Origin of the sequence: Acinetobacter sp. Q85-2 (genome assembly GCF_013420555.1) — a bacterium.
Classification (GTDB): Bacteria; Pseudomonadota; Gammaproteobacteria; order Pseudomonadales; family Moraxellaceae; genus Acinetobacter; species Acinetobacter indicus.
Map to the genome: position 1 here is coordinate 57,672 of NZ_VOXW01000003.1, position 40,855 is coordinate 98,526.

The window sequence follows — 40,855 nt, forward strand, 5'->3', positions numbered from 1 at the left end:
TTTGCTCGAGGAGAGTAGTGGTACATGTCAAATCAATTGCCGGTCATCAATTTAATGGGACCTACTGCAAGCGGTAAAACTGCTTTGGCATGTGAACTCTATGAACTGGGGCATTTTGAGCTGATTTCAGTCGATTCCGCTTTGGTGTATCAGGATATGGACATTGGCACCGCCAAACCAAGCAAAGCCGAGCAGGCGCGTTATCCGCATCATCTGATTGATATTATTACCCCTTTAGAGGTGTATTCTGCTGCGCAGTTTGTAGAAGATGCCTGTGCTTTAATTGATGATATGCATGCGCGTGGCAAAACCCCGATTCTGGTGGGCGGAACTATGCTGTATTTCAAGGCCTTGCTGGAAGGGTTGTCCAGTAATTTGCCAAGTGCAGATTATGCGGTGCGCGCTGAAATTGAAGATAAGGCTGCACGTGAAGGCTGGGAAGCGGTGTATGCCGAATTGTGCACGGTAGATGCTTTAGCCGGACAGAAATTTAAAGTCAGCGATAAGCAACGGATTATCCGGGCCTTGGAAGTGTTCAAGTTAACCGGTCAACCTATTACCAAACTACAAGCAGAACAGCCCAAAAATGTACCATATCGTTACACTTTTCATAATCACGCCTTGCTACCAGATCGGGTAGAATTACATCAACGTATAGAAAAACGATTAGAAATAATGTGGTCAATGGGTTTTTTGAATGAAGTGGAAGGACTTATTGAAAAATACGATTTAGATGAGAATTTACCCTCTATGCGCTCTGTTGGATACCGACAAGCTTTAGAATTTCTAAAGAAAAGTGATAAAAGTCTCAATAAAAAGCAGGAAATGGAGGATAAGGCCCTATTTGCAACACGACAACTTGCAAAACGTCAATATACTTGGCTCAGATCGTTGCAGGAATCGCATAAAATTCAAACATATTTTACGATAAAGCAGGCTCAAGAAGACTTGCGAAACTGTTACGGATAAAGCAAAATTTATGAACTGTCTTTTTTATAAATTTTAATTGAAAAATAAAGATAGTTTTTGCGCTGATTTTTAATTATTTTTGGAGTTATAACATGTCTAAAGGTCAAACTTTACAAGATCCGTTCTTGAATTCTCTCCGTAAAGAACGTATTCCAGTTTCTATTTTCCTTGTAAACGGTATTAAATTACAGGGTCATATCGAATCTTTTGACCAGTATGTGGTGCTATTAAAAAATACAGTAAGCCAAATGGTTTACAAACACGCGATTTCTACAGTTGTACCTGCACGTAATCCACGTCCTGCTGGTGCACCTGCTGGTGCTCAAGGTGCTGGTGGCTTCGGTGGTCAAGGTGGTGGCTTCGGCGGCGGACAAGGTGGTGGCTTTGGTGGTCAAGGCGGCTTCGGTGGTCAAGGCGGCGGCTTCGGTGGTCAAGGTGGCTTCGGTGGTCAAGGCGGCTTCGGTGGTCAAGGCGGCGGCTTCGGTGGTCAAGGCGGCGGCTTCGGCGGTCAAGGTGGCTTCGGTGGTCAAGGCGCTGGCTTCGGTGGTCAAGCTTCTGGTTTTGACAACGACTCTAAATTTGAAGATTCTCAAGAAGATGACAACAACCGTTAATCAATATTAATGGCTTAAGTCCTCTTATAAAAAACCGCTGAATTCAGCGGTTTTTTTATTGCTATTGATGGCGAGGTGAAAAGCCAGAATTAAAAAAACCAGTGCAGGCACTGGTTTTTCATTTTTTAAGACCTAGTTATTTTTACGGTCCAGGTTTGGATCTTTAATATCGACAAAGGCATTGCTGCGAATTTCACGTAACCAGCTGTCCAGTTCGGTATCAAACTGACGTTCACCTAGAATCTGGCGTGCCATACGTTCCTGGTATTCGCGGGTCATGTCCTGCTGGCGGGTATCTGTCACCTGTAGAATATGCCAGCCAAACTGGGTTTGAAATGGCTGGCTGATTTCACCTACCGGGGTGCTTTTCATTTGCTGTTCAAATTCAGGCACCATCACTCCAGGGCTAACCCAGCCCAGGCTACCGCCATCACGGGCAGAACCGGTATCGGTTGAGAAAGTACCGGCCAACACTGCAAAATCTTCACCGGCTTTGAGGCGGTTATACAAACTGTCAATCATGTGCTTGGCATTTTCTGGGCTCACCACTTCTGTTGGCTGAATCAGAATATGACGGGTTTGATATTGTGGGACCAGCGCGCGCTGTTCACCGGCTTTACGATCGACCAGTTTCAGCACATGAATACCATCATTGACTGCAATCAGCTCAGTGGTCTGACCGACGTCAAGTGCACTTACACGTGCAGCCAGTTCAGCCGGAATTTCAGAAAGGCTGCGGAAACCCATATCAGCCGATTCAACTTTGGTGGCAGCTGTGCTGAACTGCTTGTTAATGGCATTGAGGTCATTGCTGTTATTCAGTGCAGTTTTAACCTGTTCCGCGGTGGCCTGTGCATTTTCACCGGATACGCGCACATGCAACACATGCGCCTGACTGCCTAAAGTGGCCTGACCTTGCGGGGTTTTCAGGAAGTTATCGACATCCTGATCGCTAATTTTAATTCGCGACATCACGACTTGCTGACGCAGACGGTTAATTGCCAAATCTTCAGCAATACGGTTGCGTAAAGAGGCGTAGGTTCCCGGTGCAATACGGTCGACTTTCTGCTGGAAATCTTCCAGACTTTTGCTGCCATTTTGCTGGGCCACACGCATCACCGCTTCATTTAATGCTTTTTCATCAGGTTTGATGTTGTAACGTTTGACCTGTTCCAGCTGTGCCTGACGCACGATCAGTTGTTCTAAGGCTTGTTGTTGTAAATATTGGGCCGGTGGCACGGTTTTGTTTTGTGCCTGTAATTGTTGCTGCATTTCGGCAGCGGTTTGCGCTAAATCACTTTGTAGGATGACACTGTTATCCACCACGGCCACGACCTGATCTACAGTTTGTGCAAAAGCAGGTGCAGCTGAAGAAATACATAAAGCTAAGGCTGTGGCTTTAAAAAATTGTTTTAACTGTGGTGTCTTCATTAACGTTGTGTCCAAGTTTGATTAGTTCTATTAAACCCTAAAATACGGTTTTCAAGTAAAGATGCAAGTTTATTGTTGAAACTGCCGAGGCCTTTCAGGTTTAATTCGGCCATGATGGCGCGTTTCGGCTTGACGTTGTGATCGGAGACATCATCCAGATCATTATAATAAGAGCGGCCGTAGACCGAGATGCCCCAACAGCAGGATTCATAGTTCACACCGAGTAAATATTCACGGGCGACGCTATTGTCCAAATCGTATTGGGCATGACCCAGAATACGCCAGTTGTTGTAGACCGGTTGAATGAACGAGGCCACCACCTGATCATAATGATCCTGACGGTTTGGAATGTGACGACGGTTAATATAGCCGACATTGTATAAATTGCCTTGTTCACCGGTATAGAACAGGTGCAGATCGCGCTGGGCATTGTCACCGTTTGACATCCAGGCTGCATTGGCACCAATATTCAGGTTTTCGGTTAACTGGCTGACCAGACTGATGATTGGACCAGTACGACTTTGAGTATCAAAGTCATCAGATGGGTTTTCCAAAATGACACGACGATCTTCAAAGAAGAAGCTTTGACCCAGGCTGGCACGAATCCGTTCCAGGCCTACTTCATCAAATAGGCTATAGCTTAAACCGAGTGACAGGAAGTTGTTGTCTTCCAGGCGGTCATGGCCGTAGAAACGGTATGGGCTAAACAGCTGGTCATAATTAATGGAAGCAGTGGCTGAATCAAAATTTGGATGGCCATCCTGATTCTGATACGGTGCATAGGCATAGAAGGCACGCGGGGTAATGGTTTGCAGGAAGCGGCCTTCTTTTTCAAAGGTCAGGCCGGCGTCCAGGGTAAACTGCGGTACTGTTACCGATTTATTTTCACTTGAGCTATTGGTCAGAGTACCGCTGTTATTGTCATAAAACGCGATGGTGTCTTTATCAAAGAAAGTATTGACGTTGCGAAGTGACACTTCTGGAATTACAAAAGACCACGGGTTGCGGTAATTATAACGTACTTTAAAATCGTTATAGATACGGGTACCGCTTGGCTCATACGTATTTAGATCATTGGTATGACCTTCAAGATGGTTGATATCTTTTTTGAAATAAGCAGTATCGTGATTGAATTCAAGCTGGAAGCCTTGTGGATTACCAGTTTTATAATTTAATAAGAACTGAGGTAAACGCGCATACGGACGGTCTTCATCTGGAATAGTCGGGTCCAGCGTGTGGAAATCTTCAACTTTTAGCTGCGCTCTTAAACCCGGAATGCCATTGCGATAATTTAGTTCCCAGGCGCGGCGTAAGTTCAGGTCGGTTCTGGAGTTCGGGTTGTTGTTTAAGTCAGCAAAATAGTCTTTATCTGAAGCGTAGTTATATTCCAGATTGGTATTGAACTGCTCGTTAATCTGCCAGTTATGCAGAAAGTGAAAATCCTTACGATCTTCATCATTGTATTTATTGTCAGAGGCCAGGTAGCCGCCCCAGATCTGACCCTGACCAAAATTCTCGGTCAGATAGCGGAATTCACCTTCCAGCATCGGGCCACGGTCACCAATATAGCGTGGTGTCACGGTGGCATCATAGTTTGGAGCCAGGTTCAGGTAGACCGGTACCGCCAGTTCAACTCCACCATCATTGGTAAAGCCAAAACTCGGGGTCAAAATACCGGTAGTACGACGGTCATCAATCGGGAAGTTAAAATATGGCACTGCCAGTACCGGCACATCTTTTACATACAGTTTGGTGCCACGGGTTTCACCGCGACCGGTTTCCTGATTTAGCTTGATTTCATCGGCCTGAATTTTCCAAGTCGGTGCCTGTTCAGGCGGGCAGGTGCTATAGGTGGCATTGTTCAATACCAAGGTATTGGTTGAAGTGCGGGCAATCTTTTCCGCCATGCCATGTGCGTGCTGTTCTTCTGCAATATAGAAGCTGTTGTGTAAATCGCCTTGCTGGGTTTTCAGGTTGTAATTGATCTGGTCGCTTTGCGCCAGTAAACCGGCTTGCGCCATTTGTACCCGGCCTTCGGCACTGGCATAGGTCTGGGTCTGGTCAATGGTAATTTTATCGGCACGAATCTGGCGGCCTTGCTGGTCAATCAGGACATTGCCTTCTAAGACAGAATCGCCATTTGGGTCATAGTGACCATAATCGGCAGTAACGGTAGAGGTTGCTTCTGCAGCGTCTACAGCAACTGTATTTGAACTGATAGGTGTCAGCCAAGCACCTTTACAATAAGCCGAGCTGGCTGTGTTACCAAATTGTTGTTGCGCTTCGGGCGTTGCTTTATCAACATAATATTGCTCAAAGAATTGCTGACCTGGGTAAGTCTCTTGAATACTTTGTTTAAGCCGTTGGTTGTCAATATGACTGACCGATGAAGCCTGATCTGCTGTCTGTGCATAACTGGAAACAGAGTGACCACATAACAGAGTTAAGACCGCAGTCGCTAAAGGATTAAATTTAAACTGATGCTTCATTTATCTCATCAACCAAGAGTGCTTAATCGCAATTAATTATTGTCGCATCATAGAGAAAAAGCGCAGAAGTAGCTACACTTAACACTTTAAAAACTCAGCCTGTATTAGAATTTATTGCAAATGAATACACAACGTGAACAATTGATACAAACATGGATAACATCTGTACTCGGTTCAGATCAATTTGAAACTCATTTTTTAGCAGGCGATGCAAGTTTCCGTCGTTACGCACGAATCAAATTGAATAATAAAACATTTATGCTTATGGATGCACCACCAGAAAAAGAAGATTGTGGTCCTTTTGTCACGATTGATGAATTTTTTGCTGCCAATGCTGTGCGTGTACCCAAAATTGTGGCCAAAGACCTGACACAAGGCTTTTTGCTGTTGGAAGATTTTGGTGATGTGCTGTTGTCGACTTTATTAAATGAACACACAGTAGATGACTATTATGCACAGTGCTTTAAGCAACTGATTCAATTGCAAGCGATTGATGGTGCGGCACATTTCCCTGAATATTCGTATGACAAGCTGATCAGTGAAATGGAGCTACTCACCGACTGGTTATTGCCCGCCTTGCAGATTCAGCCAACGGCTGAAGAAAGTGCATTAATTAAACGTACATTTGCGATTTTGGCCAATGCTGCTTTGGTGCAGCCACAAGTGATAGTACATCGTGATTTTCATAGTCGGAACTTAATGAAAATTAATGATGATACCGAGCTAGGTGTAATTGATTTTCAGGATGCAGTGATTGGTGCAGACACCTATGACCTGATTTCAATTACACGTGATGCTTATGTGCAGTGGAATGCTGAGCATGTGTATCGCTGGTTTAAAATGTTCTATGACTTGTTGCCAGCAGCATCTAAGCAAGATCGTGGTTTTGAACAATTTAAAAAAGATGCCGATATGATGGCAATTCAGCGCCATATCAAAATTTTAGGTATTTTTGTGCGTCTGTTTGAACGTGATGGTAAGTCGGGTTATCTCAAAGACCTACCTAGAGTAATGTGGTATTTGCTTGAAGAAAGCAAGCCGTATCCTGAATTACAACCATTTATGCAATTCATTCACAATACAGTAATGCCAAAATTTACAGCCAAATATGGCCGTTATGAGGTAGCTGCCTGATGAAAGCCATGATTCTTGCTGCCGGTTTAGGTAACCGGATGCGTCCTTTAACCTTACATACGCCTAAACCCTTGCTGGAAGTGGGCGGTAAGCCGCTGATTGTTTGGCATATCGAAAAACTGCAGCGCATTGGCGTAACCGAAATTGTGATCAATACCGCCTGGCTGGGTGAAAAACTGGCTCAGGCTTTGGGGGATGGCAGCCAGTTTGGCGTTAATATTCTCTGGTCGCATGAAGGCGAAGGTCTGGAAACCGCAGGTGGGATTATTAACGCGCTGCCATTACTCGGCAATGAGCCCTTTATTCTGGTCAATGGCGATGTCTGGACCAGCATGGATTTTGCGCCATTATTGTCGGTACAGTTACAAGATCAGCTGGCGCATCTGGTGCTGGTAGAGAATCCGGCGCAGCATCCGCAAGGCGATTTCACCTTATCGGAACAAAAAGCTTATACCTTTGATCAGGAAAAATCCGGTGAAAATCTGACCTATAGCGGTATTGCCGTGATTGATCCGCAGATGTTTCAGGGCCTGGAAGGTGGCAAGCGTCCACTGGCACCGTTATTGAAACAGGCCATGCAGGATGAAAAAATTGCCGCCAGCAAATTGCAGGGTGTCTGGGTAGATGTTGGCACTCCTGAGCGATTAAATGCACTGGATCAACAAATTCAGCAAGGTGTGTACGCTTAAGTGCATATTCACTAAGCACTCGCTGCTGTGACTTGGCAGATAAATCGGTATACTTTCAGCTAACTTTTTCGAGACGTTCATTGTTTATGCATACGTTTTTTCAGGAACTCAAGCAGGGTAGTCAGGCCTTGGGTTTAGAGCTCAGCGATGAGACTTTAAATTTATTACTCCAATATCAAGATGCTTTGGTGCTATGGAACAAAGCGTATAACTTGACCGCAATTCGTGATCCGAAAGAAATGCTGGTCAAGCATTTGCTCGACAGCCTGAGTATTCTCAAAGATTTACCTGCCGGCCGTTTGCTGGACATTGGTACCGGTGGCGGTATGCCGGGCATGATCATTGCCTTATGTCAGCCGGAACGTCAGTGCGTGTTGCTGGACTCGAATGGCAAAAAAATCCGTTTCTTGAAGCAGTTTATTGCCGATCTGAAACTGCAAAACGTGGTGGCGGTCCAAACCCGAGTCGAAAATGAAGACAGTATCCGCGAATTAGGCCAGTTTGATGTCATCACCAGTCGTGCCTTTGCTTCACTAACCGATTTTGTGGCGGCATCAAAACCGTTTATGCATGGACAGAGTATTATTGCTTCCATGAAAGGTCTGATTCCGGCCGATGAGGTTGAAGCATTGAAAGATGAGTTCAGCTGTGAAATTATCGAGCTAAAAGTTCCACGTCTGGACGAACAGCGTCATCTACTTTTATTAAAACATATTTAATTCATTCTAAGGATTGGGGTTACCATGGCACAAATTATTGCGATTGCGAACCAGAAAGGTGGTGTCGGTAAAACTACAACCGCAGTAAATTTGGCAGCATCGTTAGCTGTTTTGAAAAAGCGCGTTTTACTTGTGGATATGGATTCACAGGGAAATGCCACGATGGGTTCTGGTATCCAAAAAAACGACCTTCTATATTCCATTACCGATGTGTTGCTGGGCGAAGTGCCAATTGAAACGGCCATTACCAAATCGGAAGTGGGTTATAAGGTTTTAGGTGCAAACCGTGATTTGTCCGGTGTGGAACTGGCTATTGCCGAGCAGGAAGGGCGCGAGTTTATTCTGCGTGATGCACTGGGCGAAATTGAAAAAAGTTTTGACTACATTATTGTCGATTGTGCGCCAAGCTTAAGCTTAATTACCGTGAATGCGCTGGCTGCGGTACAGGGCGTGATGATTCCAATGCAATGTGAATACTATGCGCTGGAAGGTCTGGCCGATTTAACCCAGACCATCGACCGGATTCAGCAGGCTTTAAATCCAGAGCTGGAAATTATTGGTGTGCTGCGAACCATGTACGATGCGCGTAATGCATTAACCCGTGATGTGTCTGAAGAGCTGCAACAGTATTTTGGCAAAAAGCTGTATGACACCGTGATTCCACGTAATGTGCGTCTGGCCGAAGCACCGGCGCATGGTTTGCCTGTAATTTATTTTGAGAAAAGTTCAAAGGGTGCAGTTGCTTACCTGAATCTGGCAGCTGAAATGTTAAAGAAAAGCAAAGTGAAAAAAGGAAGTAAAGCATGACCATAAAAAAACGCGGACTCGCCAAAGGTCGTGGTTTGGATGCCTTACTTGGGTCGATCCAGAAAGAAAAATTACAACTTGAAGCCCAGTCTTTGGATCATGGTCAGCTAAAACAGATTGATGTGCATTTATTAAAACGGGGTGAATATCAGCCACGCCGTTTTATCCATGAACAGGACTTACAGGAACTTGCCGCCTCGATTGAAAAACACGGGGTCATGCAACCGATTGTGATTCGTCCGATTGATGACGAACAGCATCCGTATGAAATTATTGCTGGTGAACGTCGCTGGCGTGCCGCACAGCTGGCGGGACTCACCGAAGTTCCGGCAATTGTCCGTGACCTGACCGATCAGGTGGCGATTGCACTGGCTTTAATTGAAAATATTCAGCGTCAGGATCTGAATCCGATTGATCAGGCCATGGCCTTGCAGCGCTTCCATGACGAGTTTGGTCTGAGCCATCAGGAAATTGCCGACACCGTCGGTAAGGCACGAACTACGGTCAGTAACCTGTTGCGTTTGTTGACTTTAACTGAAGAAGTTAAAGACCTGATGCAGCAAGGGCTGCTGGATATGGGCCATGCGCGCGCCATTTTGACCTTAAAAGCCAAAGATCAGCTGAAAGTGGCTGAACTGGTGATTGAAAAGAGTTTGTCGGTCCGTCAGACCGAACAGCTGGTGCGTGACTGGAGCGCACCAAAAACAGAAAAAGCAAAAGCAGAACCGGCACCGGATATTCAGCAACTGACACAACGTCTGTCAGAGCGTTTCAGTGCCAATGTCAAAATTGATCATAACAAGCAGGGTAAGGGGAAGCTGGTGATCAGCTATCACTCCTTAGAAGAACTAGATGGTATTTTAAATATCTGCTTGGCTGATTAATTTTTATTGTAGATTTATTGGGGAAAATCGAATGTGGGAATTGGTAAAAGCAGGCGGCTGGCTGATGCTGCCGTTACTGTTGTGCTCTGTGTTTACGCTGGCCATCAGTATTGAACGTTTTTTACGTCTTAAGCGTGCCGGTGTGGTGCCGAAAGCCTTGCAATTACAAACCGGACAGCCGGTGCAAGGCGTGTTACAGCAGTTGCAGCAATCGGAAAATTTACAGCACAGTACTTTGGGCCGAATCTTTATGGCTGGTGCGCAAAATAAACACCAGTCTGAACAGTTTGCGCGTGCGCAGATGGAAGCGACAGCCTCTCAGGAAATTGGCTATCTGGAAAAAAATATTAATTTCCTCGGGACTTTAAGTGCTGTGGCGCCGCTGCTGGGCTTATTGGGGACCGTTCTGGGGATTATTGAATCTTTCCTGATGATTGATATCAGTTCAAGCAACCCGACTTTAATGATTCCGGGGATTTCCAAGGCGCTGATTACCACCGCAGCGGGTATGCTGATTGCGGTGCCGGCCTTATTTGCTTACCGTTATTTCCAGCGTCTGGTACAGGAATATGTGGCCGAGCTGGAACAGCAGGCGACATTGTTTCATGCTGCGCTGTTTCATCAAACCCAGATTGTTGATGAAGACATTAAAAAAGCAGGCTAAGGTGACCTATGAAATTCAAACGCTCGCAAGTGGAAGATATTCATATTAACCTGACGCCAATGATTGACTGTTTGCTGTTTATTCTGGTGTTCCTGTTACTGTCCACCAGTTTTAACCAGTTTAGCCGGATGAACCTGACCTTGCCGGAAGCGCAAGGGGTGCCACCGAAAGCCTATGACCAGAAAGTCGAGGTGGTGGTCGATGCTTCCGGGCATTATTCGGTCAACGGGCAGGCGCTTTCCAGCAAGGAAGTTGCTGATTTAAATACAGCAATTAAACAAATTTCCAATGATCGACGTGATTTAATGTTTATCATTGCGGCAGACGCGAAAGCTTCTCATCAGGATGTGATTCGTGTCATGGATGTTGCGGGACAACTGGGTTTCGTCAACATTAACATCAGTACGAAAGTACCAACTCGAGGCTATTAGTGAATCCGGATTATAAAGTCTACTTGCGTCTACTCGGTTATTTAAAACCTTTCTGGGGAATCGCGATTCTGGTTGTGGTGGGTTTTGCCATCAATGCGGCGACTGAAGTTTCAGTGGCCAAGTTGCTGGAAAAAATTATTACGGCAATTCAGGAAAAAGACTACACCTTCACCCACCTGTTTCCTTTTCTGGTGGTGTTGCTGATGTTTTTCCGTGGTGTCGGCCTGTTTCTGGGCGGCTACTATACCGCGGTCATTTCACGTAATCTGGTGTTTAATGTGCGCCAGGAAGTATTTGCCAAATTGCTGCGCTTACCGTCGCAGTATTATCTGGAAAATACCAGTGGCCACATTACTGCCAAAATCATGTATAACGTGGAGCAGCTGACAGCAGCCTCCACCGAATCTTTACGTACCTTGCTGCAACAGGGTTTAATTACCATCGCCTTGCTTGGTTACCTGTTTTATAGCAACTGGCGTTTGACCATCTGTATCCTGATTTTTGCCCCGCTGATTGGCCTGTTAATCCGGAAAGCCGCCAAGCGTATGCGTAAGCTGTCAATTCAGGTGCAGGATACCATGGGTGATGTGAACCACGTGGTGCAGGAAACTGTAAACGGCAATCTGGTGGTGAAAGGTTTTGCCGGTCATCAATACGAGCAGGAACGCTTTAAACAGAACTCACTGGAAAACTTGCGCCGCGGCCTGAAAATGGTAGCTGTGCAGCAGCTCAACAGTCCGGTGGTACAGCTGATCATGTCGATTGCACTTTCCATTGTGATCTGGATTGCACTGCGCCCGGAAATTTTACGCGATACCTCAGCTGGTGAATTTGTGGCTTATATTACTGCTGCCGGGATGCTGAGCAAACCAATTAAAGCGCTAACCGATATCAACGAAAAACTGCAACGCGGTATGGCGGCGGCGCATTCTGTATTTGAACTGCTGGATATGCCGGAAGAAAAAAATACTGGTACCTTAACTCCAGCCTTAAAAGGCAATATTGAATTTGATCAGGCCAATCTGGTCTATGCCGATGGCCATCATGCCATTCATGACTTTAGCCTGAATGTTAAAGCCGGTGAAACCGTGGCACTGGTCGGACGTTCAGGGGCGGGCAAAAGCTCACTGGTCAATTTGCTGGTGCGTTTTCAGGAATTATCTTCAGGCGGGATCAAACTGGATGGGCTGGATATTCATCAGATTGAACTGAATAGCCTGCGTACCCAAATTGCCATGGTCAATCAGCAGGTGGTGCTGTTTAATCGTACCGTGCGTGAAAATATTGCGTATGGTCAGCTGGAAGGTGCCTCGGATGAAGAGATTATCGCGGCGGCTAAAGCGGCGTATGCGCATGATTTTATTATGGCCTTACCACAAGGCTATGACACACCACTCGGTGCGCAGGGTTTAAACCTGTCCGGTGGTCAGCGTCAGCGTATCGCGATTGCCCGTGCTATTTTGAAAAATGCACCGATCCTGATTCTGGATGAAGCGACCAGTGCATTAGACAATGAATCTGAATACTTTATTCAACGTGCCTTTGATGCAGCGATGCAGAATCGTACCACCATTGTCATTGCACACCGTTTATCTACCATCGAAAATGCCGACCGTATTGTTGTGATGGATCAAGGGCGTATTATTGAACAGGGTACCCATCAGGAACTGTTAAACCAGCAGGGTGCTTATTATCAGTTGCATCAGCGCAATTTCGAGGAATAATCAGCCATGTCATTTGCACAATTCATTCAGGACGCTTGGAACAAGCAAGCCAAATGGTTGGTTGTGCTACGGCCGTTGGCGCTGTTATATCGTGGTGGCAGTGTGCTGAATCAGAAGCTGTATGCTTCGGGGATGAAAGCAGCCTATACCGCACCAGTGCCGGTGATGGTGATTGGCAACATTACCGTAGGCGGTAGCGGCAAAACGCCGCTGCTGATTCATCTGGTTAATTATCTGCATAGCCTGAATGTGCGTGTTGGCGTAATTAGCCGCGGCTATGGCGGCAAAGGCCCATTCCCGGCCTATGTTGATTTTGAATCGACGCCGGACATGGTCGGCGATGAACCCTGTCTGATTGTACAATCTACCGGTGCGCCAATGGCGGTCGGTGCCAATCGTCAGCAGAGTATTGAATTGCTGCTGTCCAGACATGAACTGGACCTGATTATCAGTGATGATGGTTTGCAACACTTGGCGCTCAATCGCCAGTTGGAATGGATTGTACTGGACAATAACCGCGGTCTGGGCAATGAGAAAATTCTGCCTGAAGGTTATTTGCGGGAGCCGAAAAGCCGCCTGAATACAGCAACCGTGATTGAACATGCGGCACAGCCAGGTTCAGCGCTGAATATGCATCTGGAGGTGGCTGAGCCTTATTTACTTAATGCCATAGAGGGTAAGGTGTTTAATCCGCAAGATGCTTTTTATGCCGTGGTTGGGATTGGTTTTCCGCAGCGTTTTTATCGCACCTTAGAGTCGATGGGCATCCAGCAATTCCAGTGCCACGAATTTCCAGATCATCATGATTATGAAATTGATGACTTGCAGTTTGAAGATCATCAACCGATTATTACCACCGAAAAAGATGCGGTGAAAATTTTGCCCTTGCTGAAACAGTATCCTGATTTTAACCGGGAAATCTGGGTGGTGCCGGTTGAAGCGGTATTGTCACCTGCTTGTTATCAGGTTTTGCATCAACAGTTAGCGCAACTGGGTTTGACCCTGAATGAAGGACAGTTATGAAACACATCGTTATTCCTGCACGTTTTGCCAGTTCACGCTTACCGGGTAAGCCCTTACTTGAAATTCATGGCCGTCCCATGATTTTACGGGTGGTGGATCAGGCCAAAAAAGTCGAAGGTTTTGATGACTTATGTGTGGCGACAGATGATGTACGTATTGCCGATGTCTGCCGCGCTGAAGGGGTGGATGTGGTCTTGACTTCAGCAGATCATCCTTCCGGGACTGACCGTTTAAGTGAAGTAGCGCGGATTAAAGGCTGGGCCAGTGATGACATTATTGTCAATGTGCAAGGTGATGAACCTTTGTTGCCCGCGCAGCTGGTGAAACAGGTGGCGCAGCTCTTGGTTGATCAGCCCGGCTGTTCGATGTCGACACTGTGTGAACCGATTCATGCGCTGGATGAGTTTCAGCGTGATAGCATTGTCAAAGTGGTGATGTCCAAGCACAATCAGGCTTTGTATTTTAGCCGTGCGACCATTCCTTATGATCGTGACGGGGCGAAAGATGCCGTGCCGCAATTGCATGATCAGGCTTATCGTCATTTGGGCCTGTATGCCTATCGGGTAAAACTGCTACAGGAATATGTGACCTGGGACATGGGGCTGCTGGAGCGTCTGGAAAGTCTGGAGCAACTGCGTGTGCTGGAAAATGGTCATCGGATTGCGATTGCCGTGGCTGAAGCCAATTTACCACCGGGTGTCGATACCCAGGAAGATCTGGATCGTCTGAATGCGCTTGATCTTGCACATTTTGAATCGTAGAGCTGGCCATGCAGAATGAAGTGACTGCGCAGATTTATCCCTGGCAGCAAACAGTTTGGGATACACTAACGGGCAGATTTCCCCAGTTGGGCCATGGACTGCTGTTTTATGGTAAAAAAGGCTGTGGCAAAGAAGCTTTTGCGCAGCAGTTTCTGGCCTGGATTTTGTGCCAGCATCGTCATGAGCGCAATCTGCCCTGTGGCGAGTGCGGCAGTTGTCAATGGTTAAAATCAGATACGCATCCGAATTATGTTTATGTCACGATCGATGAAGAGAATAAAAAACAAAACGCGAAAATTAAGATCGAGAAGATCCGTGATTTATTACCATTTGTGCAACAAACCGTAGATGGCTGGCGGGTCATTGTGATTGAGCCGGCAGAAGCCTTGAATATTGCTTCTGCCAATGCCTTGCTAAAAACACTGGAAGAGCCGGGCGAGCGGGTGGTGATTATCCTGCTGGCCGATCATTACCTAAAGCTGCCCGCGACTATTCGCAGTCGTTTACAGCATTTTGCCCTTGACCGGATTGCTCCGGAACTGGCCCATGATTTTTTAAGCCAGCACTTGCCGGAAAGCAGCGAGCAGCAAAAACAGCTGCTGATGAACCTGTCCAATCAGATGCCGCTGCAAGCCATTCAGGTGGCCGAGCAGGACTGGTTCTTTAAGCGCGCTGACTTTGTGCAAGACTGGCAAAAATTGGTCAGTCAAAAAAATATGCCGATGGCAATTGCGACCAAGTGGAATAAAGAGCTGAGTTTTAGTGAATTTGGTCAGATGTTTGAATACTTGTTGTCAGATTTGATTTGTGTCAAGCTAAATCAACCGGTGAAAAACATCGACCTGACACTAAGTGCGCTGGCCGAGCAGTATTCGCTGGAAGCATTATTTGATATTTATAGTGATATACAACAATCAAAACAGATGACAGAGCAGAATGTTCAAAGCAATCTGATTCTTGATCAGCTGTGTATAAAATTGATGAATCTTTAAGGGGAAACAGTATGCAGCCACGTATGGGCGGAATTATCCAGGCCAATATTCCAGATTTAGAAACGCTCTATTTAAGTTATATGCCCTATGTGGTCGATGGCGGACTGTTTATTCCTTCCAAGCAACCGGTGCAGATGGGCGAAGAAATCTTTGTACTGGCCACTTTGCCGGAACAATCACAAAAAATTCCACTGACCGGTAAAGTAATCTGGATTTCACAAAAACAGAATGGGGTGAAATTACAGGGCTTTGGTATTCAGCTTAGTGGTGAAAAGGGTCTGTATTACAAAGCAGAAGCAGAAAGACTACTGGCAGGACTTAAGTCTTCAAATCGAAACAGTTACACTATGTAGTCTATTCTAAGCTGTTGTAGGAAACGCCTGTGTTTGTAGATACGCATTGTCATTTAACCATGCTCGATTTAACTCCGTATGATGGAAATCTGGATCTGGCATTGGCGCAGGCGCGAGAAGCCGGCGTATCTAAATTTATGAGTATTTCGGTCGATCTGGACGACCATATCGAACTGGCAAAAATTGCCGCACGCCATGCAGATGTCGGTTATACCGTGGGTGTGCATCCTTGTGAAGATGCGGCCACTATGGCGCGTGCCACCACTGACTATCTGGTCGAGCTGGCACAACCGGAAAAAGTCTGGGCGCTGGGGGAAACCGGGCTGGATTATTATCACAGTACCGATTTTATTGCCGAGCAGAAAGACTGTTTTGCCAGACATATCCATGCCTCGCAAATTGTAAAAAAACCGGTGGTGGTGCATACCCGTTCAGCCAAGCATGATACGGTTGATATTATCCGCGCGGAAAAATCAACCCATGGGATTTTGCACTGTTTTACCGAAGATTGGGAAACCGCCAAAGCGGTACTGGACTGCGGTTACTATGTCTCTTTCTCGGGTATTGTGTCTTTTAAAAATGCCCAAGATTTACGGGATGTGGCCAAGCAGGTGCCACTAGATCGCGTTCTGATTGAAACTGATTCACCGTATCTGGCACCAATGCCATATCGTGGTAAATCAAATGAACCAAAATATGTCCCATATGTAGCCAAAGCCCTGAGTGATGTATATGATAAGTCACTGGAAGAGATGGCTTTCATAACCATGCAGAATTTTGAAAACCTCTTGAACCAAAAGTAAAAATCTAGAAATTTTTAAAACTGACCGATAAGTGCATAAGAGAGAGTTTATAGGGTGAAGATGGATCGTCAGGCTCAATTTCGAGCAAGAGAAACCTTAATTTTTCAAGTGGCAGAGCAATTGCTATTAGAAAATGGTGAAGCAGGGATGACGCTTGATGCCTTGGCCGCAGAATTGGACCTGGCCAAAGGCACGCTTTATAAACATTTCCAGAGTAAAGACGAGCTGTACATGTTGCTGATTATTCGTAATGAGAACATGCTGCTCGAAATGATCAAGGATGCTGAGAAAAAGTTTCCTGAACATTTGGCCTTCTTTATGCTGCATCACTTGCATCATCCTGAGCGCACGGTACTGTTTCATCAGATTGAAGAGCGCCTGTCGACTACCGGTATGGGCATCAACCATCTGTTTAACGAGCTGTATCAGGTGCGTAAACAGCGCCTGCGTCTGATTATTCGCATGACTGAGCATTATCTGGAATCAATTCAGAGCAAAATGTCGGTGCGTGACTATCTGGCTTCGATCTGGTCCTTGACGCACGGCGCGGCGGCCATTCTAAACTCCAGTTTCTATCAGCGTTACCTGGGTTCACGTGACACCTTGCGCGTGGCCTATATTGACCAGGCACTGGCCTTGCCGAAACAAGTTCAACATCTCGAACAGATCGCTTAAACCTCATGACTAGATCGCATCACTTCTCATCTGTTCGTGGTTTTACACTCATTGAATTGATGGTGGTGATTGTGGTCATGGCCATTGCCGCCTCACTGGTGCTGATGAATATTGGCGGGGTGGACCAGCGCAGCGCCATGCAGGCACGTGAAGTGTTTTTGATGGATGTGAAGAAGCTGCAACGCGAAGCAGACGATCAGTCGCGTGTGCTGGCTCTAAATGTTCAAAATGCCACCGATGTGTCACCATTTCGTTATGAAGTTCTGGAATATTTGCCAGCAACCACCGCTACCGACAGTTCAAGCGTCATGCTCAGTCAAACCGCGACCCGCTGGCAAAAATATGCCGAATTTGAGATGCAAAGTTTGCCCGATGGGGTGAGCTTTCAGATTCAGCCCTTACAACACGGATTTGAGAATGCGCAGAATGCCGCCTTGCTGCAAGGCGATGCCCCGAAACTGATCTGGCTCGGTAATGGCGAAGTTAAACCAGTGCGGATTCAGTTTTATTTCGAGCAGCGTCCGGTTGGGGCTGAAATCGAAATTGATCATCTGGGTAAGATCGTGAATGAAGAATAGATTATTTTCAGCCTTCTTATCGCCTGATCTGCAAAAACTAGACCGGCTTTTCTCTAGCTGTTCAACATCCGCGTACCGATTACGAACACATCCGTGTCATCCTCGCTTCAAACGTATTGCCGGTTTTACCTTGCTGGAAGTAATGGTGGCACTGGCGATTTTTGCTACAGCTGCTATGGCGCTGACTCAAGTGGCCATGCAATATACCCAGTCGACCTCTCATGCCATTTTAAGAACCAAAGCGCAGTTTATGGCCTTAAACGAACAGGCATTAATGGAAATCCAGCAGGACTGGCTCACGGGTACGCAATCAAAACAGGTCACCCTGCAAGGTGAAAGCTGGCAAATTGATAAAAGCGCACAGCCCACCATTAGCCCGAATGTGCAGCGGGTAGAAGTGCAGGTCAGCTTATTTAACCCCGATACCGGTCAGGTTGAAGCCGGCATCACCCATTTGGTGTTTTTTAATCATCGGGTGGCGCAATGATTAAGGCTAAACGCGGATTTACCCTGGTCGAGCTGCTGGTGGCCATTGCCATCTTTGCGGTGCTGTCTGCCTTGGGCTGGAAAGTATTTGATTATCTGGTCAAGGTCAAAGACCGTAACCAGTGGCATGAACAGCAGTTAGAAGGACTGCAGGGTGCCTATCAACAAATTTTACGTGATAGCATTCAGATTGTGCCGCTGACCGCCAACATCAATAATGATATTCAGCCAGCTTTGGTATTACAAAACGGCCGTTTTAATTTTAGCAAGACCGGTGTGACCGATCCTTTGCAGCAGGGCATTGCGCCCACTGAACGGATTGAGTATCAGTACCGGGCCGACGAACAAAAACTGTATCGTCTGAAATATGCCAATTTGCATCAATCTGGGCAGGATCAGCCGGTTTCCAGCGTATTATTGGACAATGTTAGCCAGTTTCAGGTTAGTGTGCTGAATCCGCAGGAACTGAGTAACTGGCCAGACAGCAGTATTGACTTAAATGATAATCAACAAAAACGCAAACTGCCAAAAGGCATTAAAATAAATTTAACCGTACAAGATGTACAATATGAATGGATTTTTAGCCTGTTAAATACTGACTTCCTGAAATCAGACAATAAAACCACATCATAAAACAGGCACTAAAGATAGGCAGTGAATGGGGCAATGGGACAGAACATGAAGCAGCAACAGGGTATTGCGCTAATCACCATTTTAATGATGGTGGTATTGGCCACCATTTTGGCGGCGACCATTGCCAAACGTCAGGCCTATACCGCAGAAAGTACTGCTTATTTAATGCGACAGAACCAATCCTTGCTCTATGCCAAAAGTGCCGAAGCCTTCTTCGCTGAATTGCTCAAAGATGATGCTGAAAATGCTGCCGAGGTCGATCATCTGCAAGAAAACTGGGCCCAGCCAATGCCAGCCTTTCCTGTCGAAGATGGTTTTGTGGCGGGTGTGTTGAGTGATGAATCGGGGAAGTTCAATTTAAATGCCTTGCTGAATGACAATGGCAATGTTAATGAAAATGCCAAACTGTATTTTGAACGGCTGCTGGTGCGTGTTGGCTTGCCTGCCCAAATCAGTGAAGCGGTAATTGACTGGCAAGATGCCGATGATTTACCCATCGGGCCGATGGGTGCCGAGAGTAGCTATTATCAGGGCCTACCTAATGGTTATTTACCTTCAAATTCCCTGTTTTATAGTGTCGAAGAACTGAAACAGGTACGCGGCTTTGAAGAAGGTCAATATCAGCTGTTGCTGCCTTATGTTAGTGCTTTGCCGAACCGCAGTACCAGCATCAACATTAACACAGCGCCGGCTTTGGTGCTGGCCAGTATTGATGACAAGCTGGATGTGAACCAGATTCAGCAGGTGCTGGAACAGCGTCAGGCCAATCTGGAGCATTTTGCCAATACGCAGGAACTGTGGGAGCTGGATGCCTTTAAACAGGTGGATGCCGCCCTGAAAGCTCAGGTCGGTGCTTTACTGGGGGTACAGTCCAATTACTTTAAGGCAAAAATTGAAGTGATGCTGAGTGAACGCAAACGCCAGTTTAGTAGTGATCTGGTGCGCGATAAAAAAACGGTTTATGTGGCCTATCGCAGCATGGCACCATTTTAAAACACAGCCTTTCAGCGCAATTTTCACTGTGCATAAAGCGAGATAGGTTTTAGCTATCAAGTTAAACAGCAAATTTAATGCTTATTCCTTTAATTTTGCTTTATAATTAATAGTCGATTCACAAATAATCTGGCCTGATCGGGACACATGTTAATTCGTAAGTTATTTAAGTTTGAAAATGCTCATATTGTGCGTAACTGCACTTCAGACCGCTGTAAACGTTCAATACACGGCCATAGCTATAAAGTTGAGCTGTTACTTAAGGCAACGAAATTAGATCATGGTCAAATGGTCTATGATTTTGGCTTGCTAAAAGGTGTGATTAAAGAAATTTTTGATTCTTTCGATCATGCGATCTGTTTCTGGCAACAGGACAATCCGGATTATATTCAGGCCTGCCAAAACTTCAGTGCACGCTGGGTCTCTTTACCAGTATCGCCATCTGCCGAGCAGTTTTCCCGTATTTTCTTCTTTCTGGCGCAGCAGGTGCTGGCCTCAACCATCACCCAGAATGGTGAAGGTGATGTCGAAGTCTATTCGGTAATTGTGCATGAAACCGATACCGGTTATGCGCAAAGCTTTTTGGAAGATATTGAAAATGAACAAATGGGACGGCTTGCCTTGGATCAGATCGAGTTTTCAGCGCAGGTGCGCGCGGAATGGTCAGATCCAGAGATGTATGAAAAATTGAAACAGGGTATTAAATTCCAAAACCCAAGCGTAGATTTACAGGTTAAACTCTAATACACACATCCTGACATGGATATAAAGGATTTAATACAGGTATGTCTTTAACTGAACAGCAACACGCGAAACTGGAGAAGGTTCAGTTAGATGCGAGCTGGAAATATGCCCTGAGCGATTTTTTGCTGGGTGAGAAAATGGATGCCTTAAAAGCGTTCCTACTCGAAGAAAAACAAGCCAATAAAGTGATTTACCCACCAAGTGGCTTAATCTTTAATGCACTAAATACTACGCCGCTGGAGCAGGTCAAAGTCGTTATTCTAGGCCAAGATCCTTATCATGGTCCAAATCAGGCACATGGCCTGAGCTTTTCTGTACAGAGAGGGGTTGCATTACCGCCATCTTTACGTAATATTTTCCATGAGTTACATACCGACTTGGGGCTGGACATCCCCAAGCATGGCGATTTAACCCGTTGGGCGGAACAGGGCGTGCTGCTGTTAAACAGTGTCCTGACGGTTGAAGCCGCACAGCCGACGTCGCATCAGAAGCGGGGCTGGGAAGAATTTACAGATCATGTGATTGATGTCCTAAATGAACAGCGTGAGCATATTGTGTTCATTTTATGGGGTGCCTATGCACAGCGTAAGGGACAACGCATTGATCCGAATAAACACTTAATCTTGAAAGCCGCACATCCGTCGCCGCTGGCGGCAAACCGTGGTGGTTTTTTTGGATGTAAAGTGTTTTCAAAAACAAATAATTACCTGAAACAACATGGCATTGAGCCTATAGACTGGCAGCTGGACGCATGACACAAACTCCCGTATTGAAACAGTATCATCCCGATTTAATTGTTGAAGAAGCACAAAATGGCTGGCGTATTGTTCGTTTGAACCGTCCAAAGTCGTTGCATGCACTGGATGAATCTATCGTGACTGCTTTACTGGAAGTCTTTCAGGACTTTCATACGGATGAGCAGGTGAAAGCCATTTGGCTCGATTCCACTACACCAAAAGCCTTCTGTGCCGGTGGCGATGTGCGCAAACTGCGTCAACTGGTGATTAATGACGAAGTTGAGGCAGCCAATAAATTCTTTGAACAGGAATATGCGCTGGATTTGTTGCTGCATAACTATGCCAAACCGGTTCTGGTCTGGGGTGAAGGTTATGTGATGGGCGGTGGTTTGGGTCTGTTTATGGCAGCGCCGTTCCGTCTGGTAACCCCGCATTCACGTCTGGCAATGCCGGAAATTAATATCGGTCTTTATCCAGATGTAGGTGCATCGCGCTTTCTGGCAGATCGGGGTGCTATTGGTCTGTTCACTGGTTTAACCGGTTCGATTATGACTGCCGCCGGCGCTTACGGAATTGGCTGGGCCACACATATCTGTGATGTCGCACGTGATGTGGTGTTGGACCGGATGATTAATATTGACTGGGATCATTATCCGGCCGGTGATTTCCGTGCTATTGATGACACTTTGAACAGTATGCATCGTCCGGTTGGACCAGGACCATTACAGAATTCATTGGATGTAATTCATAGCGTGTGTCGTGGTGTCAACTTTGAACATGACTATGAAGCAATTGTCGGTTTAAGTGATGCGCGTAGCGACTGGCTGCGTCAGGCCAGTGAAAACCTGCAAAAAGGTTCACTGACAACTGCAGCCCTAAGCTGGTTATTATGGCAATGGGGCAAACAGGTGCATTCATGGAATGAAGTGTTTGAACTGGAAACCCAGATTTCGGCCTGGAAAATCAATCACCCTGACTTTGTTGAGGGTGTGCGTGCCCGTCTGGTCGATAAGGATTTATCTCCAGAGTGGAAGCAGGGCGCTGATCGCAGCCTAAAAGGTATTCTGGCCGATGATCCACCGGTGACGTCAATTCAAAGCTGGAATGACCTGCTGAAACGTCATGGTGTTATCAGCTGATTTATGTCTGATGTAGAAGCTTATTCTGATGAATACTGGATGCAGCGTGCTTTTGAGCAGGCTGCATTAGCGGCCTCGCAGGGAGAAATTCCTGTCGGGGCAATTTTAGTCAGTCGGAACCAGATTATTGGGTCAGGCTATAATGCGCCCATTTCCCTGAATGATCCTACTGCGCATGCTGAAATTCTGGCGATTCGTCAGGCCTGTAGCCACATTGCAAATTACCGTTTGCCGGAAGATACCACGCTCTATGTTACGCTAGAGCCGTGTACCATGTGTGTGGGTGCGCTGATTCATGCCCGGGTAAAACGGGTAGTATTTGGTACCACCGAGCCGAAAGCTGGTTCTCTGGTTAGTGCACGCCAATTGCTGGACAGTGGCTATTATAACCATCTGTTTGAGTTTGAATCGGGCTGTTTACAAACCCAGTGTGCAGCCCAGTTGAGAGATTTTTTCAAGCTGCGTCGTGAGCAGAAAAGACAGCAAAAATTACAACAAAAGTCCTTAAATGATCAGAATCTTTAAAGCATTTTCCTCTACACTAAGCCGTGTACGTGATTGAATCCCTTTAGGAACAATAAAATGAACGCTATTCAAATTAAAAAAGAATTTAATGCGCCTGTAGCACAGGTATTTGAATTAATGTCGAAACATGCCACCTATAACACCGCTTTTGCACCTTTGCAGGTTAAGCGTGTCAAGGATTCCGCTGATCCTGAACGCCCGGATGGTATGGGTTCGGTGCGCCGGATGGGTTTTGGCCCGGTTAAGCCTTTGCAGGAGCAGATTACGGTGCTCGAGCCAAATCAGCGGATTGAATATAAAATTATTAAAAATCCGTTGGTGAAACATCATTTGGGCGTGATTGAATTTGAGCCTGTGGCAGAAGATAAAACCCTGGTGACCTACCGGATTGAGCTGCAGGCACGCGCGCCTTTTGTCAGTAAACTCATTCTTGCCCAGTTGAAAACTGCAATTAAAATCGGTTTAAGTAAACTGGCTAAATCTGTATAAAAATCTGTAAATATGTCTGGAAACGCAATGACAGTTCAAATTATTACCATTGATGGGCCAAGTGGCTCAGGTAAAGGTACGCTTGCCGCCAAACTGGCTGAACATTATCAATTTCACTTGCTGGATTCAGGCGCGCTGTATCGTCTGCTTGGGCTGTCATTGCATAAGGCAGATTTGCTGGAAAGTCTGAGTAACGAACTAAGCAAATGCATCGAAATTGCAACAAATTTAGACATCAAATTTCAGAGCACAGCAACCGGCACTCAGGTCATGCTGGATGGCGAAGATGTCAGCCAGACCATCCGTACCGAACGTGTCGGAGAATATGCTTCAAAAGTAGCAGCAATTCCGGAACTTAGAACGGCATTGTTGGCCCGTCAGCGTGCTTTTGCCCAGGCGCCGGGGCTGGTAGCCGATGGTCGTGACATGGCCACCTCCATTTTTCCTGAAGCACAAGCCAAAATTTATCTGACTGCATCGGCAGAGTCGCGCGCGCAAAGACGTGTAAAACAGTTGCAGGGTATGGGGCTGGATGCTAAAATAAACGACATTTTAGCTAATATCGAAGCTCGCGACAAACGGGATATGGAGCGCGAAGTTGCTCCACTCAAGCCAGCGGTTGATGCTTACATCATTGACAGTTCAGATTTGAACATCGATGAAGTCTTTCAACTGATGACACGTTATGTCGATCAGCAATTAGCAAACTAAATTTATTCAGCGAATGCATAGCTTGATCAGTTTTATACGGACTATGTAAACGCTTAACTAAACCGGCCTTGTCTGATCCAAGACCGCTGACTTTATCGGAAATATCATGACCGAATCTTTTGCAGCCCTCTTTGAAGAAAGCGAATTAAACCTCAACGTTGAAAAGGGTGCTGTCATCCAAGGCGTTGTAGTAAGCATCGACTCTGATTGGGTAACAGTTGACACTGGCCTTAAATCTGAAGGTATTGTTGACCGTGCTGAATTCTTAAATGAACAACGTGAACTTGAAGTTCAAGTTGGTGATACTGTTGATGTTGTTGTTGAAGCTCTCGACAACGGTATGGGTCAAACAGTTTTATCACGTGAAAAAGCGAAACGTGCTGAAACTTGGACTAAACTTGAAAAAATCTTTGAAGACGGCGAAATCGTTACTGGTGTTATCTCTGGTAAAGTTAAAGGCGGTTTCACTGTTGACATCGGTCCAGTTCGTGCGTTCTTACCAGGTTCTTTGGTAGACACTCGTCCTATCCGTGACACCACTCACCTTGAAGGTAAAGAGTTAGAATTCAAAGTTATCAAGCTTGACGCTAAACGTAACAACGTTGTTGTTTCTCGTCGTGCTGTTATGGAAGCTGAATCTTCAGCTGACCGTGAAGCGCTTCTTGCTCAGCTTGAAGAAGGTCAAACAGTTACAGGTACGATCAAGAACCTTACTGATTACGGCGCGTTCGTTGACCTTGGTGGTATCGATGGTCTTCTTCACATCACTGACATGGCTTGGAAACGTATCAAGCACCCATCAGAAGTTGTTGAAGTTGGTCAAGAAGTTACTGTTAAAGTACTTAAGTTTGACAAAGAACGTAACCGCGTATCTTTAGGCCTGAAACAATTAGGCGAAGATCCATGGTTAGCGATCATGAGCCGTTATCCTAAAGGTTCTATCGTTAAAGCTCGCGTAACTAACTTAACTGACTACGGTTGCTTCGCTGAAATCGCTGAAGGCGTTGAAGGCTTAGTACACGTTTCAGAAATGGACCACACAAACAAAAACATCCACCCATCTAAAGTTGTTCAGATCGGTGACGAAGTTGACGTTATGGTTCTTGAAGTTGATGAAGAGCGTCGTCGTATTTCTCTTGGTATCAAACAAACTCGTGCTAACCCATGGGAAGAGTTTGCTAAGAACCACGACAAAGGTGAAAAAGTTTCAGGTACAATCAAGTCAATCACTGACTTCGGTATCTTCATTGGTTTACCAGGCGGTATCGATGGTCTAGTTCACTTGTCTGACATCTCTTGGAACGAACAAGGCGAAGAAGCGATTCGTCGTTACAAGAAAGGTGACACTGTTGAAGCGGTTATCCTGTCTGTAGACGCTGAAGGCAACCGTATCAGCCTTGGTATCAAGCAATTGAACAGCGATCCATTCAACGATTTCTTGGCTGCTAACGAACGCGGTGCGCTGGTTAAAGGTACTGTAACTGCAGTTGACGCGAAAGGCGCGACTGTTAAGTTAGCTGACGAAGTTGAAGCAACTCTGAAAGCATCTGAAATCAACCGTGATCGCGTTGAAGATGCAACTAAGTTCTTAGAAGTTGGTCAAGAAGTTGAAGCGAAAATCATCAACGTTGACCGTAAGTCTCGCTCTATCAACTTGTCTATCAAAGCGAAAGACGAAGCTGAAGAGAAAGAAGCAGTAGCTAACTTACGTCAAGCAACAGCTTCTCAAGACAATGGTCCTAAGACTATTGGTGATCTGATCAAAGCTCAGATGAACCACTAAGTAGCCGTGGAAAAGTATGATTAATGTAATTTAACTCTTACTTTTTACACAAATACTGTAAACGGTAGCGTAGTATTAACTTATTGCGCTACCGTTTTGTATTTAAACAGGTTATTATCGGTTTTAAGTTAAAGTAGCTTGATAATTAAAGAGGTCGCAGATGACTACTGAAGCACTTAATAAGTCTGACTTAATAGAGCGAATTTCCCTAAAAAATCCACATTTAGCGGAACCTTTAGTTGAAGAAGCTGTTAAGATTATGATTGATCAAATGATTGAATCACTGTCTGCAGATAACCGAATTGAAATTCGTGGATTTGGTAGCTTTGCATTGCATCATCGTGAGCCACGTGTAGGTCGTAACCCGAAAACGGGCAAGTCGGTTAAAGTGGCGGCAAAAGCGGTACCTCATTTCAAACCAGGTAAAGCATTGCGCGATGCAGTGAACGCATCTGCAGAGAAATAATTAATTTATATCCTGAGGTGTGTTTATGCGTTACGTCTTAGTCGCATTATTGATTGTACTGTTTGGCTATTCATTGGCTCTGGTTTTACAAAATGGGACCGAGCTGTCGGTTGACCTTTTGTTCACTCAAGTTCCAGCCATGCGTTTGGGGTTATTGTTATTACTGACCCTGGCACTGGGTGTTGTTGTTGGACTTTTACTGGGTGTGCAGATTTTCCGAGTATTCCAGACCAGCTGGGAAATCAAGCGACTGCGTAAAGATATTGACCATCTGCGCAAAGAGCAAATTCATACGGCACAGTTGGCAGCGGCTGAGGCGGCTGCAAATACACGCCATGAAAAAACAGTGGTAGATATTCATCCGAATGATCGTTCATCTACACCTTTATAGTGGGCGCTTGAATAAAGTTGAATGGCTTTATTCAGGGTCTGCAACTTGAAATATTTAACGCTTAAGAGCTGATCTCTTAAGCGTTTTTTTATACAGTCATGTTTTGAAATGCTTAGTTTGATCTATAAGGTTTTATAAATAAGCAGCTTAATTTAACTGCTTTGCTTATATTCAATAAAATTCACTTGGTTGCCAGATTTGAAATTCGTATAATGCTTTAATTTTGTCAGTTTTAAGGGTCTTCTCATGAGTATTATCGTTGCTTTAGATGCAAAAAGTCATTACGACGCAATGACAATTGCCGAGCAGCTAGACCCAGCCTTATGTCGGGTTAAGGTCGGTAAAGAGCTGTTTACCCATGAAGGGCCAGCAGTGGTCAAAGCACTGCAAGATAAAGGCTTTGAAGTTTTTCTGGATTTAAAATTCCATGATATTCCTAATACCACGGCTCAGGCTGTATGTGCGGCAGCAGACTTAGGGGTGTGGATGGTGAATGTGCATGCCTCTGGCGGCCGAAAAATGATGGAAACCTGTGTAGAGCGCTTAAAAGCAGGGAATTACAACACCCAGCTTATTGCGGTGACTGTTCTGACCTCAATGGGCCGTGAAGATTTACGTGATATCGGTTTAGATATTGAGCCATTTGAACAGGTGAAGCGTTTAGCCGCCTTAACCAAAGACAGCGGTTTGGATGGCGTAGTTTGTTCAGCGCAAGAAGCCAAGATGCTACGTGAAAGCTTGGGTCAAGAATTTGCTCTGGTAACGCCGGGGATTCGCCCTGAAGGTTCAGCTGCAGATGACCAGAAGCGTATCGTCACGCCTAAACAGGCGATGATGGATGGTTCAACACATCTGGTGATTGGTCGCCCAATTACCAAGGCGGAACATCCTCGTCAAATGCTTAAAGATATTCTAGCGACGTTGTAATCTCCCTAAACCCCCCCTTTTCCAAAGGGGGACTCCTCCCTTTGTAAAGGGAGGTTGGAAGAGGTTAAATCTAAATCACTGCCAGAATACTGACCACGATAGGTGCCAATACTGACAACACAAAACCACTGACCATGGCATGAGGAATAAAGTCATTGCCACAGGCCTGTTTCACCATTGGTAAGGTCACATCCATCGCTGTAGCGCCGGCAGAAGAAATGGCCGCACGCGGATAACGCCAACCAATCAGATACATCAGCACAATCGCAAAGATTTCGCGGAATAAATCATTCATCAGGGCAATACTGCCCAGTTCAGCTGTACGCAGTTCGCTAATTACAATCCCGCTCATGGAATAAAAGCCATAGCCTTGCGACAGCATGATCAGATCTTTTAGGGAAATGTGTGATAGCCAGAATAAGCAGAACAGCGCCCCTAAAATCGAGCCAACAATACAGCCCACTGGCACCAGCAGGATGTTCCAGTTTAACCAGGAGTGGTCAAGTGGCGCACGTGCAAGATCAAAACCAATCATTAGCATAAAGACCAGTAATAAATGCCAGGTACTAATATGTAAATTGAGCTGCCAATATTCACTGCCCAGATAAAGCAGATAACCAGCGGCTAAAGCAATGAAGGCATAACTGATATTGAGTAAGGATTGTAGTACCAGACTGAAGGATACGCGTCCTTGGCTGGGCTGAAAACCGGCCCATTTAAACAGGCCATAACAGCAGGCGAAAGCGCCGAGACTGGTGCTAAATGAAATCAGCATTGCGCTGGTTAAAATACGTTCCGGTTGAGGGATTTGGTTTAAAGTCTGGGCAAATTCAAGTGAAATGGCGATCAGTAGAATATAGCTGAAATAAGGTAACAGTTTCAGCATAAGCTGTTGCAGCCAGCGGGGAAACCGGGCTGCAAAGGCATAGCCGAGATAGAGACAAAATAGTAGCTGGAAAATAAGCCAAAAGGATTGCATCTATACTCGCCTAAAATCAATTCCTGCTTATTATGCCTGAATTAGCTGGCCAGCTGTTGTTTTGCACGTTTATTCAGTAAGCGATAATCAGCCGGATTCACTTTCTGGGTTTTTAACCAGTATTTCCAGGTATAGGTCGGCCAGAGGGCAAAGTTTTTACCGCCATCTTGCTGATACCAGCTGACACAACCGGATTGCCAGATGGTCCCGGCCAGCATCTCCTGAACATAACGGTTATAGTCATCATGAACCTGATCTTTAATGACTATGGCATCGGTCTGGGTACGTTCGACCAGCTTGATCATCTGCAAAATATAGTCAACCTGTGCCTCAATCATAAACACTACGGAATTATGCGCCAGCACGGTATTGGGGCCTAGCAGCTGGAACAGGTTGGGAAAGCCTTTGGTGCAAATGCCATAATAACTTTCGGCGCCATCTTTCCAGGCCTGTTTCAGCTCCACGCCATGTTCACCGACACAATCAAACGATTTCAGATAAATGCGCGGATCGGTAATAAAACCGGTGCCATAAATCAGACAATCAATTGGGCGTTCTTTGCCATCTTTGGTGATGATGCTGTGTTCAGTCAGCTCCTGAATGGCATCAGTCACCAGTTCGACATTGGTGCGATTAAAGGTCGGATAATATTTATTGGAGACCAGAATACGTTTACAACCCATAATATAGTCAGGAATCAGCTTGGCGGCGATGCGTTTGTCCTTGACCTGATATTTTAAAAAGGCTTCGGCCAGTTTCTGGGTATATTTCATTACCCCTGGTTTTACAATCGGCACCACGCGGGATTCATTGGACCAGTACAGGCGGGCGCGGTGCAGTTTTCTAAACCAGTCAAACTTTTTAAACAGCTTTTTTTCAAGCTGGCTATAGAGTCGTTCATCGCGTGGAATCACCCAGGCGGCGGTACGCTGAAACACATACAGCTGTCTGGTTTGTGGGGCAATTTCCGGAATATATTGAATGGCACTGCCGCCAGTACCAATTGAGGCGACATTTTTACCGTTTAAGTCGTATTGATGATCCCACTGCGAAGAATGAAAGACCTTGCCTTTAAATTTTTCGATCCCCGGAATATGTGGAATTTGCGGCACATGCAAGGGTCCGGAGGCAAATACCACATATTGGGCAATCAGCTTGCGCTGCTGATTGAGCTGTAAATGCCATTCACAATCCTGTTCCTGATAATGCGCAGACAGGACTTCAGTCTGAAACTGGCAATAATCTCTGAGCTGGAACTGATCGGTCAGGCCCTGAATATAGGCAAAAATCTCTGGCGCTTCGGCATAGCGTTTCGACCAGTCGGTTTTGGGCGCAAATGACAAGGAATACATATGCGATTGCACATCACAGGCCGCACCCGGATACTGGTTTTCCCGCCAGGTGCCACCAACCTCATTGGCTTTTTCCAGAATAATAAAATCGGTGATCTGTTGCTGCAGCAGGCGAATGGCCATCGCCAAGCCACCAAAACCGGCACCAATAATGGCAATTTTAGTTTTTTGAACGGCATGATTTGTAGAAAAATCATGATTTGACAATGCATCATGCATAGTTGTATATCCTTTTCTTTTTATTTCTATGATTAGCATATAAGCGGGTCAGTGCAGATGCCATGATAGCACTGACAAAAAAATTGATATTTTCGGCAATTTAAAAATAGTGAATGATATAGTAAAACAGATACACAGACGTGACTCAAGCGCCCCTATGAAACGATCCATTCTCGGTCTCATGTACTTAATTCAAGGTATGCGAAATGCCGGAATTGATGTGGACGAGCGTTTGCAAAGTATCGGGCTGCATGCAGATGCACTGGATGCCAGTTCGGTGATTCATCCGCGACTGGAACTGGATATTCTGAAGATTATTGGCGCCGGGGTGCGACCTGAGCAGGGTATTTTTATTGGCCAGCATTATGCACTGGCCGGTTATGGTCCCTTGCTGATGTTACTGGTGACCTCTGACACTATTGCGACCGCGATTGAAAAAGGCATTCAGTATCAGGGGCTGACTCATCTGACCGGGCAGCTAAAGCTGAAACATGAAGCAGATCGGGTGGCGCTGCAATATCTGCCGAATGATCTGGATAGCGATTTGGGTATGCTGCGGGCGCAATGTGAAATTTCCGGGACTTTCAAGTTTATTCAGGATCTTTACAAGATGATGAGCCTGAATGTGCCGCAAATCCGTATTGAACTGCCATTTGCACGTCCAGATCAGGCACAGGCCCTGGTGGCTTATCATGACTATTATGGTCATGACTTGTGTTTTGGCCATGACCATGCAGCGTTCTGGTTCGAGCAGTCGGTGCTGGAAGTGAAAATTCCATCCGCTGATTCAATTACCTTCAAGACCTTTGAAGAAAAGTGTATTGAAGAGCTGCGGCGCTTAAAACTGGAAGATCAGGCACCGACCTTGGTGCAGCGAGTCAAAGATTATCTGGAATTGCAGCAGGGCGTGATGCCGACCATGGCCGAAACCGCGCAGGCCTTACAGATTCCAGAGCGCACCTTGCGTCATCAGTTACAGCAGCTGAACACCAGTTATAAACAGATTCGTGAAGATTTAATTAAAGACAAGGCATTGAGATTAATTGAATATCAAGCTTATTCAATTGAAATGATTGCAGAGTTACTGGGTTATTCAGAACCTGCGGCCTTTAATCATGCCTTTAAACGCTGGTTTGGACAAAGTCCGCGCCAGTATGGGAAATAGCCTAAGCATTTTAAACCCAAAGTGGTATATTGTGCGGCGGTTATCTTCGTTATCATTTATTAACCCCAAAAGTACTGAATAATATGTCTGACTTCAACTCATCCCACAACACAGCATATACTCCATTGTCTCCGGCAGAACGCTATGCACAGGCGTTGGCGTCGGGGCAGTTCATGCCAGATGAAGCACAGGCCGAAGCGGTACACGAGCTGGATCGGGTGTGGCAAGAGTTAATTCAGCGTTATAAAGCCTCGAAAAAGGCCTTTCGCCGTTTTCGTCGTCAGACATCTCCGCGCGGTGTGTATATGTGGGGTGGGGTTGGACGCGGTAAAACCTGGCTGATGGACCAGTTCTATGAATCAATTCCGTTTCGCCGCAAAATCCGTATGCACTTCCATCACTTTATGCAGCATGTGCATCGTGAACTGAACAAACTGTCAGGGCAGCGTAACCCGCTCGATACAGTGGCTGACCAGATTTATAAAGATGCGGTGATCATCTGTTTTGATGAATTCTTTGTATCTAACGTGACCGATGCCATGATTCTCAGCGACCTGTTCCAGAAGCTGTTTAATCGCGGTATTACTTTGGTGGCCACCTCAAACATCGCGCCAGATGGCTTGTATAAAAATGGTATTCACCGTGACCGCTTTATTCCAACCATTGAAATGGTGAAAAAGAACTGTGCCATTTTAAATGTCGATGCAGGAGTGGATTACCGTTTACGCGTGTTAAAACAGGCGCAACTGTTTAAATCGCCGCTGACGCATGACCATAATGTCTGGATGGCGCAGCGTTTTGATGCGCTGACTCATACCCAAACCCATTCGGATGAGCCCATTACCATCAACAACCGTTTAATTGAAACGGTGGCGCATACTGAAGATGTGTTGTGGTGTGAATTCTCGGAAATGTGCCTGAAACCGCGTAGCCCAGCTGACTATATTGAAATTGCCAACCTGTACAATACCGTGCTGGTCAGCAATGTGCCGCATTTAACCGATTATCTGGCTGATGGCACACGCCGTTTTATTTATCTGGTCGATGAGTTTTATGATCGTGGTGTAAAGCTGCTATTAACCTCAGAAGATTCGATTATTGAACTTTACCAAGGTGAAAAACTGGCCTTTGAAATTGAACGGACGCGTTCACGTTTGCTGGAAATGCAGTCAGATGATTATTTACATGCAGCGCATCGTCAGATTTCAGCTGCAGGTGCATCGACTGAAGCGTCTTAATACTGAATTCAGCATATTTTAAAAGCGTCCAACCGGGCGCTTTTTTTGTAGCAAAAAATCTTTGCTGCTTTTATCGACATTTTGTTCAATTCATGGCTTAATCTTGGCTAATAATAAAACCCGGAAGGGCTGAAGTGCCGAATTTTCTTTACAATTCTGAACTTAAGTCTAATTTCGACATTTCAAAAACTTTATACACTGTAGGTTATATATTTCGCTTAATGATAATGTCACATCCTAAGATTATTTTATTTTTAAATAGCAACATTTATTTAATAAAAAATGATCACTATTTAGCAATGTGATAATACTATTCAGCCAAATATAAATCGGTATACTAGAATCTCTTGTATAAAAAGTAGCAATATCAGGAAAGACAATGACTGCACGTATTCAAAAAGGCAAGTTAGCGATTGCTAAAGAACTTTACGATTTCATCGAAAATGAAGCATTACCAGGTTCTGGTTTAGACAGTGACACCTACTGGAAAAACTTTGAGCAAGTCGTTGTCGACCTTACGCCTAAGAACAAGGCATTGCTTGCCAAACGTGATGATCTGCAAGCGAAGATTGACGAATGGCATCGCAATAACACATTTGAACTAGAAGCTTACAAAGCCTTCTTGTCTGAAATTGGCTACTTATTACCAGAAGTAGAAGATTTTCAAATTACGACTGAAAATGTAGATGAAGAAATTGCATTACTGGCAGGCCCACAGTTAGTTGTCCCTGTACGTAATGCGCGTTACTGCCTGAACGCAGCCAATGCACGTTGGGGTTCTCTATATGACGCACTATACGGCTTTGACGTAATCTCTGAAGAAGATGGCGCAGAAAAAGGCAAAGGCTATAACCCGAAACGTGGTGAGAAAGTTATCGCATTCGCGAAAAACTTCCTGGATGAAACTTTCCCGTTGGCGCAAGGTTCACACGCAGATGCAACAAAATATGCGGTTGAAGGTAATGCACTGGTTGTTAGCCTGAAAGATGGCTCAACTACGACTGTTGCAGATGCTGCTAAATTTGTCGGTTATAATGGCGAAGCGGCTGCACCAACTGAAGTTGTGCTGAAAAATAACGGCCTGCATGTCATCATCCAGATTGATGCCAACAGCCCAATTGGCCAAACTGATGCTGCTGGTGTTAAAGACGTAGTTCTTGAAGCTGCAGTAACAACAATCCAAGACTTGGAAGACTCAATTGCAGCTGTAGATGCTGAAGAAAAAGTTGAAGGCTACCGTAACTGGTTAGGTCTAATGAAAGGTACTTTATCAGAGTCAATCGAGAAAAATGGCAAAACCATGACTCGTACATTGAACGCTGACCGTACTTTCAAAAACCTAGAAGGCGGTGAAACTAAAGTTCATGGTCGTTCATTAATGTTACTACGTAACGTAGGTCACTTAATGACTAACCCTGCAATTTTGGTTGATGGTCAAGAAATCTATGAAGGGATCATGGACGCATTGATCACTCCATTATTGACTTTTGCTGACATTCGCGGTGAAAACACGATCAAGAACTCACGTCAAGGTTCTATGTACATCGTGAAGCCAAAAATGCATGGTCCAGATGAAGTTGCATTTGCAGTTGAATTGTTTGAACGTGCTGAACAAGTACTTGGCTTGCCTGCGAAGACTTTAAAAATCGGTATCATGGATGAAGAACGTCGTACTTCTGTAAACTTGAAAAACTGTATTGCTCAAGCTAAAGACCGTACTATCTTCATTAACACTGGTTTCATGGACCGTACAGGTGACGAAATCCATACCTTCATGGAAGCAGGTCCATTCGTTCGTAAAGGCGAAGTAAAAGGTCAAATTTGGTTCCCAGCGTATGAAAACCGTAACGTGATGATTGGTTTGAAAGCAGGTTTACGTGGTAAAGCACAAATTGGTAAAGGCATGTGGCCAAAACCAGACATGCTTTTAGACATGTACAAAACCAAAACTGAACATCCTGAAGCGGGTGCAAGCTGTGCATGGGTTCCATCACCTACAGGTGCTGTGATTCACGCTATCCACTATCACCAAGTGAACGTAGCAGACCGTCAACAAGAATTGTTGGCAACTGAGCCTTTATCTTTAGATGACTTGTTAACTCCGCCATTGGCGAAAGACACTAACTGGTCTGACGAAGAAAAAACTAAAGAGCTTGAAAACAACTGTCAAGGTATCTTGGGTTACGTTGTACGTTGGGTAGATTTAGGTGTAGGTTGTTCTAAAGTTCCAGACATCAACGATGTTGGCTTGATGGAAGACCGTGCAACGTTACGTATTTCTTCACAACACGTTGCCAACTGGTTACGTCACGGTATCGTGACACGTGAGCAAGTTGAGGAAGTAATGCAGCGTATGGCTAAAATTGTGGATGAGCAAAATGCTAACGATCCATTATATACGCCAATGTCTAACGACTTTGAGAACAACATCGCATTCCAAGCTGCGTCTGACTTAATCTTTAAAGGTGGTGAGCAGCCAGCAGGTTATACCGAGCCGCTATTGCACGCAGCACGTTTAAAATTAAAAGGCTATACAGGTGACTAATCCTGAATTTGCCTGATCTAAAAAAAGCCTTCTTCGGAAGGCTTTTTTTATGGCAATAATTACACACCGAATAGCACTAGAACTTTCTGTGCAGACCTTTTAGAGTGAAGGAAATCATCAAAATCTGGAAGATGTTATGGGCGCGTATCAATTTCTTGATCAACAGTTTATTGCTGGTGAATGGATCAAGGGCACTTCAACCCGAATCCTGGACAATCTGAATCCTTATACCCAAGAAAGCATTTTAAAATTACAAGGTGCCAGTATTGTCGATGTCGACAGTGCCTATGCGGCGGCTTTGGAGTATGCTGCAAGGTGGGCAGACAGTTCAGCTGAAGCACGAAAAAACCTGCTGCTGCGTGTGATTGAGATTATTCAGGCGCGTCGGGAGGAAATTATCGACTGGCTGATTCAGGAATCGGGCAGTACCCGTTTAAAAGCCAATATTGAAGTCGATGCAGCAATAGGCATTTTAAAAGAAAGCTCGACTTTCCCGGAGCGCATGTTAACTCAGGAACTACCATCTCCCGATCCGACCCGTCAAAGCTATGCGGTACGTAAACCGCTGGGTGTGGTGGCGGTAATTAGCCCATGGAATTTTCCTTTTCATTTAAGTATGCGTTCGGTGGCTGCAGCACTGGCGCTGGGCAACACTGTGGTACTGAAACCCGCCAGTGATACGCCAATTACCGGTGGCCTGCTACTGGCGAAACTGTTTGAAGAAGCCGGTGCTCCGATGGGCAGCCTTAGTGTGCTGGCAGGTGCAGGTAGTGAAATCGGCGATTATTTTGTTGAACATGAAGTGCCGAAACTGATTTCCTTTACCGGTTCTACCGAAGTGGGCAAGCGCGTGGGTCAGCTAGCAGTGAGCAGTCCCAATTTAAAACGGCTGGCGCTGGAGCTGGGCGGAAACGCACCTTTGGTGGTGCTGGATGATGCCGATCTGGACTTGGCGGTAGAACTGGCGGTGATGGGGCGCTTTTTGCATCAGGGTCAGATTTGTATGAGTACCAATCGCATTATTGTCGATGCAAAAGTGTATGACAGTTTTGTCGGTAAACTGGTTGAACGCAGTAAAAGCATTCCTTTTGGTGATCCAAATGATGAGGCTACGGTGATTGGCCCAATTATTAACCGCGATCAGGTGCAGAAGATTCAGCGTATTATCCAGCAAGGGCAAGAGGCCGGTGCGACACTGGTACTGCAAGGTGCCACGCGCGGTCATGTGATTCCACCGCATATTTTTATTGATGTTGACCCGGCGTCGAGTCTGGCGCAAGAAGAAAGTTTTGGGCCGGTACTGCCCGTGATTAAAGCACAAAATGAGGCCGAAGCACTGATGCTGGCCAATGCCACACGTTTTGGCTTATCGAGCGCGGTCTGTAGCGCCAATATTGAACGTGCCAAAGCTTTTGCTTTAAAGATTGACGTCGGGATGACGCATATCAATGCCATTACCGTAGCCGATTATCCGAATGCACCTTTTGGCGGTGAGAAAAATTCAGGTCTGGGACGTTTTAATGGTCAATGGGTGTTGGAGGAGTTTTGTCGCACCCACTGGTTAACGCTACCCAGTTAAAGCATAGACGCAACTTAACCGCCTGAAGGCGTATAATAGAGCTGTCTAAACTGAGCAGCCATATTGCCATGTGTGCCAACTTTAAACCGCTTACACCACAACAGCGACAGGATTTAAATCTCCCGGATATTCCTTTTGAATATGAAGATGAGGTCTATCCGGGTTATCACTTACCGTTGCTGTTCAAATCTGAACAGGGGCTGGAATGGCGTAAGGTGATGTTTGGTTTGGTGCCGAAGTGGGCGGAAGATAAGAGCATTGCCCATAAAACCTATAATGCCCGTAATGAAACCCTGTTACAGAAACCCAGCTTTCAGGAAGCGGTGCTGAAACGCAAGTTTGGGGTCATTCCGGTAACGGAGTTTTATGAATCCAAATATATTGACAATAAACCGCAGCGCTGGGGCGTGCGCCGTAAAGATGGGCAGGCGTTTTATATTGCGGCTTTATATGAAATTTGCAAAATTCAGGATGAGATTATTCGTTCCTGCACTATGATTACCATGGACGCGATCGACCACCCAATGATGAAAGACTTTCATGAGCCGGGCAATGTCAAACGTTCGGTGATTGTGATTCCACATGCACGTTTACAGGAATGGCTTGGCTAAACTCAGCCGGATATTCAGCGTTTTGTCGAAGGCTTTCCAGTTGAAGAGTTTGAATGCTCGCATGTGCCAAAAATAAAAATCGAAAAAGTTAGTCCCCAACTGAACTTTTTCGATTCTTTGTCATAAGCAGTGTGTAGAATGCTGGATGATTAACGCGATAAGTTATTAAAAATATGACGCAAACTGTCCATCATTTTTTCAATCTGTAGCGGGGTTAAACCTTCAAAGGACTGTTCCAGTACTACACCGGTCAGATCATTGATTTTTTCGGTCATGGCATGGCCCTGATCGGTCAGAATAACCCGGGTGATGCGCGCATCATCTTCACAGGAGTAGGTCTCCACCAGGCCTTCTTCTTTCAGGCGATAGACAATTTTGGTGGTGGTCGACATCTTTGATACCACCATGTCTGACAGGTCGGAAACGCTGGCATTCGGTTTGGCTTTTAGCGCAATCAGAATGCGGCGGCGTGAGTTATCCAGACCATATTTCTTGAGTGCATGATCGACATTTAACACATATTGAGCATGGACTTGGGTTACCCAGTAATAAGGAAACTGCTCAATATTGAAGTCTTCAGTAGAAGGCAGAAATTTGGAATATTTCTTGGTCATTTAGTTATTCCTTGCATTTTTAATTGTATTTGTGTGAAATCCCATCACATTTTATTTGAAATGTCATATGCTTAGCAAGTTGTTTTAATCGTATTCGTCAATAAAAGGCTGAGGCAAAGCGTTTTTATCGGGAGATCATCTGGCTTAGACTGGGATAGTTAGGGAGAGATCATCCCTATTTTAGTCCTGATAAATGGTCATAATCTTCTGTGTAAACTTCAGTATTTCATCTTAAAGATGCGTATTTTTAAAGTGGTTTAGATGAGTAATGAGGATGAAGGTTTTATCCAGCAATCATTCTGCCCAAAACACCCCAAGGTCTTGTCTCCTAAAAAACAACCAATTTCACTTGATCTTAATTGGCTGTTTTTTTCTGCTTGAAATAGCGACTGATAGGGCGTTACACCTTTCTCGCGAAGCACTTTGATAAACGTATATTTGTTGCATTGTCATATATTTTTATCCGTTATTTTTGCATGAAAATGATCATGATGCTGTTAAGAGTAAAGCATTTGAGTTGAGAACTTGCATGTCTTCCTTCAGGATTTACTTTCAAACCGTTTAAGTAAAAGTAACAAATTGAAAACTGGGCTACATTTATCTCAATACTAGAAATTTGAGTCTTTTAGATAGAAAAATAATATCTTGGAATTTATTTTTTAATAAAATAATAAAAATCAAATATTTATATTTAAGTTGTGAAATCTAGCCCCGATTTTTGCTCTGATTGCAGTCATTTATCTCTTTTTGGAAGTTTTAATAAAACCTGAAATTTAATTACAAACTTGTACTTTTTTTAAGCAGAAAACTTGGCTTAATTTAACCAATACAGGAATTTACCAAAAAATTCCGAAAAAATGATTACAAAAATAGAAGATTATGCATAATATTTTTATCTACAGTTGAAAAGGTTAAATTTATGGATCCGTCGCCGGGCCCAGGTCTACATTTCGAATTACACGCTAACCCTATCGGAGAGATGAACTAATGGAGTTTTTATTAGATCCGGGAATTTGGGTTGGTTTAATAACACTTATTATTTTAGAAATTGTTCTAGGTATTGATAACCTAGTCTTTATTGCCATTCTGGCAGAAAAATTACCTCCTGAGCAGCGTGATAAAGCCCGTGTGATTGGCTTGTCTTTGGCTTTGCTCATGCGTTTGGGGTTATTATTCGCAATCTCTTGGTTAGTCACCTTGACTCAACCGCTTATTTCGATATTTGATTTAACATTCTCAGGGCGGGATCTGATTCTCCTGTTCGGTGGTTTGTTCTTGGTCTATAAGGCCGTGACCGAATTGCACGAGAAGATGGAAGGCAAGCCGGAAGTTAAAGTGACCACCAATGTGGTTTATGCCAGCTTCACCGCAGTGGTTGCCCAGATCGTAATCCTGGATGCCGTATTCTCTTTAGACTCTGTTATTACCGCAATTGGTATGGTCGACAACATCTATGTGATGATGGCCGCCATGATTGTAGCAATGGCGGTCATGTTAATGGCGTCTAAACCGCTAACAGCCTTTGTTAACCGTCATCCAACCGTGGTAATCTTGTGTTTAAGCTTCCTGCTGTTGATTGGTATCAGCCTGATTGCAGAAGGTTTTGGTTTCCACATTCCGAAAGGTTATATCTATTCAGGTATTGGTGTAGCCATTGCCATTGAAGCCTTTAACCAGTTTGGGCAGCGTAATGCGGCAAAACATGAAGCGAAAATTCCGCTGCGTCACCGTACTGCAGATTCGATTCTGAAGTTAATGGGCGGCCGTATTGAAACTACGGACATGCATTCAAGTGAAGCACAAGAAACCTTTGCGCATGAAGAGCGTTATATGATTGGCGGCGTATTAACGCTGGCAGAACGTTCGGTTGCGTCGATTATGACGCCGCGTAACCAGATTTCCTGGGTGAACATTGAAGATACACCAGAACAGATTCGTGAGCAGGTATTGTCGGTACCGCACAGTTTATTCCCGGTATGTCGTGGTAGCCTCGACAAAGTTATCAGTATTGTTCGTGCCAAAGAGCTACTGGATGTGCTGGATGATGAAGAAGCCTTTAAGGCGCTGGTGAAACGTCATCGTCCAATTTACATTTTTGAAAAAATGAAAGTCATTGATGCGATCAATACTTTACGTACTTCAAAAGGTTCATTGGTGCTGGTGAGTGACGAGTTTGGTAATGTGCAAGGTCTGATTTCGCCGCTGGATGTGTTTGAAGCGATTGCCGGTGAATTCCCGGATGCCGATGAACAGCCAGATTTAATCCGTGTTAACGAGACCACCTGGAAAGCGACCGGTATGCTGGACGTTTATCAGCTTGAGCTGGAACTGGGTATGCTGGATCTGGTGGAAGAAGATGCAGGCTATATTAGTGTTGCCGGCTTAATCTTGGATAAAACCCAGGGTGATGTACAAGTCGGTACGCATCTGGACTATCAGGGTGTACACTTTGAAGTCACCGAGCTGGAAGGTAACCGCATTAAAACCGTGATGATTACCTACGCTTAATTGGCAAAAGTTGGTAAATCAAAAAAGCCTCACTGATGTGGTAATGCCAGTCAGTTAAGCAAATATTAGAAAAATGTAGTAAAAATGAGTGTATGTAAATACGCTCATTTTTTTATGTCTTTATCTGAACATTTAGAATCCACTCTTGAACATGCTCTCCCATCACTTAGCCATTTTTGTGAACTTATTGACTTAAATTGGATTGAAACATCTCTGCATCAAACAGGTAAGGCATCGATCAGAAGGAGAAAATTACCTGCTGAGCACGTGGTTTGGCTTGT

At 45.1% G+C, this 40,855-nt stretch carries 42 protein-coding genes and 1 pseudogene (1 of these 43 running past the window's edge); 38 read left to right on the top strand and 5 right to left on the bottom strand.

Annotated features, from left to right (window positions below):
- The 3 genes from mutL to hfq form a co-directional block, all read left to right on the top strand.
- Nucleotides 1-18, top strand: the final stretch of a protein-coding gene (gene mutL / locus FTT68_RS02375) for a DNA mismatch repair endonuclease MutL (RefSeq protein ID WP_180175163.1). It extends 1,965 nt beyond the left edge of the window; 18 of the gene's 1,983 nt are visible here — the last part of the coding sequence; its start codon lies beyond the left edge, outside the window; it ends in the stop codon at nucleotides 16-18.
- Between the two features lie 6 nt (nucleotides 19-24).
- Nucleotides 25-969 (top strand): tRNA (adenosine(37)-N6)-dimethylallyltransferase MiaA, encoded by a 945-nt coding sequence (miaA, locus tag FTT68_RS02380; RefSeq protein WP_180175164.1) that lies wholly within the window; start codon nucleotides 25-27, stop codon nucleotides 967-969.
- 92 nt (nucleotides 970-1,061) lie between these two features.
- Entirely contained in the window at nucleotides 1,062-1,583 is a 522-nt protein-coding gene (gene hfq, locus FTT68_RS02385; protein ID WP_168407102.1) for an RNA chaperone Hfq, read from the top strand.
- A 132-nt stretch (nucleotides 1,584-1,715) separates the two neighbouring features.
- On the opposite strand, the gene FTT68_RS02390 is transcribed toward hfq, so the two are convergent.
- Nucleotides 1,716-3,014 (bottom strand): peptidylprolyl isomerase, encoded by a 1,299-nt coding sequence (locus tag FTT68_RS02390; protein ID WP_180175165.1) that lies wholly within the window; start codon nucleotides 3,012-3,014, stop codon nucleotides 1,716-1,718.
- Nucleotides 3,014-5,503, bottom strand: coding sequence for an LPS-assembly protein LptD (locus tag FTT68_RS02395; RefSeq protein ID WP_180175166.1), 2,490 nt, complete (start codon nucleotides 5,501-5,503; stop codon nucleotides 3,014-3,016). The genes FTT68_RS02390 and FTT68_RS02395 overlap by 1 nt, the downstream gene beginning before the upstream one ends.
- A gap of 120 nt (nucleotides 5,504-5,623) precedes the next feature.
- Between FTT68_RS02395 and FTT68_RS02400 the strand changes: the two genes are divergently transcribed.
- The 28 genes from FTT68_RS02400 (at nucleotide 5,624) to pyrF (ending at nucleotide 27,764) form a co-directional block, all read left to right on the top strand.
- Nucleotides 5,624-6,637, top strand: a complete 1,014-nt coding sequence (locus tag FTT68_RS02400; RefSeq protein ID WP_180175167.1) for an aminoglycoside phosphotransferase family protein — start codon at nucleotides 5,624-5,626, stop codon at nucleotides 6,635-6,637.
- The gene (murU, locus tag FTT68_RS02405; protein ID WP_075174511.1) at nucleotides 6,637-7,326 is read left to right on the top strand and encodes an N-acetylmuramate alpha-1-phosphate uridylyltransferase MurU; all 690 of its coding nucleotides are present in this window, start codon (nucleotides 6,637-6,639) and stop codon (nucleotides 7,324-7,326) included. Before FTT68_RS02400 ends, murU begins: the two co-directional genes overlap by 1 nt.
- A gap of 86 nt (nucleotides 7,327-7,412) precedes the next feature.
- On the top strand, nucleotides 7,413-8,045 hold the full coding sequence (gene rsmG / locus FTT68_RS02410; RefSeq protein ID WP_075166778.1) for a 16S rRNA (guanine(527)-N(7))-methyltransferase RsmG: 633 nt from the start codon (nucleotides 7,413-7,415) through the stop codon (nucleotides 8,043-8,045).
- A gap of 24 nt (nucleotides 8,046-8,069) precedes the next feature.
- Nucleotides 8,070-8,852 (top strand): ParA family protein, encoded by a 783-nt coding sequence (locus tag FTT68_RS02415; RefSeq protein ID WP_005177476.1) that lies wholly within the window; start codon nucleotides 8,070-8,072, stop codon nucleotides 8,850-8,852.
- Complete coding sequence (locus FTT68_RS02420) at nucleotides 8,849-9,736, top strand: ParB/RepB/Spo0J family partition protein (protein ID WP_180175168.1); 888 nt, start codon at nucleotides 8,849-8,851, stop codon at nucleotides 9,734-9,736. Before FTT68_RS02415 ends, FTT68_RS02420 begins: the two co-directional genes overlap by 4 nt.
- A gap of 31 nt (nucleotides 9,737-9,767) precedes the next feature.
- Nucleotides 9,768-10,400 (top strand): MotA/TolQ/ExbB proton channel family protein, encoded by a 633-nt coding sequence (locus FTT68_RS02425; protein ID WP_005177480.1) that lies wholly within the window; start codon nucleotides 9,768-9,770, stop codon nucleotides 10,398-10,400.
- Between the two features lie 8 nt (nucleotides 10,401-10,408).
- On the top strand, nucleotides 10,409-10,831 hold the full coding sequence (locus FTT68_RS02430) for a biopolymer transporter ExbD (RefSeq protein ID WP_005177483.1): 423 nt from the start codon (nucleotides 10,409-10,411) through the stop codon (nucleotides 10,829-10,831).
- Entirely contained in the window at nucleotides 10,831-12,555 is a 1,725-nt protein-coding gene (gene msbA / locus FTT68_RS02435; protein WP_180056780.1) for a lipid A export permease/ATP-binding protein MsbA, read from the top strand. Before FTT68_RS02430 ends, msbA begins: the two co-directional genes overlap by 1 nt.
- A 6-nt stretch (nucleotides 12,556-12,561) precedes the next feature.
- Nucleotides 12,562-13,578, top strand: a complete 1,017-nt coding sequence (gene lpxK, locus FTT68_RS02440) for a tetraacyldisaccharide 4'-kinase (RefSeq protein WP_180006534.1) — start codon at nucleotides 12,562-12,564, stop codon at nucleotides 13,576-13,578.
- Entirely contained in the window at nucleotides 13,575-14,339 is a 765-nt protein-coding gene (gene kdsB, locus FTT68_RS02445) for a 3-deoxy-manno-octulosonate cytidylyltransferase (RefSeq protein ID WP_168414626.1), read from the top strand. The genes lpxK and kdsB overlap by 4 nt, the downstream gene beginning before the upstream one ends.
- An 8-nt stretch (nucleotides 14,340-14,347) precedes the next feature.
- Entirely contained in the window at nucleotides 14,348-15,331 is a 984-nt protein-coding gene (locus FTT68_RS02450; RefSeq protein WP_005177500.1) for a DNA polymerase III, delta' subunit, read from the top strand.
- Between the two features lie 11 nt (nucleotides 15,332-15,342).
- On the top strand, nucleotides 15,343-15,684 hold the full coding sequence (locus FTT68_RS02455; RefSeq protein ID WP_005177501.1) for a PilZ domain-containing protein: 342 nt from the start codon (nucleotides 15,343-15,345) through the stop codon (nucleotides 15,682-15,684).
- 29 nt (nucleotides 15,685-15,713) lie between these two features.
- Complete coding sequence (locus FTT68_RS02460) at nucleotides 15,714-16,487, top strand: TatD family hydrolase (RefSeq protein WP_005177502.1); 774 nt, start codon at nucleotides 15,714-15,716, stop codon at nucleotides 16,485-16,487.
- A 60-nt stretch (nucleotides 16,488-16,547) separates the two neighbouring features.
- Nucleotides 16,548-17,162: a TetR/AcrR family transcriptional regulator gene (locus FTT68_RS02465; RefSeq protein ID WP_075166784.1), complete on the top strand. Its 615-nt coding sequence runs from the start codon at nucleotides 16,548-16,550 to the stop codon at nucleotides 17,160-17,162.
- A gap of 5 nt (nucleotides 17,163-17,167) precedes the next feature.
- Complete coding sequence (locus tag FTT68_RS02470; RefSeq protein WP_075166785.1) at nucleotides 17,168-17,740, top strand: prepilin-type N-terminal cleavage/methylation domain-containing protein; 573 nt, start codon at nucleotides 17,168-17,170, stop codon at nucleotides 17,738-17,740.
- A gap of 115 nt (nucleotides 17,741-17,855) precedes the next feature.
- Nucleotides 17,856-18,227 carry a type II secretion system minor pseudopilin GspI gene (gspI, locus tag FTT68_RS02475; RefSeq protein WP_228289532.1) on the top strand — a complete coding sequence of 124 codons (372 nt, stop codon included), beginning with the start codon at nucleotides 17,856-17,858 and terminating at the stop codon, nucleotides 18,225-18,227.
- Nucleotides 18,224-18,859, top strand: a complete 636-nt coding sequence (gene gspJ / locus FTT68_RS02480; protein WP_152342358.1) for a type II secretion system minor pseudopilin GspJ — start codon at nucleotides 18,224-18,226, stop codon at nucleotides 18,857-18,859. The genes gspI and gspJ overlap by 4 nt, the downstream gene beginning before the upstream one ends.
- A gap of 45 nt (nucleotides 18,860-18,904) precedes the next feature.
- On the top strand, nucleotides 18,905-19,852 hold the full coding sequence (gene gspK / locus FTT68_RS02485) for a type II secretion system minor pseudopilin GspK (protein WP_075174516.1): 948 nt from the start codon (nucleotides 18,905-18,907) through the stop codon (nucleotides 19,850-19,852).
- A gap of 147 nt (nucleotides 19,853-19,999) precedes the next feature.
- Entirely contained in the window at nucleotides 20,000-20,596 is a 597-nt protein-coding gene (locus tag FTT68_RS02490; RefSeq protein WP_005177512.1) for a 6-carboxytetrahydropterin synthase, read from the top strand.
- Nucleotides 20,597-20,637: 41 nt separating this feature from the next.
- The gene (gene ung, locus FTT68_RS02495) at nucleotides 20,638-21,351 is read left to right on the top strand and encodes a uracil-DNA glycosylase (RefSeq protein ID WP_005177514.1); all 714 of its coding nucleotides are present in this window, start codon (nucleotides 20,638-20,640) and stop codon (nucleotides 21,349-21,351) included.
- On the top strand, nucleotides 21,348-22,472 hold the full coding sequence (locus tag FTT68_RS02500) for an enoyl-CoA hydratase/isomerase family protein (RefSeq protein ID WP_005177517.1): 1,125 nt from the start codon (nucleotides 21,348-21,350) through the stop codon (nucleotides 22,470-22,472). Before ung ends, FTT68_RS02500 begins: the two co-directional genes overlap by 4 nt.
- A 3-nt stretch (nucleotides 22,473-22,475) precedes the next feature.
- The gene (tadA, locus tag FTT68_RS02505; protein ID WP_180175169.1) at nucleotides 22,476-22,997 is read left to right on the top strand and encodes a tRNA adenosine(34) deaminase TadA; all 522 of its coding nucleotides are present in this window, start codon (nucleotides 22,476-22,478) and stop codon (nucleotides 22,995-22,997) included.
- 57 nt (nucleotides 22,998-23,054) lie between these two features.
- Entirely contained in the window at nucleotides 23,055-23,486 is a 432-nt protein-coding gene (locus FTT68_RS02510) for an SRPBCC family protein (protein ID WP_180175170.1), read from the top strand.
- Nucleotides 23,487-23,513: 27 nt separating this feature from the next.
- Nucleotides 23,514-24,197: a (d)CMP kinase gene (gene cmk, locus FTT68_RS02515; protein WP_180175171.1), complete on the top strand. Its 684-nt coding sequence runs from the start codon at nucleotides 23,514-23,516 to the stop codon at nucleotides 24,195-24,197.
- A gap of 106 nt (nucleotides 24,198-24,303) precedes the next feature.
- Nucleotides 24,304-25,980, top strand: coding sequence for a 30S ribosomal protein S1 (gene rpsA, locus FTT68_RS02520; protein WP_005177527.1), 1,677 nt, complete (start codon nucleotides 24,304-24,306; stop codon nucleotides 25,978-25,980).
- A gap of 160 nt (nucleotides 25,981-26,140) precedes the next feature.
- Nucleotides 26,141-26,446 carry an integration host factor subunit beta gene (locus FTT68_RS02525; RefSeq protein ID WP_005177533.1) on the top strand — a complete coding sequence of 102 codons (306 nt, stop codon included), beginning with the start codon at nucleotides 26,141-26,143 and terminating at the stop codon, nucleotides 26,444-26,446.
- A gap of 25 nt (nucleotides 26,447-26,471) precedes the next feature.
- Nucleotides 26,472-26,837 (top strand): lipopolysaccharide assembly protein LapA domain-containing protein, encoded by a 366-nt coding sequence (locus FTT68_RS02530; protein ID WP_005177535.1) that lies wholly within the window; start codon nucleotides 26,472-26,474, stop codon nucleotides 26,835-26,837.
- Nucleotides 26,838-27,083: 246 nt separating this feature from the next.
- Entirely contained in the window at nucleotides 27,084-27,764 is a 681-nt protein-coding gene (pyrF, locus tag FTT68_RS02535; protein WP_005177537.1) for an orotidine-5'-phosphate decarboxylase, read from the top strand.
- 70 nt (nucleotides 27,765-27,834) lie between these two features.
- On the opposite strand, the gene FTT68_RS02540 is transcribed toward pyrF, so the two are convergent.
- Entirely contained in the window at nucleotides 27,835-28,743 is a 909-nt protein-coding gene (locus FTT68_RS02540; protein ID WP_104488984.1) for a lysine exporter LysO family protein, read from the bottom strand.
- Nucleotides 28,744-28,784: 41 nt separating this feature from the next.
- Entirely contained in the window at nucleotides 28,785-30,314 is a 1,530-nt protein-coding gene (locus tag FTT68_RS02545) for an NAD(P)/FAD-dependent oxidoreductase (RefSeq protein WP_160241354.1), read from the bottom strand.
- A 157-nt stretch (nucleotides 30,315-30,471) separates the two neighbouring features.
- Between FTT68_RS02545 and FTT68_RS02550 the strand changes: the two genes are divergently transcribed.
- The 5 genes and pseudogenes from FTT68_RS02550 (at nucleotide 30,472) to FTT68_RS02570 (ending at nucleotide 37,578) form a co-directional block, all read left to right on the top strand.
- Entirely contained in the window at nucleotides 30,472-31,479 is a 1,008-nt protein-coding gene (locus FTT68_RS02550; RefSeq protein ID WP_180175172.1) for an AraC family transcriptional regulator, read from the top strand.
- A gap of 83 nt (nucleotides 31,480-31,562) precedes the next feature.
- Nucleotides 31,563-32,717 carry a cell division protein ZapE gene (zapE, locus tag FTT68_RS02555; protein ID WP_005177549.1) on the top strand — a complete coding sequence of 385 codons (1,155 nt, stop codon included), beginning with the start codon at nucleotides 31,563-31,565 and terminating at the stop codon, nucleotides 32,715-32,717.
- Between the two features lie 379 nt (nucleotides 32,718-33,096).
- Nucleotides 33,097-35,262, top strand: coding sequence for a malate synthase G (locus FTT68_RS02560; RefSeq protein ID WP_180175173.1), 2,166 nt, complete (start codon nucleotides 33,097-33,099; stop codon nucleotides 35,260-35,262).
- Nucleotides 35,263-35,398: 136 nt separating this feature from the next.
- Nucleotides 35,399-36,841: an aldehyde dehydrogenase family protein gene (locus FTT68_RS02565; protein WP_180175174.1), complete on the top strand. Its 1,443-nt coding sequence runs from the start codon at nucleotides 35,399-35,401 to the stop codon at nucleotides 36,839-36,841.
- A 68-nt stretch (nucleotides 36,842-36,909) separates the two neighbouring features.
- Nucleotides 36,910-37,578, top strand: a pseudogene (locus FTT68_RS02570) (SOS response-associated peptidase).
- A gap of 23 nt (nucleotides 37,579-37,601) precedes the next feature.
- Here the strand turns inward: FTT68_RS02570 and FTT68_RS02575 are convergent.
- Nucleotides 37,602-38,066: a MarR family winged helix-turn-helix transcriptional regulator gene (locus tag FTT68_RS02575; protein WP_005177561.1), complete on the bottom strand. Its 465-nt coding sequence runs from the start codon at nucleotides 38,064-38,066 to the stop codon at nucleotides 37,602-37,604.
- A gap of 987 nt (nucleotides 38,067-39,053) precedes the next feature.
- Here FTT68_RS02575 and FTT68_RS02580 point away from each other — a divergent pair.
- Nucleotides 39,054-40,574: a transporter associated domain-containing protein gene (locus tag FTT68_RS02580; RefSeq protein ID WP_104488977.1), complete on the top strand. Its 1,521-nt coding sequence runs from the start codon at nucleotides 39,054-39,056 to the stop codon at nucleotides 40,572-40,574.
- Between the two features lie 114 nt (nucleotides 40,575-40,688).
- Nucleotides 40,689-40,855, top strand: a 167-nt coding sequence (locus FTT68_RS02585) for a transposase domain-containing protein (RefSeq protein ID WP_180175175.1), incomplete at its 3' end; no start/stop codon positions are given.

Bases quoted from the DNA above. Each gene is read 5' to 3' on its own strand.
- kdsB (WP_168414626.1), top strand. From the start codon at position 13,575: ATGAAACACATCGTTATTCCTGCACGTTTTGCCAGTTCACGCTTACCG.
- hfq (WP_168407102.1), top strand. From the start codon at position 1,062: ATGTCTAAAGGTCAAACTTTACAAGATCCGTTCTTGAATTCTCTCCGT.
- FTT68_RS02510 (WP_180175170.1), top strand. From the start codon at position 23,055: ATGAACGCTATTCAAATTAAAAAAGAATTTAATGCGCCTGTAGCACAG.
- FTT68_RS02465 (WP_075166784.1), top strand. From the start codon at position 16,548: ATGGATCGTCAGGCTCAATTTCGAGCAAGAGAAACCTTAATTTTTCAA.
- ung (WP_005177514.1), top strand. From the start codon at position 20,638: ATGTCTTTAACTGAACAGCAACACGCGAAACTGGAGAAGGTTCAGTTA.
- FTT68_RS02575 (WP_005177561.1), bottom strand. From the start codon at position 38,066: ATGACCAAGAAATATTCCAAATTTCTGCCTTCTACTGAAGACTTCAAT.
- FTT68_RS02580 (WP_104488977.1), top strand. From the start codon at position 39,054: ATGGAGTTTTTATTAGATCCGGGAATTTGGGTTGGTTTAATAACACTT.
- FTT68_RS02525 (WP_005177533.1), top strand. From the start codon at position 26,141: ATGACTACTGAAGCACTTAATAAGTCTGACTTAATAGAGCGAATTTCC.
- FTT68_RS02550 (WP_180175172.1), top strand. From the start codon at position 30,472: ATGAAACGATCCATTCTCGGTCTCATGTACTTAATTCAAGGTATGCGA.
- tadA (WP_180175169.1), top strand. From the start codon at position 22,476: ATGTCTGATGTAGAAGCTTATTCTGATGAATACTGGATGCAGCGTGCT.
- FTT68_RS02540 (WP_104488984.1), bottom strand. From the start codon at position 28,743: ATGCAATCCTTTTGGCTTATTTTCCAGCTACTATTTTGTCTCTATCTC.
- zapE (WP_005177549.1), top strand. From the start codon at position 31,563: ATGTCTGACTTCAACTCATCCCACAACACAGCATATACTCCATTGTCT.
- FTT68_RS02565 (WP_180175174.1), top strand. From the start codon at position 35,399: ATGGGCGCGTATCAATTTCTTGATCAACAGTTTATTGCTGGTGAATGG.
- FTT68_RS02395 (WP_180175166.1), bottom strand. From the start codon at position 5,503: ATGAAGCATCAGTTTAAATTTAATCCTTTAGCGACTGCGGTCTTAACT.
- FTT68_RS02470 (WP_075166785.1), top strand. From the start codon at position 17,168: ATGACTAGATCGCATCACTTCTCATCTGTTCGTGGTTTTACACTCATT.
- FTT68_RS02545 (WP_160241354.1), bottom strand. From the start codon at position 30,314: ATGCATGATGCATTGTCAAATCATGATTTTTCTACAAATCATGCCGTT.
- rpsA (WP_005177527.1), top strand. From the start codon at position 24,304: ATGACCGAATCTTTTGCAGCCCTCTTTGAAGAAAGCGAATTAAACCTC.
- FTT68_RS02415 (WP_005177476.1), top strand. From the start codon at position 8,070: ATGGCACAAATTATTGCGATTGCGAACCAGAAAGGTGGTGTCGGTAAA.
- lpxK (WP_180006534.1), top strand. From the start codon at position 12,562: ATGTCATTTGCACAATTCATTCAGGACGCTTGGAACAAGCAAGCCAAA.
- gspJ (WP_152342358.1), top strand. From the start codon at position 18,224: ATGATTAAGGCTAAACGCGGATTTACCCTGGTCGAGCTGCTGGTGGCC.
- gspK (WP_075174516.1), top strand. From the start codon at position 18,905: ATGAAGCAGCAACAGGGTATTGCGCTAATCACCATTTTAATGATGGTG.
- FTT68_RS02390 (WP_180175165.1), bottom strand. From the start codon at position 3,014: ATGAAGACACCACAGTTAAAACAATTTTTTAAAGCCACAGCCTTAGCT.
- FTT68_RS02430 (WP_005177483.1), top strand. From the start codon at position 10,409: ATGAAATTCAAACGCTCGCAAGTGGAAGATATTCATATTAACCTGACG.
- pyrF (WP_005177537.1), top strand. From the start codon at position 27,084: ATGAGTATTATCGTTGCTTTAGATGCAAAAAGTCATTACGACGCAATG.
- FTT68_RS02400 (WP_180175167.1), top strand. From the start codon at position 5,624: ATGAATACACAACGTGAACAATTGATACAAACATGGATAACATCTGTA.
- murU (WP_075174511.1), top strand. From the start codon at position 6,637: ATGAAAGCCATGATTCTTGCTGCCGGTTTAGGTAACCGGATGCGTCCT.
- FTT68_RS02455 (WP_005177501.1), top strand. From the start codon at position 15,343: ATGCAGCCACGTATGGGCGGAATTATCCAGGCCAATATTCCAGATTTA.
- FTT68_RS02420 (WP_180175168.1), top strand. From the start codon at position 8,849: ATGACCATAAAAAAACGCGGACTCGCCAAAGGTCGTGGTTTGGATGCC.
- miaA (WP_180175164.1), top strand. From the start codon at position 25: ATGTCAAATCAATTGCCGGTCATCAATTTAATGGGACCTACTGCAAGC.
- FTT68_RS02490 (WP_005177512.1), top strand. From the start codon at position 20,000: ATGTTAATTCGTAAGTTATTTAAGTTTGAAAATGCTCATATTGTGCGT.
- FTT68_RS02530 (WP_005177535.1), top strand. From the start codon at position 26,472: ATGCGTTACGTCTTAGTCGCATTATTGATTGTACTGTTTGGCTATTCA.
- FTT68_RS02500 (WP_005177517.1), top strand. From the start codon at position 21,348: ATGACACAAACTCCCGTATTGAAACAGTATCATCCCGATTTAATTGTT.
- rsmG (WP_075166778.1), top strand. From the start codon at position 7,413: ATGCATACGTTTTTTCAGGAACTCAAGCAGGGTAGTCAGGCCTTGGGT.
- FTT68_RS02560 (WP_180175173.1), top strand. From the start codon at position 33,097: ATGACTGCACGTATTCAAAAAGGCAAGTTAGCGATTGCTAAAGAACTT.
- FTT68_RS02425 (WP_005177480.1), top strand. From the start codon at position 9,768: ATGTGGGAATTGGTAAAAGCAGGCGGCTGGCTGATGCTGCCGTTACTG.
- cmk (WP_180175171.1), top strand. From the start codon at position 23,514: ATGACAGTTCAAATTATTACCATTGATGGGCCAAGTGGCTCAGGTAAA.
- FTT68_RS02450 (WP_005177500.1), top strand. From the start codon at position 14,348: ATGCAGAATGAAGTGACTGCGCAGATTTATCCCTGGCAGCAAACAGTT.